At 63.9% G+C, this 57671-nt stretch carries 37 protein-coding genes (1 of these 37 running past the window's edge); 23 read left to right on the forward strand and 14 right to left on the reverse strand.

Features of this window, described 5'->3' with window-relative positions:
* The first annotated feature begins 196 nt into the window (after nucleotides 1–196).
* Together AC1RBA_RS22900 and AC1RBA_RS22905 are read left to right on the forward strand one after the other, a co-directional pair.
* Nucleotides 197–670: a MarR family winged helix-turn-helix transcriptional regulator gene (locus tag AC1RBA_RS22900; RefSeq protein WP_099411237.1), complete on the forward strand. Its 474-nt coding sequence runs from the start codon at nucleotides 197–199 to the stop codon at nucleotides 668–670.
* Nucleotides 671–692: 22 nt separating this feature from the next.
* Entirely contained in the window at nucleotides 693–1541 is an 849-nt protein-coding gene (locus AC1RBA_RS22905) for a CPBP family intramembrane glutamic endopeptidase (protein WP_492419905.1), read from the forward strand.
* Between the two features lie 13 nt (nucleotides 1542–1554).
* Here the strand turns inward: AC1RBA_RS22905 and dacB are convergent, their stop codons facing one another.
* Entirely contained in the window at nucleotides 1555–3057 is a 1503-nt protein-coding gene (gene dacB / locus AC1RBA_RS22910; protein ID WP_492419906.1) for a D-alanyl-D-alanine carboxypeptidase/D-alanyl-D-alanine endopeptidase, read from the reverse strand.
* A gap of 8 nt (nucleotides 3058–3065) precedes the next feature.
* Complete coding sequence (locus AC1RBA_RS22915; RefSeq protein ID WP_070221728.1) at nucleotides 3066–4304, reverse strand: nucleoside recognition domain-containing protein; 1239 nt, start codon at nucleotides 4302–4304, stop codon at nucleotides 3066–3068.
* A gap of 219 nt (nucleotides 4305–4523) precedes the next feature.
* Between AC1RBA_RS22915 and AC1RBA_RS22920 the strand changes: the two genes are divergently transcribed.
* The 4 genes from AC1RBA_RS22920 to AC1RBA_RS22935 all read left to right on the forward strand — a co-directional run bounded on the left by AC1RBA_RS22920 (nucleotide 4524) and on the right by AC1RBA_RS22935 (nucleotide 11443).
* Nucleotides 4524–6326, forward strand: a complete 1803-nt coding sequence (locus tag AC1RBA_RS22920; protein ID WP_492419983.1) for an ABC transporter substrate-binding protein — start codon at nucleotides 4524–4526, stop codon at nucleotides 6324–6326.
* Between the two features lie 216 nt (nucleotides 6327–6542).
* Nucleotides 6543–9296 carry a TonB-dependent receptor gene (locus AC1RBA_RS22925; RefSeq protein ID WP_492419907.1) on the forward strand — a complete coding sequence of 918 codons (2754 nt, stop codon included), beginning with the start codon at nucleotides 6543–6545 and terminating at the stop codon, nucleotides 9294–9296.
* Nucleotides 9297–9384: 88 nt separating this feature from the next.
* A complete protein-coding gene (locus AC1RBA_RS22930; RefSeq protein WP_492419908.1) occupies nucleotides 9385–10464 on the forward strand; it encodes a S66 peptidase family protein in 1080 nt (359 codons plus the stop codon).
* Between the two features lie 85 nt (nucleotides 10465–10549).
* Nucleotides 10550–11443 carry a YihY/virulence factor BrkB family protein gene (locus AC1RBA_RS22935; RefSeq protein ID WP_492419984.1) on the forward strand — a complete coding sequence of 298 codons (894 nt, stop codon included), beginning with the start codon at nucleotides 10550–10552 and terminating at the stop codon, nucleotides 11441–11443.
* Nucleotides 11444–11865: 422 nt separating this feature from the next.
* Here the strand turns inward: AC1RBA_RS22935 and AC1RBA_RS22940 are convergent, their stop codons facing one another.
* The 6 genes from AC1RBA_RS22940 to AC1RBA_RS22965 all read right to left on the reverse strand — a co-directional run bounded on the left by AC1RBA_RS22940 (nucleotide 11866) and on the right by AC1RBA_RS22965 (nucleotide 18535).
* Nucleotides 11866–12993, reverse strand: a complete 1128-nt coding sequence (locus AC1RBA_RS22940) for an acyl-CoA dehydrogenase family protein (RefSeq protein ID WP_492419909.1) — start codon at nucleotides 12991–12993, stop codon at nucleotides 11866–11868.
* Between the two features lie 38 nt (nucleotides 12994–13031).
* Nucleotides 13032–13700, reverse strand: coding sequence for an SDR family oxidoreductase (locus tag AC1RBA_RS22945; protein ID WP_070313415.1), 669 nt, complete (start codon nucleotides 13698–13700; stop codon nucleotides 13032–13034).
* Between the two features lie 73 nt (nucleotides 13701–13773).
* Nucleotides 13774–14970 (reverse strand): acetyl-CoA C-acyltransferase, encoded by a 1197-nt coding sequence (locus AC1RBA_RS22950; RefSeq protein WP_070221734.1) that lies wholly within the window; start codon nucleotides 14968–14970, stop codon nucleotides 13774–13776.
* Nucleotides 14967–16766 (reverse strand): bifunctional isocitrate dehydrogenase kinase/phosphatase, encoded by a 1800-nt coding sequence (aceK, locus tag AC1RBA_RS22955; RefSeq protein ID WP_492419910.1) that lies wholly within the window; start codon nucleotides 16764–16766, stop codon nucleotides 14967–14969. Before aceK ends, AC1RBA_RS22950 begins: the two co-directional genes overlap by 4 nt.
* A gap of 53 nt (nucleotides 16767–16819) precedes the next feature.
* Nucleotides 16820–18004: an isovaleryl-CoA dehydrogenase gene (locus tag AC1RBA_RS22960; RefSeq protein ID WP_070260712.1), complete on the reverse strand. Its 1185-nt coding sequence runs from the start codon at nucleotides 18002–18004 to the stop codon at nucleotides 16820–16822.
* Nucleotides 18005–18130: 126 nt separating this feature from the next.
* On the reverse strand, nucleotides 18131–18535 hold the full coding sequence (locus AC1RBA_RS22965; RefSeq protein WP_326459569.1) for a MerR family transcriptional regulator: 405 nt from the start codon (nucleotides 18533–18535) through the stop codon (nucleotides 18131–18133).
* Between the two features lie 713 nt (nucleotides 18536–19248).
* On the opposite strand from AC1RBA_RS22965, the gene AC1RBA_RS22970 reads away from it, so the two are divergent.
* A complete protein-coding gene (locus AC1RBA_RS22970) occupies nucleotides 19249–19656 on the forward strand; it encodes a hypothetical protein (protein WP_034753756.1) in 408 nt (135 codons plus the stop codon).
* Nucleotides 19657–19718: 62 nt separating this feature from the next.
* On the opposite strand, the gene AC1RBA_RS22975 is transcribed toward AC1RBA_RS22970, so the two are convergent.
* The 6 genes from AC1RBA_RS22975 to AC1RBA_RS23000 all read right to left on the reverse strand — a co-directional run bounded on the left by AC1RBA_RS22975 (nucleotide 19719) and on the right by AC1RBA_RS23000 (nucleotide 24539).
* Entirely contained in the window at nucleotides 19719–20054 is a 336-nt protein-coding gene (locus tag AC1RBA_RS22975) for a hypothetical protein (RefSeq protein ID WP_162995524.1), read from the reverse strand.
* 189 nt (nucleotides 20055–20243) lie between these two features.
* Nucleotides 20244–20846, reverse strand: a complete 603-nt coding sequence (locus AC1RBA_RS22980; RefSeq protein WP_492419911.1) for a UbiX family flavin prenyltransferase — start codon at nucleotides 20844–20846, stop codon at nucleotides 20244–20246.
* Nucleotides 20839–21150: a Grx4 family monothiol glutaredoxin gene (grxD, locus tag AC1RBA_RS22985; RefSeq protein ID WP_034753766.1), complete on the reverse strand. Its 312-nt coding sequence runs from the start codon at nucleotides 21148–21150 to the stop codon at nucleotides 20839–20841. The genes AC1RBA_RS22980 and grxD overlap by 8 nt, the downstream gene beginning before the upstream one ends.
* Nucleotides 21151–21255: 105 nt before the next feature.
* Nucleotides 21256–21726, reverse strand: a complete 471-nt coding sequence (locus tag AC1RBA_RS22990) for a GNAT family N-acetyltransferase (protein WP_492419912.1) — start codon at nucleotides 21724–21726, stop codon at nucleotides 21256–21258.
* Between the two features lie 4 nt (nucleotides 21727–21730).
* Entirely contained in the window at nucleotides 21731–24079 is a 2349-nt protein-coding gene (locus AC1RBA_RS22995; RefSeq protein WP_070221739.1) for a Tex family protein, read from the reverse strand.
* A gap of 94 nt (nucleotides 24080–24173) precedes the next feature.
* A complete protein-coding gene (locus AC1RBA_RS23000) occupies nucleotides 24174–24539 on the reverse strand; it encodes a hypothetical protein (RefSeq protein ID WP_409027560.1) in 366 nt (121 codons plus the stop codon).
* A 260-nt stretch (nucleotides 24540–24799) separates the two neighbouring features.
* Here AC1RBA_RS23000 and AC1RBA_RS23005 point away from each other — a divergent pair, with 260 nt between their 5' ends.
* From AC1RBA_RS23005 to AC1RBA_RS23080, 16 genes are all read left to right on the forward strand, one after another.
* Complete coding sequence (locus AC1RBA_RS23005) at nucleotides 24800–25462, forward strand: secretin and TonB N-terminal domain-containing protein (protein WP_492419913.1); 663 nt, start codon at nucleotides 24800–24802, stop codon at nucleotides 25460–25462.
* A 2-nt stretch (nucleotides 25463–25464) separates the two neighbouring features.
* Nucleotides 25465–26022: an RNA polymerase sigma factor gene (locus tag AC1RBA_RS23010; RefSeq protein WP_070221741.1), complete on the forward strand. Its 558-nt coding sequence runs from the start codon at nucleotides 25465–25467 to the stop codon at nucleotides 26020–26022.
* Nucleotides 26015–26962, forward strand: a complete 948-nt coding sequence (locus tag AC1RBA_RS23015) for a FecR family protein (RefSeq protein ID WP_492404863.1) — start codon at nucleotides 26015–26017, stop codon at nucleotides 26960–26962. The genes AC1RBA_RS23010 and AC1RBA_RS23015 overlap by 8 nt, the downstream gene beginning before the upstream one ends.
* Nucleotides 26963–27148: 186 nt before the next feature.
* Nucleotides 27149–40786, forward strand: coding sequence for a filamentous hemagglutinin family protein (locus tag AC1RBA_RS23020; protein ID WP_492419914.1), 13638 nt, complete (start codon nucleotides 27149–27151; stop codon nucleotides 40784–40786).
* Between the two features lie 141 nt (nucleotides 40787–40927).
* The gene (locus AC1RBA_RS23025; protein WP_492419915.1) at nucleotides 40928–42565 is read left to right on the forward strand and encodes a ShlB/FhaC/HecB family hemolysin secretion/activation protein; all 1638 of its coding nucleotides are present in this window, start codon (nucleotides 40928–40930) and stop codon (nucleotides 42563–42565) included.
* 56 nt (nucleotides 42566–42621) lie between these two features.
* Entirely contained in the window at nucleotides 42622–44400 is a 1779-nt protein-coding gene (locus tag AC1RBA_RS23030) for a DUF2341 domain-containing protein (protein ID WP_121670715.1), read from the forward strand.
* A 13-nt stretch (nucleotides 44401–44413) separates the two neighbouring features.
* A complete protein-coding gene (locus AC1RBA_RS23035; protein WP_034753784.1) occupies nucleotides 44414–44824 on the forward strand; it encodes an ExbD/TolR family protein in 411 nt (136 codons plus the stop codon).
* Nucleotides 44825–44834: 10 nt separating this feature from the next.
* On the forward strand, nucleotides 44835–45551 hold the full coding sequence (locus AC1RBA_RS23040; RefSeq protein ID WP_492419916.1) for an energy transducer TonB family protein: 717 nt from the start codon (nucleotides 44835–44837) through the stop codon (nucleotides 45549–45551).
* A 37-nt stretch (nucleotides 45552–45588) separates the two neighbouring features.
* On the forward strand, nucleotides 45589–47325 hold the full coding sequence (locus AC1RBA_RS23045) for a putative porin (protein ID WP_070219680.1): 1737 nt from the start codon (nucleotides 45589–45591) through the stop codon (nucleotides 47323–47325).
* 6 nt (nucleotides 47326–47331) lie between these two features.
* The gene (locus tag AC1RBA_RS23050; protein ID WP_492419917.1) at nucleotides 47332–48033 is read left to right on the forward strand and encodes a hypothetical protein; all 702 of its coding nucleotides are present in this window, start codon (nucleotides 47332–47334) and stop codon (nucleotides 48031–48033) included.
* Nucleotides 48034–48058: 25 nt separating this feature from the next.
* A complete protein-coding gene (locus AC1RBA_RS23055; RefSeq protein ID WP_230506489.1) occupies nucleotides 48059–48547 on the forward strand; it encodes a YbjN domain-containing protein in 489 nt (162 codons plus the stop codon).
* 208 nt (nucleotides 48548–48755) lie between these two features.
* Complete coding sequence (locus AC1RBA_RS23060; protein WP_070290329.1) at nucleotides 48756–51860, forward strand: DEAD/DEAH box helicase; 3105 nt, start codon at nucleotides 48756–48758, stop codon at nucleotides 51858–51860.
* Nucleotides 51861–51909: 49 nt separating this feature from the next.
* Nucleotides 51910–53040: a PAS domain-containing sensor histidine kinase gene (locus AC1RBA_RS23065; RefSeq protein ID WP_492419918.1), complete on the forward strand. Its 1131-nt coding sequence runs from the start codon at nucleotides 51910–51912 to the stop codon at nucleotides 53038–53040.
* Between the two features lie 136 nt (nucleotides 53041–53176).
* The gene (locus AC1RBA_RS23070; RefSeq protein ID WP_034753797.1) at nucleotides 53177–53857 is read left to right on the forward strand and encodes a response regulator transcription factor; all 681 of its coding nucleotides are present in this window, start codon (nucleotides 53177–53179) and stop codon (nucleotides 53855–53857) included.
* Nucleotides 53858–54155: 298 nt separating this feature from the next.
* Nucleotides 54156–54863 carry a transposase gene (locus AC1RBA_RS23075; RefSeq protein ID WP_492419919.1) on the forward strand — a complete coding sequence of 236 codons (708 nt, stop codon included), beginning with the start codon at nucleotides 54156–54158 and terminating at the stop codon, nucleotides 54861–54863.
* Between the two features lie 194 nt (nucleotides 54864–55057).
* Nucleotides 55058–57671, forward strand: partial view of a glutamate synthase-related protein gene (locus AC1RBA_RS23080; protein ID WP_492419920.1) — the 5' portion only. Its footprint extends 2087 nt past the window's final position; only the first 2614 of its 4701 coding nucleotides appear in the window; it begins with the start codon at nucleotides 55058–55060; the stop codon falls past the right edge of the window.

Genomic DNA, 57671 nt, shown 5'->3' on the forward strand with positions numbered 1-57671 from the left:
GTGTGAAAGTAGGTTATCGTCAGGCTTGTTATTCGCAGTAAGAGAAAAACCCCGCCGGATTCCGGTGGGGTTTTTTTCGTCTGACGATTCCTCGCCACTCCTCCTCTTTTCAGCTACCCCTGCTACTTTGTGCATAAAATGCAACAGCTTTCAGCATTTATATAAGTGCTTATGTAAATGCTGTTACTATCGCTACATGAAACAAGGACTCGGAACACAACTACGCCACCTGATCGAACTGCTGGACGGCGCCGTCCAGCAAGCCTACGCGGACGCGGGTCTCGATTACCGGCCGCGCTACACGCCCGTGATGCGGGTGCTGGCGCAACAGCAGAGCGCGACCATCGGCCAGTTGGCCGAGCTGGCGGGCATCACGCAGCCAGCCGTCACGCAAACGGTGGCATTGATGAAAAAGGAAGGCTTGCTGCTGGTGGCAGCCGGTGGCGAGGATGGCCGCCAGCGTGTGGTACGCCTGAGCAGCCAGGGCGAGGCCTTGCTGCCCCATTTGCAGACTTGCTGGCAGGCGACCAAGTGTGCTGCCGATAGCCTGGATGCGGAATTGGCATTTCCTTTATCCACATGCCTGGCGCAAGCCATCACGATGCTGGAACAGCGCTCATTTGGCGAGCGCATCCGCGATACAAGCAAGCAGCTAAAAACAACGCCCTGAAAACTGTCTGAGGAAAGCGACGATGGACAATACCCTGAGCATGGCAACAAAAAAATCCCCTCTGGCCCGCCTGATGGCCTATCCCCTGGTGCAGATTGTGCTGGGCATGGTCCTTACCTTTGCCGGGATACCGCTGGTAATGGGCACCGCTTCCCAACTGGTGGAAAAGCCCTACCGCATCCTGTGGCCGCAGTTGCTGGCGGCGCTGCTGGTGTGGTGCGGCTACCGTTTTTATGTGCGGTGCATTGAAAAGCGCCGGCCGGCCGAATTGGCAATGCCGGGCATGGCGCGTGAACTGGGACGCGGATTGCTGCTCGGCGCCGGACTGGTCTTTCTCACCTTTGTCGTGCTGGCAGCGCTGAGCGTATATCAGTTTAGCGGCGTCAACGCCCCGAGCTTCATGTTGCTGCTGCCGCTGGCGGAACTCGTGCTGGTCGGCATGGCCGAGGAGATGATGTTTCGTGGCATCCTGTTCGGCGTGACGGCACGTGCGCTGGGCAGCAAGGCCGCCATCGTGATTTCATCGCTGGTGTTCGCCCTGGCCCATTTGCCCAATGCCGGTTTTTCGCTGCTGGCCATCGCCGCGATTGTCGCCTATGGTGTGCTGCAGGCCGCACTGTACATGCGGACGCGCCGCCTGTGGGTGTGCATCGGCACGCATGTCGGCTGGAATTACTGTGTCAGCCAAGTGTTTTCCTCGACGGTATCGGGCCACGCGGCCACGGACGGCCTGCTGCGCGGCGAACTGGCGGGCAATGCCATGCTGACGGGCGGCGCCTTCGGTGTGGAAGCGTCGCTGGTGACGATCCTGCTAATCGGCGCTGTCGCCGCGTATGTGCTGCGCCTGGCGTTTGCCAGCGCACCACGCTAGGCCGCTACCGGCCTTATTGGCCGGCCACCACCGGCACGGCGCCGCTCCTGGCCACCCACTCGATCAGCGCATCGACGGCGGCGCGGCCATTGCCATTGCCCACCAAGTCGCTATTGATCATGGCGACCACCACGCACTGTTGATTATTCGCATCGGGCACGTAACCGGCGATGGCCACCACATTCTTTAATGTCCCCGTCTTGATGCGGGCCCGCGCGGCGGCCGGGCTGTTCAGCAGGCGCTTGCGCATGGTGCCGTCCAGCGCCACGATGGGCAGGCTGGATTGGAACTCGGGCGCCCACGGGCTTTGCTGCATCGCCTGCAGCACGCCGGCCATTTGCGCTGGCGCAATGCGTCCCGTGCGCGACAAGCCGGAACCGTTGTCGACCAGCATGCCCTGGGTATCGATATTGTGCCGCTGAAACCATTCCTGGATCACTTGCCGCGCCCGGCTGGCCGTGTCTTCCGGCGCAGCCATGGCGACGGGGCGGCTGCCTAGCCAGCCATCGCTTTGCAAGCTGCCCAAGCTGAGGAACAGGGTGCGGGCCAGGGTGTTGTCGGAGGTCTTGTTGATATCGCGCAAAACTTCCGGCAGGGCGCGCGCCACGTGGTCGGCCAGCATGCGCGTGCCGACCGGTTCGGCCGTCGGCGGCAAGCCCGTCAACGGCGCTTCGCGCACCGTGCCCGTGATCGTGCCGCCCAGGCGTTTCCAGGTGGCACGGAACAAGCGGTCCGCATAATCGTTGCGATCAAGCACATTGATGCTGGTGGCCTTGCTGCAATTTTGCGGGAAAGTACCGTGCAGTATCACTTGCAGTTTGCCGTTGGCATCGCGCCGGTATTCTGGCGGACGCCAGCCGTCTTCCCATCGCGCGCAACTGCCCTTGACCAGTTTCATGTCGCTCGTGATGCTGACGTTCTCCAGCGCCGGCTGCATCAGGATGCTCAATTGCCGGTCCGTCGAGTTCATATTGATATCGAGCAAATTGGTGTTCAATAACAAGGCATCGGGGATGACGTTGTAGCGGAACTCGGCCGACTCGTCGAACGGCGGCGCGCCGATGTCGGGCCGGGCCGGCTGGAACAGCTGGCGGTCCAGGATCAGGTCGCCCTTGATTTTCACGATGCCCTGGTTGCGCAGGGTTTGCAGCATGTGCGCCAGCACGTCCCCGTTGAAATCCGTGTCGGCGCCGCCGCGCAGGATCAGGTCGCCCTTCAGCACGCCATTGATGACGTCGGCGCTGGTGCGTAGCTCCGTGCGGCCGCGGAAGATGGGGCCTAATTGTTCCAGGCCCACGGCCGTCGTCACCAGCTTCATGGTGGACGCGGGCTGCATGCTGCGCTCGGCTCCATGCGACAGCACGGTGGTGTTGCCGCGCAAGACGATGGCGCCCATGGCGTCTTCGGGGATATTCGCGCTGCGCAACAGCAGGCTGACGGATTCGGGCAATTGCGCCTGTGCATTCGACAAGCCGATGCCAGCCAGCAAGGCGGCGATGAGGATGGGACGAAACATGGCGCTCCTTAATGGAAAAAGACATAGGCGACGAACACGGCGGTGACCACGCCGGCCAGATCGGCGATCAGGCCGGCAGTGATCGCATAGCGCGTCTTGCGGATGCCCACCGAGCCGAAGTACAGGGCCACGATATAGAAGGTGGTGTCGGCCGAGCCCTGGAAGACGCAGGCCAGGCGGCCGACGAAGGAGTCGACGCCATAGGTGTTCATGGCGTCGATCATCATGGCTTTCGAGCCGGAGCCGCTGAGCGGCTTCATCATGGCCGTCGGCAGGGCGGGCACGAAATCCGTATTGATGCCCAGGTTGGCGAAGAACCAGTTCATGCCGCTCATCAGGAAATTGAACACGCCCGCGTTGCGGATGACGCTGATGGCCACCAGCATGCCGACCAAATAGGGAATCACGGTGATCGAGGTCTGAATGCCGCCTTTCGCCCCTTCGATGAAGGCGTCATACACGTTCACCTTCTTGCGCAGGGCGCCGATGATGAAAATGGCGATGACGCTGATCAACACCAGGTTGCTGACCACTTTCGAGACCAGCTCGATTTCCTGCTTCGTCAGGTATTGCGTGAAATACCAGATCATGGCGACGATGGCGCTCGTCATGCCGCCCATCCAGCCCAGCACGACGCGGTTCAGCAAGTTGATGCGCTGCTTGATGGAGACCGTGATGATGCCGACCATGGTGGCGACATAGGTGGCGATCATGCAGGGGATAAAGATATCGGATGGATCGGCCGCGCCGAGAATCGAGCGCTGCGCCATGATGGCCAGCGGAATCAGGGTCAGGCCCGAGGTGTGCAGCACCAGAAACATGATTTGCGCATTCGTCGCCTCTTCCTTGTTCGGGTTCAAGGTTTGCAGGCTTTCCATGGCCTTCAAGCCGAACGGCGTGGCCGCATTGTCCAGGCCCAGCAGGTTGGCCGAGAAATTCATCACCATGTGGCCCGTGGCCGGATGGTCTTTCGGAATTTCCGGGAAGATGCGCGAAAAGAACGGCGCGATGACTTTTGCCAGCCAGCCGACGATGCCCGCCTTTTCACCGATGTTCATGATGCCGAGCCACAAGGTCATCACGCCCGCCAGCGGCAGGGCGATATCCATCACGCCCATGCGCGCCGTTTCGAACGTGCCGTCGATGATGCGCTTGAAGATATCGGTATCGCCGAGAAACAGCCACTGCAGCACTGCGGCCAGGAAGCCAACGAGGAAAAAGCCGGACCAGATGTAATTAAGTGCCATATGCGATCAGTTCTGTATTTCGGGGAGGTGAAAAGGTGCTGCAAGCAAAGTATAGAGGCAGCCCGATACGAGTTGATGAAAGAATGCAGCAATCGCATGCCAAAAAGTTATAAGCTGGCAGCCTGTTTTCATTGGCGCCCCGTAGCTTGCCCGCGTAGTGTGGGGGATGCCTGTTGCTTACCGCTGTTCCTTACCCTTGTCTGCACTGGATCACTGATGATGTTTTTACGCAAAACCGCCTGCGCCGCCGGCCTGGCCCTGTTGACGCTGTTTACCGCGCCCGCCGAGGCCGCCACCGATGCCCGCGCGAACAAGACCCTGCACTTGTTTTTGAGCACCAGCGAGACGGGCCTGGACCCGGCCGTGGCATCCGACCTGGCCAGCCTGAATTTGATGGAAAACATTTTTGACCCCTTGCTGCGCTACGACTACCTGGCGCGCCCGGTACAGCTGCAGGGCAATACGGCGCGCGGCTTGCCGACCGTGGAAGACGGCGGCCGCATGTATACCTTTCACTTGCAGCCGGGTATTTTCTTCACCCCCGATCCCGCTTTCAAGGGCCAGCCGCGCGAAGTGACGGCGCAGGATTATGTGTACAGCCTGACGCGGCTGTATGACCCCAGCCTGAAGTCGCCGTGGCTGTTCTTGCTGGAAGACAAGCTAGTCGGCGACGCGGCCCTGAAAGCCAAATTCAGCTACGACACGCCGATCGCCGGCTTGCAGGCGCTGGACAAATACACCTTGCGCATCCGCCTCAACGCCATCGACCCGAACTTCCTGTTTTACCTGGCCATGCCGGCGACCGCCGTGGTGGCGCGCGAAGTGGCTGAAGCGTACCCGGCGGCAGGGCAGATCGGCAACCATCCCGTGGGCACGGGACCGTTCCTGGTGAAGGAATGGAAGCGCAGCGACAAGATCGTGCTCCAAGCCAACCCGACTTTCCGCCCCACCGTGTTCCATACGGAAACCACTGCGCTGGCCGCCTTGCCGGCCGACGCGCGCGCCATCGCCACGGCGCTGGAAGGCAGGCAATTACCGCTGGTCGAACGCATCGAGGTGCGGATCGTTGAGGAATATCAATCGCGCATGCTGGGATTCCTGAAAGGCGAATTCGATTACCTGGAACAAGTGCCGGAATCGATGACGGACATGGTGCTGGAAAACGGCGCGCTGAAACCGGCGTTGGCCGCCAAGGGCTTGCAGCTGACGCGCTTTCCCGTGCTGCAGACGTATTACATGTGGATGAATATGGACGATCCCGTGCTGGGCGGCATGAGCAAGGACAAGCTGGCCCTGCGGCGCGCCATCGCCCTCAGCTACAACAGCCGCGAAGACATCGCGTTATTAAAGAAAAGCCTGGCCTTGCCGGCGCAGTCGCCGCTGCCGCCCAACGTGCTCGGTTACGACAAGGATTACCGCAGCCCCGTCGGCTACGATCCGGCGCTGGCGCGCGCCCTGCTGGAGCGCTTCGGCTACAAGGCGGGGCCCGACGGCTTTCGCACGCAGCCGGACGGCACGCCCTTGATGTTGACCATGCATACGGAGCCGAGCACGGTGGGGCGGCTGCGCGATGAATTGTGGCGGCGCAACCTGAACGCCATCGGCCTGCGCGTGGAATTTAAAAGCGACAAGAAGACGGAAATCATCAAGGCCTCGCGCCTGGGCAAGGTGCAGATGTTCGAGACCAACTGGATCGCGGACTTCCCCGATGGCGATAACTTTATGCAATTGTTGTATGGCGGCAACGTCGGCCGCGCCAACTATGCCCGCTTCAACTTGCCCGATTACAATAAACGCTATGAGGAGGCGCGCCTGCTATCCGATACGCCGCGCCGACGCAGTCTGTACTTCGACCTGTTTCAGCTGATCCACGCCTACACGCCGTGGGTGTTGCTGACGCATCCCATCTCTGCCGACCTGCAGCAACCGTGGCTAAAAAACTACGGGCGTCACCCCGTGGAATTCACGTCCTGGCGCTACCTGGACGTGGATAAAAGCAGGGCTAGCCCCGCAGGCAAGTGACCACGTCACTGAAAAGGGCATTCATTCCAAAAAGTTATGGTTAGGAAAGCATTTTTCATTGGCTGGGCCCGGATGCATCGCGCTACTCTGAAAATGAAAACAAATAAAGTAAAGCGCTGGCGTCATAAAAAAATGTACCGCGAGACAGACGCCGCGACCTTACAAAACAGCCTGACTTGAGAACTCAAGTTTCGATTGCCCAACAAGGAGAGACCAGTGAAATTGAAGAAACTAGCGCAGTTGGTGGCATTGATGGGGGTGGTGGGGCCGGTGATGGCACAGGAAGCGGCGGCGCCAGCGATGCAACGGGTCGAAGTGACGGGCAGCAGCATCAAGCGGGTGGCTAAGGAAGGCGCGCTGCCGGTGCAAGTCATCTCCTTTGACCAGATCGAAAAGCAGGGCATTACGACGACTGAGCAACTGGTGCGCACCCTGTCGGCCAACGGCACGGGCGCCGATAACATGACTTCGGGCAATAACGTGTTTGGCGCCGATGCCGACAGGGTCAGCGGCGGCGCGTCGTTCGCCTCGCTTCGCGGCCTGGGTCCATCGAGCACTCTGGTGCTCTTGAACGGCCGCCGCATCGCCACGCATGGCGCCAGCGGCAAGTCGGTCGACCTGAACTCGATACCGCTGGGCGCGATTTCTCGCGTGGAAATCCTCAAGGACGGCGCCTCGGCCATCTACGGCACGGATGCCATCGGCGGCGTGATCAATTTCATTCTGAAGACCAATTACAGCGGCGTGGAAGCCTCCGTTTCCACGAATGACACGCAGGCAGGCGGCGGCGCCACGCGCCGCGCTTCCCTGCTGGCAGGCACGGGTTCGCTGGAGTCGGACCGCTACAACATCATGGCCAGCCTGACCGTTGATAAAGCGCAACAGCTCAATGGCCGTGACCGCTCCTTCGTCAACGGCTACCAGCCGGAACGCGGCCTGTCGCCCGATACCACGGGCACGCCGTTCGCCAACCAGATGGCGGGGACCGGCACGGCACTTGGCACGTCGTTCCAGCTGCCGGGCGATGCGAATAAATACCTGCAAGCCAATCCGCTGAGCTTCCAGGGCAAGTGCGACACGATTCCCGGCATGTCGCAATACCAGACGGAACTGTGGAAAGACGTGACCTCGCCGCTGCGCACCAGGTATTCGTGCGCCTACGACTATGGCGCCGACTATGTGCTGCAATTCCCTGTTGAACGGGCCAATCTGCTGTCGCGCGGCACCTTCCAGCTGGCGCCCGACCACCGCATGTTTGTCGAAGTGCTCGGTTCGCGCACCAAGGCCACGGCCATCCTGACGCCGATGCAGGTGCAGGCGACCGTCGCCAACAAGAATCTGTATCCGGTCGGCGGTGCTTACTACCAGGATCTGTCGGCCTACATCCCCACGTTCGACAAGAGCAAGCCGATTTCCTACAAATGGCGCGCCAATGACGTAGGCAACCGCACGCAGGAAAACACCACCGACAATGCCCGCGTGCTGGTGGGCTTTGAAGGCAACTTCGGCAAGTGGGATTACAAGGCCGGCATTTCGCGCGCCGAAAGCAGCACCAAGACCAAGCTGACGGATGGCTATTCCTACACTGACAAGCTGTACGCAGCCCTAGCGACGGGCATCATCAATCCGTGGGTAGGCGCCGGTCAGAGCCAGACGGAAGCGGCCAGGCAATTGATCGAATCGACCAAGTTCCGTGGCGACTTCCAGCACGGCAAGACGACCCTGACGCAGATCGACGGTTCCGTTTCGGGCGAGCTGTTCCAGCTGCCGGCCGGTGCGCTGGCCATGGCGGCCGGCTTCGACTTGCGCCGCGAAGGTTACAGTTTCGCGCAAGACGTCGATGCCACGCAGATTTTGCTGTCGCCAGGCAATGCCGCACTCAAAGATGCCAGCCGTACCGTCAAGGCCGTGTATGCGGAGCTGCTGGTGCCGGTCATGAAAGACCTGGAAATGCAGCTCGCCATCCGCCGCGACGATTACAGCTTGGTGGGCGCGACGACGAATCCGAAAGTGGCTTTCCGCTACCAGCCGGCGGATTTCCTGCTGTTCCGCGGTTCGGCCAGCAAGGGTTTCCTCGCACCGAGCTTCCAGCAGCTGTATTCCGGTTCGCTGAGCCAGGAATTGCCGAACGGCGTGGTCGACCAGGAAGGCTGCGCCAAGCATCCGGGCGTGCCCGAGTACTGCGCCATCGACCGCCTCGACTACAAGACGGGCGGCAACACGAATTTGAAGCCGGAAACGTCGAAGCAGGGCAGCGTCGGTTTTGTCATCGAGCCATTCAAGGGATATTCGGCCTCGTTCGACTACTGGGCCATCAATACCAAGGACCGCATCCTGAACCGCACGCCGCAAATCGTGCTGGCCAACTACCAGGCGCTGAACCAGTACATCCACCGCAATCCGGACGGCACCATCGAATACGTGCAGGCGGGCTGGATCAATGCGGCAGGCAGCCGCGTGCGCGGCCTGGACGTGGGCTTGCGCGGCGAAGGCAAGATCCGGGACGCGAAATGGACGGCGACCCTGGACGGCACGTATATGGACAGCTTCAAGTTTGCGGAATATCAAGGCCAGGAATACCAGGAGCTGGTCGGCAAGTTCTATACGCGCGATCTGTACTTGCGCTGGAAACATAACGCCAGCTTTGGCGTGTCGCGCGGCGACTGGAGCGGCTTGCTGGTGCAGAGTTTTTCGTCGGGCTACAAGGACCAGCTGCCGAATGGCGGCAAGGGGTCGCCGCCGCCGGGCTTCAAGCCGGACGTCTCCAGCTACACCACGTATAACCTGTCGGGCACGTACACGGGCTTCAAAAATACCACCATCACCGTGGGCATCCAGAACTTGTTCGACCGCGATCCCCCATTCACCGCGCACAACGTGGATGAAGTGGTGGGCGCCGGCTGGGACCCGCGCGTGGCCGACCCGCGCGGCCGCTCGCTGTCGTTCCAGCTGAAGTACAAGTTCATGTAAGGCGGTCATGCCGGCGGCGATCCCGTCGGCATGCTAACCTCGTGCGGCGGCGCCTGGCGTCGCCGTTTTTATTTCAGGAAAGGGTCGCATGTCCAGTCAGACCAATCTCAGCCGGCGCCGCTTCGGCGGCTTGCTGGCCGCCACCGTCGGGGCGGCAGGCACAACGACATGGGCGGCGGCCGCGCAAGGGAAGGGCAAACGCATGCAACAGCCACACGCATTGATCAAACCGGCGCGCCTGCGCGACGGCGACCTGGTGGCCATCATCGCACCGGGCGGTTTTACGGATGAGGAATCCATCGCCAAGGCCCAGCGCAACATCGAATCGCTGGGACTGCGCGCCAGTCTGGGCGCCAACATCCGCGCCGTGCACGGCAACTACGCGGGCACGGTGCAGCAGCGCCTCGACGATTTGCACGCGGCGTTCCGCGACCCGGAAGTCAAGGCGGTGTGGGCCATCCGTGGCGGCTCCGGCTGCATTTCGCTGCTGGCGCTGCTCGACTACGCCTTGCTCCGCCGTAACCCGAAAGTGCTGATCGGCTACTCCGACATCACGGCCCTGCATCTGGCCATCGCCAGCCAGACGGGGCTGGTGACTTTCCATGGCCCCGTGGCCTCGTCCACGTTTTCCGACTACACGGTGACGCAGCTGCGCAATGTGCTGATGACGCCGCAAGACAGCTATACGATCCCGATGGCGCTGGACAACCACCGCCGCGCGCAGACGCAGCCGAACTTCGCCATCCGCACCGTGCACGGCGGCCAAGCGACGGGGCGCTTGACGGGCGGCAATCTGTGCATGGTCAGCGCGCTGGCCGGCACGCCGTATGCGGCTGATTTCCGCGAGCATATTTTGTTCCTTGAAGAAATCAATGAAGTGCCGTACCGCATCGACCGCATGCTATGCCAGCTCGACCTGTCCGTCGGTTTCAAGCACGCGGCGGCCTTGATGCTGGGCATTTTCGAACATTGTGAGGCGGCCGAGGGCGATACGGCGCTGACCCTCGATGCCACCCTGGACCAGCATTTGCTGCCCTTGCGCGTGCCGGCAGTCAGCGGCTACTCGTTTGGCCACATCCGCCACCAGTTCACGCTACCGATGGGCATATTGGCCACCCTGGATGCGGACCGGCAAACCTTGACCCTGCTGGAGCCGGCCGTCTGCTAGCGTACGGTGCAGCGGGGCGATTGTCAGTATGCTAGTGTGATAAGGCGTGGCACGAGGCCGCGCCGCCTTCTACACCGTTTCCGCCATGATCAACCGCCACGCCAGTACCTACATCCTCAGCCACCCGCTGGCCTTCGCGCTGCAGGTGCTCAAGGGTTTCCGCGCCAACCAGGGCTTGCTGCTGGCGGGCGCCGTCGCGTATTACTCGCTGCTGTCCATCGTGCCCTTGCTGATGCTGGTGGTGGTGGCACTGTCGCACGTGATCGCGCAGGATGAATTGCTGCAAACAATCGGCCATTACCTGGAATGGCTGGTGCCGGGGCAATCGAAGGCCATCGTGGGCGAGATCGCGCATTTCCTCAATAACCGGGGCGTGATCGGCTGGCTGCTGCTGCTGACCATGCTCTTTTTCAGCTCGCTGGCGTTTACCGTGCTGGAAAACGCCATGAGCGTGATTTTTGTTCACCGCGTCGCCATCCGCCGCCGCCATTTTCTTATTTCCGCCGTGCTGCCGTACTGCTACATCCTGTGCCTGGGCGTGGGGATCTTGCTCATCACGCTGGTGGCGGGCAGCCTGCAGGTGATGGGCGAGGAAAGCGTGCGCTTTTTGCGCCACGACTGGGGCCTGGAAGGGGTGTCCGGCGTGCTGCTGTATCTGCTGGGGCTGGGCGGCGAAATCCTCGTGCTCAGCTCGATCTACCTGGTCATGCCGGTGGGAAGATTGTCGATCACGCATGCGCTGATCGGCGGCGTGACGGCGGCCCTGCTGTGGGAAATTGCCCGCCACGTGCTGGTCTGGTATTTTTCCACCTTGTCGCAGGTCAATGTCGTGTACGGCTCGATGACGACGGCCATCGTCGTCATGTTCAGCCTGGAAATCGGCGCCACCCTGCTGCTGCTGGGCGCGCAAGTGATTTCCGAGTACGAAAGAGTGGCCCGTGGCGGCGAAGAAGACAAGCCGCTGGCGCTAAGGACTTGATTTAACGTATGGCTTCAATTCATTGTTGCATTGCACAAAAAGCTGTGCTATACTCCGTTCAGTGATTGAGATTTGGCAGCAAATTATCTCACCATCCAGTTTCAGCGCGGCGACCGACAGGTGTAATGTCGATGGCGTGACAGTGCGAAGAAATGGATTTTGTAATTCCGGATACGATGGTCGATTTTACACTTGGAGTCACCATGCAGATAGCATGGGAGTCCGAAAATCAGGAGGCACTTTGCAGATAGCACTGGCGTCCATGACACGATTAAAGCATTGGTAATACATTGGAACAAGCCCGCGTTTTAGCGGGCTTTTTTTCGTCCATCGTTGGCGTATGGGGTCAGACCCACAACAACGCTAACGCAAAGCTCCGCGCCAACGCATATGGGGGTCTGACCCCAGCTTTTGCCTGGGGTTTACAACGCCCGCGCAATCAAAATCTTCTGAATATCGCTCGTGCCCTCGTAAATCTGGCATACGCGTACGTCGCGGTAGATGCGCTCGACGGGGAAATCGGACACATAACCGTAGCCGCCGTGCACCTGGATGGCGTCCGAGCACACTTTTTCCGCCATTTCCGACGCGAACAGCTTGGCCATCGCCGCTTCCTTCAGGCAGGGCAAGCCCGCATCCTTCATGGCCGCCGCGTGGCGGATCAGCTGGCGTGCCGCCTCGATCTGCGTGGCCATGTCGGCCAGGCGGAATTGCACGGCCTGGTGTTCATAGATGGGTTTGCCGAAGCTTTCCCGCTCGCGTGCGTACTGCAGGGCCGCTTCATACGCGGCGCGCGCCATGCCCACGGCTTGCGAAGCGATGCCGATGCGTCCGCCTTCCAAGCCGGACAGGGCGATCTTGTAGCCTTGGCCCTCTTCGCCTATTAAATTTTCCGCGGGGATGCGGCAGTTCTCGAACAGGATTTGCGCCGTGTCCGACGAATGCTGGCCCATCTTCTGTTCCAGTCCCGCCACGATGTAGCCGGGCGTGTTCGTCGGCACCCAGAAGGCGCTGATGCCGCGCTTGCCGGCCGCCTTGTCGGTGACGGCCATGACGATGGCCACGTCCGCATACTTGCCGCTGGTAATGAACTGTTTCGTGCCGTTGATGACGTATGCATTGCCATCGCGGGTGGCCGTGGTGCGCAGGGCGGAGGCGTCGCTGCCCGTATGCGGTTCCGTCAGGCAAAATGCACCGAGCATCGTGCCTTGCGCCAGCGGACGCAACCACTGTTCCTTTTGCGCATCATTGGCATACATCATGGCGATGCTGCACACGGGGCAATTATTCACGGAAATGATGGTCGACGTGCCGCCATCGCCGGCGGCGATTTCTTCCAGCACCAGGGCCAGCGACACATAGTCGAGGCCGGCGCCACCGAGCGCTTCCGGCACGGCCACGCCAAAGGCGCCCAGCGCGGCCAGTTCCTGCAATTCTTCTTTCGGGAAATGATGTTCCTTGTCCCAGCGGGCCGCATTGGGCGCCAGGCGCTCGCGCGCGAAACTGCGCAGCGCTTCCTGGATCATGGTCTGTTCTTCATTGAGTATCATGGGACGTCGTCTCGTTTGTTTTTATGGTGTGTGGGGAATTACCAGCCGATGGGCTTGCCGTCGTAGTTGCGGAATACGGCCTTGTCCGTGGCCGGCAGGCTGGCCAGGGTGGCGCGGATGCCCGCAGCACTTTCTTCCGGTGAAATATCGGCGCCGGCGCCGCCCATGTCCGTGCGTACCCAGCCCGGGTGGAAAGCGACGCAGCTGACGCCTTGCGGGCCATGCACGAGGGACGTGTCGATCAGCACGGAATTCAAGGCGGCCTTGCTGGCGCGGTACAGCGAACCGCTGGGGTTGCCCCGCTCGCTCAGGGAGCCCATGTGCGAGGACAGCACGGCCAGCTTGCCCTTGGCGTTAGCCACCAGCGGCGCCAATATCGGCAGCAGCCGCATGGCCGCCAGCACGTTGGTGTGCATGACGAGGTCAAAATCGGCTTGCGCAGGAAACCCGTCGTGGCGGGGGCCGTACACGCCCGCGTTGAGGATGGCCACGTCGAGCTTTTCATCGTCGAGCTTCCAGCCCAGGCCGGCACAGCCTTCCACATCCGTCACGTCGAGCTGGTGCGCTTCCGCACCCAGTTGCTTGAGGGCCTCGCAAGCGTCCGGCGTGCGCGCCGTGGCGATCACACGCCAGCCATCGTGGCGGTATTGACGGACGATTTCGTGGCCGATGCCGCGCGAGGCGCCGATGATCAATGCGGTTGGCATATGTTTTCTCCCTGAAAATAAAATGAAAGGCGTGCACCGTGAACCGCGGTGCGCGCCCGTGCTCAGGAACAGCTTATACCAGTTCGATCGCCATTGCCGTCGCTTCGCCGCCGCCGATGCACAGGGCCGCCACGCCGCGCTTGCCGCCGGTTTTTTTCAGGGCGCCCAGCAGGGTGACGATGATGCGCGCGCCCGAGGCGCCGATCGGGTGGCCCAGCGCGCAGGCGCCGCCGTGGATGTTGATCTTGCTGTGTGGAATGTCGAGGTCGTGCATGGCGGCCATGGGCACGGCGGCGAACGCTTCATTGATCTCGAACAAGTCCACATTGCTGCTGCTCCAGCCCGTCTTGGCGTAGAGTTTCTTGACGGCGCCGATGGGGGCCGTGGTGAACTCGTTCGGCGCCTGCGCATGCGTGGCGTGGCCGTGGATTTTCGCGATGACGGTGCAGCCCAGTTTTTTCGCCGTCGATTCGCGCATCAGCACCAGGGCTGCCGCGCCATCGTTGATCGACGACGACGAGGCGGCCGTGATGGTGCCATCCTTCTTGAACGCCGCCTTCAAGGTCGGGATTTTTTCCAGGCGGGCTTTTTGCGGGCCTTCATCGATGCTGACGACGGTGTCGCCGCCGCGGCCGGAAACGGTGACTGGCACGATTTCCCATTCGAAACTGCCATCTTTGGTAGCGGCCTGCGCGCGTTTCACGGATTCGATGGCAAACGCGTCCTGCGCTTCGCGCGTGAACTGGTACTGGCTGGCGCACTCTTCGGCAAACGTGCCCATCGAGCGGGCATTGCCCTTTTCATCGCGGCTGTAGGCGTCTTCCAGGCCATCCATCATCATGTGGTCATAGATCATGCCGTGGCCGATGCGGTAGCCGCCGCGCGCCTTCGGCACCAGGTAGGGGGCGTTGGTCATCGATTCCATGCCGCCCGCCACCACCACGTCGGCGCTGCCGGCGAGCAAGGTGTCGTGCGCGAACATGGTCGTCTGCATGGCCGAGCCGCACATCTTCGACAGGGTCACGGCGCCCGTGGAATCGGGCAAGCCTGCCTTGCGCAAGGCCTGGCGCGCGGGCGCCTGGCCCTGGCCAGCCATCAGGCAATTGCCGAAAAACACGTGCTCGACGGCATCCGGCGCCACGCCGGCCCGTTCGACGGCGGCGCGGATGGCCACGGCGCCCAGGTCGCTGGCGGTGACGTTGGCAAAGTCGCCCTGGAAGGCGCCCATGGGGGTGCGCGCGGCACCGACGATTACGACTGGATCATTCATGTTGGATCTCCGGTTGATGGGTGGGAAGGTGACTGCATACAAAAACGCAGGTGCTGCGGATATGGGAAGACGTCCTCGATATGGCCGTCTTCGATGCGCTGCTTGCGCGCCTGCCAGTAGGCGGCCGTCAGCAGGTCGGCATGGTGCTGCATGAAATATTTACGGATGCGTGGATTGCCCAGCAGGAAGGTGCCGAATTGTTCGGGAAACACATCGTGCTTGCCGATGGGATACCACGGTTCGGCCGACATTTCTTCCTCCTCCGTGCGGGCTTGCGGGATGACGCGGAACTGGCAATCGGTGATGTACTCGATTTCATCGTAATCGTAAAAAACGACACGCTGATGACGGGTCACGCCAAAGTTTTTATACAGCATGTCGCCAGGAAAAATATTTGCCGCCACCAGTTCCTTGATGGCGTTGCCATACTCGACGATGGCGTGTTCCACCAGGTCATCGCGGCCTTCCTTCTCGGCATTGCTCAGCCACATGTTCAGCGGCACCATGCGCCGTTCGATGTACAGGTGGCGGATGATGATCTGCCCGTGCTCTTCTTCGATCAGCGAGGGGGCGAACTGCTTCAGCTCGGCCAGCAGTTCCGCGGCAAAGCGGGCGCGGGGAAAAGCCACGCTGGAATACTCGAGCGTGTCGGCCATGCGGCCCACGCGGTCGTGGTGTTTCACCAGCAAATACTTTTGCTGGACTTGCGCGCGCGTGGTTTCCTTGGGAGGAGGAAAGAAATCCTTGATCACCTTGAAGACATACGGAAACGACGGCAGGGCAAATACCAGCATCACCAGGCCGCGAATGCCGGGGGCGCTCTCGAAGTGGTCCGACGAGTGTTTTAAATGCTGCAGGTAGTCGCGGTAAAACAAGGTCTTGCCCTGCTTTTGCAAGCCCAGTATCGTATAAATCTCACTGCGAGGCTTGCGCGGGAGCAAACTTCGGAGAAATTGTACGTAGGCGGACGGTACTTCCATATCCACCAGGAAATACGCGCGCGTAAACGAAAACAGCACGGCGATCTGCTGCTGCTCGAACAGCACCGTATCGAGCACCAGCTTGCCGTGGCGGTTGTGCAGGATGGGCACGACGAACGGGTATTCGCGGTTGCCGTTGATGGCCTTGCCGACCAGGTAGGCGCCCTTGTTGCGGTAGAACAAACTGGTCAGGACCTGGAGCTGGTGGTTCGGCTCCAGCCGGTCGCTGCCGAACAGCTGCTGCAGGCGCGCTTCAACCTGGGCCACGTCGCGCTCCAGGTTGGCAAATGCGCAGTCCAGCTGGAAGTTGTTCACCATGCGCGTCAGGGTATCGCGCAAGCCGTCCTGGCCCGGGTAATACACGCGGTAGGTGGGTGCGGGGTCTTGCGTTTCGATGTATTCCGTGGAAACGACGGGGCGCACGAAAATATAGTCGTTATTGAAATACGTGCGGTGCAGGATGTTGCAGCAGACGGAATTGAAGAAGGTTTCCGCCAGTTCCGGCTGCTTGTGTTCCGTCAGCATGCCGATGTAGTGCAGCTTGAGTTCTCGCCACACTTCGTCGCTCAACTCCGACTCTTCGTACTCATCTTCAAGCATCTGCACGCATTCCTGCACGCGCTTGTCATAAAAGTCGATGCGTTCGCGGGCCGCCGTCTGTGCCGCGCTCCAGGCGCCTTGCTCGAAATACCGCTTGGCTTGCTGGCTCGTTGCGCGGAACAGGCGGTAATGCTTGTCAAAGCCGTCGCGGATGGTGCGCGCGATATCGAATGCAATCTGGGAAGAGAGCAATTTGGGGAAGGCAATGTGCGTCATAGCTGTGCTCGCATGAATGGCTCCTCACCCAGTCGATCGCCGCGCGCCCGTGCTTACTTGGTTTCCGCAAACAGTTCGCGGCCTATCAGCATGCGGCGGATTTCGCTGGTCCCGGCGCCGATTTCGTACAGCTTGGCATCGCGCCACAGGCGGCCGGCCGGATACTCGTTGATGTAGCCGTTGCCGCCCAGTGCCTGGATCGCTTCGCCCGCCATCCAGGTCGCCTTTTCCGCACTATACAGAATGGCGCCGGCCGCATCCTTGCGCAACTGGCGCACGGCTTCCGGCGTGGTGGCGCGGTCGCAAGCCTGGCCCACGGCGTAGACATAGGCCTTGCACGCCATCATGGTCGAATACATATCGGCCAGCTTACCTTGCATCAACTGGAATTCGCCGATGGGCTGGCCGAATTGCTTGCGGTCATGCACGTAGGGCACGACCAGGTCCATGCAGGCCTGCATGATGCCCAGCGGGCCGCCGGACAGCACGGTGCGCTCGAAATCGAGGCCCGACATCAGCACGTTGACGCCCTTGCCCAAGCCGCCGAGCACGTTTTCGGCCGGTACTTCGCAATCCTGGAATACCAGTTCGCCCGTGTGCGAGCCGCGCATGCCCAGCTTGTCGAGCTTTTGCGCGATGGAAAAGCCCTTGAAATTCTTTTCGATCAGGAAGGCCGTCATGCCGCGCGGACCCGCTTCCAGGTCGTTTTTCGCGTACACCACCAGCACGTCCGCGTCGGGGCCGTTGGTGATCCACATCTTGGTGCCGTTCAAGACCCAGCGGTCGCCCTTGAAGTCGGCGCGCAGCTTCATGCTGACGACGTCCGAGCCCGCGTTCGGTTCCGACATGGCCAGGGCGCCGATGTGTTCGCCCGTGATCAGTTTCGGCAGGTACTTCGCTTTTTGCTCGGCCGTGCCGTTGCGCTTGATCTGGTTCACGCACAGGTTCGAGTGGGCGCCGTAGGACAGGCCGACGGAAGCCGAGGCGCGCGAGATTTCTTCCATGGCGATGATGTGCGCCAGGTAACCCATGCCGGCGCCGCCGTATTCTTCGCTGACGGTGATGCCGAGCAAGCCCATGTCGCCCATCTTGCGCCACAGGTCCATGGGGAACTGGTCGGTGCGGTCGATCTCGGCCGCGCGCGGCGCGATTTCGGCGGCGGCAAATTGTTGGATCGCTTCGCGCAGGGAGGCGATGTCGTCGCCGTGGTCAAAGGTCAAGCCTGGGAGATGGAGCATGTCGTCCTCGTCGTCGTTATAAGTGTGGCGGTCATGGGTGCCGGGTCAGTGAAGCTATGATACTCAGTTGTGACGTTTACGTAAACGTAAAGTGGCGCGCGCGGCAGGTGTGCGCCGCTTGCCTTGCTAGCTTGTTTGCGCCTTATCAATATTCAAGTCCGCCAGCATGCGCGCGCACGCGTCTTCATGCGCGCTGATTTCCGCCAGCGCCATTTCGATATCGATGCGCTGCTGCTCCAGGGTTTGCCGGTGCTGCGCCAGCACGCCCAGGAAGCGGTCCATCTGCGCGCGCGTGTCCTTCGGCGACTCGTACATGTCGACCAGGCTCTTGATCTCCGACAAGGCCAGGCCCAGGCGCTTGCCGCGCAGGGTCAGCTTCAGGCGGGTGCGGTCGCGCGGCGTGTAGACGCGGCTGCGGCCGCCGGCGCCTTCGCGTTTCGGGCTGAGCAAGCCCTGGTCTTCATAGAAACGGATGGCGCGCGCCGTGATGTCGAATTCCCGCGCCAGTTCGGTAATGGTATAGGTCGTCATGGGTGCGGGCGGTGTCGGTTGCATGGGTGGTCGGTCGTCAGATGGGATGCGGCGAGACAGGTGGTGGCAAAGTGCCGTTTACGTCAACGTCAATACTATTGTAGCGTGCCCTGCCCGTGCTGCAACAAAGAAAAAAGAAGGCGTAAAGGGAGAATTTGGCGAATCAGACAACAATTACTGAAAATAAATTGATTCTTCTTGCACAAACGCGCTTAAGATCGAGAGTTGGTGGCCAAGATGACACCAAAAAGAGCTTTCCTGGCATAACGGCGACATTCTTTTCGCTGCGATGGCAGTAAAATTTTTTAGGTGCAGATTCTTTCCAGTAGGCACGATCAAAAAACAACGTTTCACTATGAACACGTCGTTCATGTCGTTTCCATATTGGAAACAAAATGGCCCTTCTGAAAACTTTGTCTACAAGAAATTGTATGACATGGGCATTGCATGTATCGGCAGAGGAGGGCATTATCCGATACCGTACGTTGTAATGCCAAACCGAGGCTTTGAATCGTGCTGCAGTGCGAAAATCAAGGCTAGCCGCGAATTTGACCCGAAGCCACGCAGAATCGCAAGAGAAAATTCGGCCCACTTTTTGACCTGAAAAGCCCGGCCGGAGTGTTAATTGTTAATTGATACTCTTTTCAAATGTAACAATCTGTATGGTCATTCAAGAAACTGACTTTCATGTTACAACATGAAATAGTACACCTATGAATTCTTCTAACGAACGCGAAAGCTTCAGCCAGCGACTTCAGTTGGCTCTCAAAAACGCCCATTACTCTCCAGACAGCCCGACCAGACTGGCCCGGGAATTCAACATCCGTTTCGATGGACGCCCGATTACTGTGCATGCAGCTAGGAAATGGTTAGTAGGTGAAGCAATTCCCACGCAAGAAAAATTGCGCATGATTGCCCAATGGTTGGGCGTTCCCGCGGAATGGTTGCGTTTTGGCGGTCCGGAAAGCGCCACGCCGAATGGTGAAGCGGGCAGCGCTTTATCGCGCTTTGAGTCCGCCGATGTGAAATTAATTGCCGATTTGCAAAGATTAGATGAACATCATCGTCAAATCGCGCGAGAATTTATTCGCATGCTGGTGAGAGTCAACTACCAAAAGTAAGCATTCAGGCCCTCCCCGGCCGGCGCCGTCCGCCTTACGCTGGCGGCGCTCCCCCTGTCCTTTTATTTGCGCAAGGTCATACTGGAGACATGATTTTGCCGCACAATAAGACCTCGCATGTTGCGCTGCAGCGGAATTATTTGACAATAATCCCGTACGCAGCGGCGCAGCGGCCAATACCAGCGCATAATCACATCAGAAGCAGCCAGTTCATCCACTACGGAGCCGAGCATTTGAGCCGTCTTATGAAAAGTAACTACAGCAATACCGCGCAGCTGAAGGACTTGATGACCGTGCCCCCCATGACTGCCGCGCAACATGCGGAAGTGATGCGCAAACGGATCGCCCACCGCAGGATGGTTGAAGAAGCCAGGGATTTGAAGCAGGCCAGTGCTCATCAGTTCGACAAGAGGTGAGGGATGCCTGACCAAAGCTACTGCGCGTCGCGCTTTGCGGCCGGCGATGCTCACCGTGCTAGAGCACGGTTGCGCTTCTCGGCCACAAATCACTGCCGCTCGCTACGCTTTTGTCAGGCATCGTGACTTGGCAGGGGTTTCCCCGCCTATAAGTTGATTGCGTTGGTGATGTCAGGTTTCTGACGCTTTAAGGCCATTCCACCGCGGTGCCAGGTCGTGCTCGATGCCGAGCAGGTCGATGACCCTCGCGACCGTATGGTCGACCATCTCCGCAATGCTCTGCGGGTGGTGATAAAAGCTCGGTAAGGGCGGGAAGATGATGCCGCCCATTTCGGTCACGGCCGTCATATTGCGCAGGTGCGCCAGGTTGAACGGCGTTTCGCGCACCATCAGGATCAGGCGCCGGCGCTCCTTGAGCACCACATCGGCGGCCCGCGTGATCAGATTATCCGACAAGCCGTGCGCCACGGCCGCCAGGGTCTTCATCGAGCACGGCGCGACGACCATGCCATCCGATTGAAACGAGCCGCTGGCGATCGACGCGCCGATGTCGCGCAGCTTGTGCACGACGTGCGCCTGCGCTTCGACGTCCTTGCGCCCCACGCCCGTTTCCTGGTGCAGGGTCAAAACAGCGGCATCGGACAGGACCAGATGCGTCTCGACGCCGGGGATGGCGCCGAGCAATTGCAGCAGCCGCAAGCCATACACGGCGCCCGTGGCGCCCGTGATGGCCACGACGACACGGCGCGGCCGCTGCGTTTGGCTATCAGGCATCCAGCAGGGACTTCAGTTCGCCCGATTCAAACATTTCATTCATGATATCGGAACCACCGATGAACTCGCCTTTGACATACAGCTGCGGAATGGTCGGCCAGTTCGAGTAATCCTTGATGCCCTGGCGAACTTCCGGGTCGTCCAGCACGTTGACGGTGGCAATGTTTTCCACGCCGCACGCTTTCAGGATCTGGATGGCGCGGCCGGAAAAGCCGCACTGCGGGAACTGGGCCGTGCCCTTCATGAACAGCACGACTGGCGTGTTCGTCACGGTTTCTTTGATCCAGGTTTGTACGTCGCTCATAGCTGCCTCTGATGGGTAAATAAATAGATGCCGTCATTTTATAAGAAAACGACGGCACGGGTATGCGCTCAAGTCATAAATCGGGCAAGTCAGCCACGTTGACGCTTATATGGTCTTGCCCAGACAGGTCGATTGTGCCGCGCCCACGTATTTGCCCCAGGCAACGACCGGCACATAGCCGTGTTTGGCATAAAACGCCACCGCGCGGCCATTCGCCACGCGGGTGGACAGGTGCAGGGCCTGGTAGCCATGCCGGCGCGCCTGCGCCTCCACGTGGGCCAGCAGGGCCGCGCCCACGCCCGTGCTGTCGGGGCGCGCATACATGCGCTTGAGTTCGCCTATGGAACTGTCCGGCCCGCCCAGCGGGCGCAGGGCGGCGCAGCCGAGCAGAGCGCCGCTGGCATCGCGGGCCAGGTAAAAGCCGCCGCGCGGCGTTGCCGCTTCGACATCGAAGGAGGAACGGCCGCTGTCGCCGTTGATGCGCAGCAGCGCGTCCGACAATGCGTCGAGCAGCAGCTGGGCATCCGGGCTGGCGGCGTCCACCGCCAGGATGACGAGGTCATGCCTGGCGGCCATGGGCTTAGCCGCGCAGCTTGGCGAAGGCGGCGGCCATGCTGCCGGCCGGCTCGGGCGCGTTGCGCGACTGCGACTGGTGCTGCGCCATGCTGCGGCGGTCGTTGCGGTCGCCACGCTGCTCGGGTTTGCTGCCCGCTTGCGGCGCGCTGTCCGTCAGGCGCATGGTCAGCGCGATGCGCTTGCGCTTCTCGTCGACTTCCAGCACTTTCACGCGCACGACCTGGCCTGCTTTCACCACCGTGTGCGGGTCCTTGACGAAGGTGTTCGACAGGGCCGAGATGTGCACGAGGCCATCCTGGTGCACGCCGATATCGACGAAGGCGCCAAAGGCGGCCACGTTGGTGACCACGCCTTCGAGAATCATGTCCGGGCGCAAGTCGCGGATTTCTTCCACGCCTTCCTTGAAGGTGGCGGTGGTAAATTCTGGACGCGGGTCGCGGCCCGGCTTTTCCAGTTCCTTCAAAATATCGCTAATGGTCGGCACGCCGAAGGTTTCATCCGCATATTTTGCCGGGCTGAGGGTTTTCAGCAGCGCCGTTTCGCCGATGACGGCCTTGATGTCCTTCTTGATGTCCGCCAAAATCTTTTCCACCAGCGGGTACGATTCCGGGTGGACGGCCGAGGCGTCCAGCGGGTTCTCTCCGCCCATCACGCGCAGGAAGCCCGCCGCCTGCTCGTAGGTCTTGTCGCCCAGGCGCGGCACGGCCTTCAAGGCTGCGCGCGAGGTGAACGCGCCCTTCATGTCGCGGTAGGTGACGATGCTTTGCGCCACGCTGGCCGACAGGCCGGACACACGCGCCAGCAGCGGCGCCGATGCCGTGTTGACGTCCACGCCCACGGCATTCACGCAATCTTCCACCACGGCATCGAGCGAGCGTGCCAGCTGGCTTTGACTGACGTCATGCTGGTACTGGCCCACGCCGATCGATTTCGGGTCAATCTTGACCAGCTCGGCCAGCGGGTCTTGCAGGCGGCGCGCGATCGAGACGGCGCCGCGCAGCGACACATCCATGTCCGGCAATTCCTTCGAGGCGAATTCGGACGCCGAATACACCGACGCGCCCGCTTCCGAGACGACGATCTTCGTCATCTTCGCTTCCGGATGCTGCTTGATCAAATCCTGCGCCAACTTGTCCGTTTCGCGCGAGGCGGTGCCGTTGCCAATCGAAATCAAGGACACATTGTGCTTGGCGGCAAGACGACCCAGCGTGTGCAAGGAGCCATCCCAGTCGTTCTTCGGCTGGTGCGGGTAGATCACGGCCGTGTCGACCACTTTACCGGTGGCATCGACCACGGCGACCTTGACGCCCGTGCGCAAGCCGGGATCGAGGCCCATGGTGGCGCGCTGGCCGGCCGGCGCGGCCAGCAGCAGCGCTTTCAGATTGGTGGCGAAGACGTTGATCGCGTCAAGTTCCGAGCGTTCGCGCAGCGCGCCCATCAGTTCAGTTTCCAGGTGCATGAAGCTTTTCACGCGCCAGGTCCAGCGCGCCGTGTCCGCCAGCCACTTGTCGGCCGGACGGCCTTGCTGCTTGATGCCGAAGCGGGCGGCGATGCGGCCTTCGCACGGATTGTGCGGCGCATCCCATTTCGGTTTTTCCGCTTCCGTGTCCAGGCGCAGGGTGACGTCGAGGATGCCTTCGCGGCGGCCGCGCAGCAGGGCCAGCGCGCGGTGCGAAGGTACAGTGGAAATGGTTTCCGAGTAATCAAAATAATCGGCGAATTTTTCGCCTTCGTCCTGCTTGCCTTCCACCACTTTCGATTCGACGATGCCGTGTTCCTGCACGTATTCGCGCAAGGTTTGCAGCAGGGTCGCGTCTTCGGCGAAGCGCTCCATCAGAATTTGGCGCGCGCCGTCGAGGGCCGCCTTGGTGTCGGCCACGCCCGGGTTGTTGCCGTCGGCACTAGTAAACGCGTCGCGCAGGAACTTGCCCGCTTCCATTTCCGGCGTCAGTTCCGGGTTCTCCAGCAAGCCGTCGGCCAGCGGCATCAGGCCCGCTTCGATGGCGATCTGCGCCTTCGTGCGGCGCTTCTGCTTGTATGGCAAATACAGGTCTTCCAGGCGCGTCTTGTCTTCCGCGTGCATGACGGCGTCGAGCAGCTCGGGCGTCATCTTGTTCTGTTCCGTGATCGACGCCACGATGGCGGCGCGCCGCTCTTCCAGCTCGCGCAGGTAGCGCAAGCGCTCTTCGAGCAGGCGCAGCTGGATATCGTCGAGGCCGCCGGTCGCTTCCTTGCGGTAACGGGCGATGAAGGGCACGGTGGCGCCTTCGTCGAGCAGTTCGATGGCGGCGGCAACCTGCACCGGTTTGGCGGCAAGTTCAAGGGCAAGGCGTTGTTCGATAGTGGGCAGCATGGTTGTTTCCAGAGCGATCAAGCCTGGAATGATACGCAATCGGCGCGATTGCGCAATCTTGACAGCGCAAATGGACTGTGCGTTGACAAGCGCTTCAACGGGGCGGCAGCAGCGGGCTGGCGGGCGCGGGAGCCGGCGGCCTCTGCGGCGTGACGGACTTGCCAAAGGCATTGCCCATGCGGTGTTCGAGGGCGGCGCGGTTGTACAGCCCCAGCTGGTTCGATGGCCGCTGCATGATCGCTTCGGCGCCGGACAGGGCGGGCGGCGGCCGGTTCATGGTGTTGCTATTCGGCAATAATTTTTCATTCAGGCAAGACATCGATGGCGCGCGCTGGCCGTTCGCTTCCACTTCCACGCAGCCCTTTGGCGGCGCGGCGGCCTTCACGACGACGGTGTGCTCGTCCGCCTGCGCGGGCAGGGCGGCGCAGGCCAACAGCAACAGTGATAACAGGCGTGCCATGGCGGCTCCCGGAGTGGTGGATCAGGCGTTCAGCATAGCAAGATCATATGTCGCGGCGATGACACAGGCCGGCATGCGGGCCGACGCCATGTCATGCAGTTGTCATTTTATGAAGCTACCATCTTGCCATTCTGCAGACAACATTGCAGTCAAGACACTTCATGAGCAGGATTTTTCGTTGCGTCCCCAGGAAAATGACACTAAGCCACCGCCGCGCCGCAAGGGGCAATGCCCTGTCTGCCTGCTTGCTGATGACATTGATGACATTGATGACATTCGTGCGGCCGGCTGCGGGTGCGGACGGTGCTGACGCCAGCGCGCACTCTACCCTGCGCTTCGACTTGCCCGCCCAGCCGCTCGACGCGGCCCTGGTGGCGTTTGGCGAAGTGACCGGGTATTCCGTGCTCGTCAGCAGCCAGCTGGCGGCCGGCAGAGTGGCAGCGCCCGTGCGCGGCGACTACACGCCGGCTGAAGCGCTGCAGCGCTTGCTGGCCGGCACGCAACTGGGCGCGCGCTTTAGCGGCAGCAATGCGTTTACCTTGCTGGCGCTGGCCGACGCCCCGGCAGCGCCGGCGCCCTTGCCGGCCCAGGCCGCTCCTGCCGCGCCACCGCTGCAAGGCTATGCGGTCATCCTGCAGCGTTCGCTCACGCGCGCCCTGTGCCGCTTGCATCCGGACGCTTTCGGCCGCTACCGCCTGGCCTTCCAGTTGTGGCTCGACGAGCGGGGCAAGGTGCGCGCCGTCCACGTGCTGGAAGCGAGCGGTGTGGAACAGCGCGACAACGCCGTAGTGCAGCGTCTGCGCAGCCTGCTGATGGACGGCGCGCCACCGGCGGGCTTGCCGCAGCCGCTGACGATCCTGCTGACGCCGCGGCCCGACCCAGGGGCCGATTGCGCGCCCTACCTGCCGGCCGGAGCGACTTGACGATGTCGGACTTGCTGAAAGCCACCTTGCGCAAGCTGTTCCTGGAACGCTATGGACAGTTTCGCCGCCACCTGCAGCGCCGCCTGGGCTCGGAAGACCTGGCCAACGACGCGCTGCATGAGACATATTTAAGAGTGGAAAAGATGACCGCGCCCGAAGCGATCAGCTATCCGTCCGCGTATCTGATGCGCATCGCCATCAACATTGCGGAAGATCAACGCCGCGACAATGCGCGCCTGCTCAGCCTTCCCGATATCGACGACTTGTACGAGATGGCCGACGAGCTGGCCGACCCGGCCCGCACCTTCAGCGCGCGCGCCGAACTGGAAGAACTGGAGCGGGCCTTGCAGGAGTTGCCGAAACGCCGGCGCGCCATCGTCATCGCCGCCCGCGTCGATCAGTTGCCGCACCGCGACATCGCCGAGCGCTTCGGCATTTCCGCCCGCACGGTGGAGAAGGAATTGCGCGCCGGCCTCGAACATTGCTGCGAGCGCATGGGACGCGATTTCATCCAGCGCTTCGGTCCCGGCGCGGGAAAAACGTCTAAACATCATGATTGAACAAGCGGAAGACGACATGAGTGTCATCCAGAAGGAAGCGCAGGCATGGGTCGTGCGCCTGGCCTCGGGCCAGGTCAGCGAACGCGATGCGCAAGTGTTTCGCCACTGGTGCGCGCGCAGCCGCAGGCATGCGACGGCGTTTGCCGAGGCGCGCGCCGTGTGGGGCGCCATGGCGCCGGCCGCGCGCGCCGTCAAGCGGGCACAGGCGCCAGTGAATACGGCGCGGCGCGCCTGGCTGGGCGCCGGCGTGGCCGCCTCGCTGGGCTTGCTGGTGTTGCGCCCGCCGACGGACCTGTGGCCGGCCGTGGCGGGCCTGGCCGCCGACTACGCGACGGGCACGGGCGAGCAGCGCGAAGTGGCGCTCGATGGCGGTGTGCTGGTGCAGATGAATACGCAGACGCGCCTCGATGCGGCGCCCGTGCAGGACGGCGCCGCATCGCTGGTGCTGCTGGCGGGCGAGGCGGAATTCCAGGCCGGCCTGCGCGGTGCGGCGCGGGTGCGCGTGCAGGCGGGCGACGGCAGCGTGTCGGCCGGCAGCGCGCGCTTCAATATCCGCCTGTTCGGCCAGGAAGTGTGCGTGACGTGCCTGGCGGGCCGCTTGCGCGTGGCGCAGGCCGGCCACGATGCGGAACTGGCGGCGGGCCAGCAGCTGCGCTACCGGCCCGAGCATTTCGGCATTGCCCGCGCGGTGGCAAAAAGCGACGTCAGCGCGTGGCGCCACCGGCTGCTGGTTTTTAAACAAAGCACCCTGGCCGAGGTGGTGGACGAGGTGAACCGCTACCGTCCCGGCAAGCTGATCCTCAATGGTGACGCCTTGAAACAGACGCGCGTGCAAGCGAGCTTTTCGCTCGACCGCCTCGACGACGTGATCGCCCTGATCCAGGATGCGTATGGCGCGCGCGTGACGCGGCTGCCGGGCGGCATCGTGCTGTTCGGCTGAACCCCGCCTTGGCGCGCCAAGGCGGAGCGCCAATTATGACATTTTGATGACCTTTTGCAGTCCCGGACCTTGTTCCCTGTCAATGCTGCTGGAAGCCGCGAATCAGTGCCTGCCGCCCGCCCCGTGCGTGGTGCGCGCCGCCTCGCGATATCGGTCAGCAACGGAACATGAAAAGGGAATGTCGCCATGCAGCGAAGCAAGTCGGTCACGAAACACGCATCCTCCTCCGCCATGGCGGGCAACCGGACCGGTCTCCCGGTGCGTCTGAAACCGCTGGCGTTGGCCATCGCCATGCTGCTGCAGGCGGGCGGCGCGCAGGCGCAGCAGCCGTTCAGCGGCGCCTGGTTCGCGGGCAAGGGTGCGCAGCAGGGCACGGCCGCCACCACGGGGCGCCTGCCGAATGGCCAGCCGGCTACCTCGCTGAACAATCCCCTGCTGCAGCAGCAAAAGGCCGAAGGCAAGCTGCAGCAATCGCTGAATAACCTGTTGCTGGCCGCGCGCGGCATCGCCGCCGAGCAGGCGGTGCAGGCGGCCGCGCGCCAGGCGGCGCTGGCGGCGGGCGGCGCGCCCGATGGCCTGGTCAAGGGCGGCTTGCAGGTCGACACGAACAGCCTGACGGCCGGCTGGCTCAATGCTCAGGGCCCTGTGCAGACCCAGGCCGACGGGAAGACCGTCGTGAAGGTCGTGCAGACGGACGACAAGGCGATACTGAACTGGGAAAGTTTTAACGTCGGCAAGAACACCAGCTTGCAATTCGACCAGAAATCGAACTGGTCCGTATTGAACCGGGTCAATGATCCGCTGGCGCGCCCCAGCCAGATCCAGGGCCAGATCAAGGCCGACGGCACGGTGATGATCGTCAACCGCAACGGCATCGTGTTTACGGGCAGCAGCCAGGTCGATACGCGCAACCTGGCGGCGGCCGCCATGGGCATGAGCGACAGCCAGTTCAAGAGCGGCCTGTACGGCAAGGCGCAGGGCACGGGCGCCGTACCGACCTTCGCGAATGACTTGCTGCTGGGCCAGAATACCTCAACGCATGGCAAGGCCGAGGCGGACGTCGTCGTCGCCGCCGGCGCGCGCATCGACACGCGCAAGCCGCAGACGGTGACGGAAGGCGGCGGCTACGTGCTGCTGGCCGGCCGCAGCGTCGACAACGCGGGTGCCATCACCACGCCGAATGGCCAGACCACCCTGGCCGCCGGCGACGCCATCATCGTGCGCCCGGGCCAGGGCACGGACAAGAACCAGTACTCGAGCACGCGCGGCAATGAAGTCGAGATGCTGCGCGTGGCGGACAGCAAGGCGGGCAGCGTCGTCAACAATGGGCTGATCCAGGCGGCCGGCGGCGACATCACGCTGAGCGGCAACACGCTGCGCCAGGATGGCGTGCTGCTGTCGAGCACCAGCGTCAACGGACGCGGCAGCATCCACCTGGCGGCGGCGGGCGAGAATGCCGGCGTCACCCTGGCGCGCGGCAGCGTCAGCGCCATTGTCATCGACGACAACGGCGCCACGGCGCTCGACGTGCAGCGTGATACCTTGCTGAAGGACACGGGCAAGGGCACGGACACGCCGCAGGACCGGCGCGACCAGTCGCTGGTGCGCATCGTTTCGGCCGGCAACGTGGAGTTCGAAGGCGATTCGCTGACCCTGGCCACGGGCGGCCAGGTGCTGGTCGACGCGGCCCGCCGCAGCCACGTGGCGCGCGACGCCGCCATCGACGTCTCGGGCGCCGTCGGCGTGAAGGTCGACATGAGCAGCAACAATGTGCTGATCAACGTGCAAGGCAACGAACAGCGTGACGCACCGGGCAGCCGCGACGCGAAATACCTGAACAACAGCGACGTGTGGGTTGACCGCCGCGACCTGGTGCTGGTGCCGGCCGGCACGAATGGCTACGCCACGGACCGCTGGTACACGGCCGGCGGCTTGCTGGAAGTGAGCGGCTACCTGAACACCAGCGGCCACGGCATCGGCGAATGGGCGGCCCAGGGCGGCACCGTCGGCTTTGGCGGCGGCGAAGTGGTGACGCAGGCCGGTTCGCGCATCAACATCGCCGGCGGTTCGCTGGACGTGCAGACGGGCATGGTCAAGCAGACGTGGCTGAAGGGCGCCGATGGCGCGATGTACAAGCTGAGCACGGCGCCCGGCGACAATTTGTACACGGGCCTGTACCGCGGCTATGAAAGCACGCATGCGCGCTGGGGCGCGAACACGACGGAAACGTACGCGAATGCCCTGATCGGCCCGCGCGAACGCCTGGAAAACGGCTATACGGTGGGCCGCGACGCGGGCCGCCTGATCGTGTCCACGGGCGCCGCCGTGCTCGAAGGCGATATCGACACCTCCGTCTTCCAGGGCGAGCGCCAGCAGCGCAAGCGCGATGACGGCATGGACAGCTACAAGCAGGCGCAGACGGCGGCGGCGCGTGCCGGTCAATTGATCGTCGGCAAAATGACGCCCGTCTTCGATCCGAAGGCGGGCCAGCTGCGCGACAGCCCGCAAGCCGTGCTGGAAAAGGTGCAAATCGGCAAGGTGGCGGGCATCGCCGATGGCCAGCTGCTGGGCGAAGCCTTGCCGGCCGCGCGCAGCAAGACCTTGCAGCTCGATGCCGACTGGCTCAACGGGCTGGAGCTGGGTGCCCTGAATATCTACGCCTACGACAAGCTCGACGTCAATGCCGACGTGCGCGTGGCCGATGGCGGCGACATCGCCCTGCACGCCACCGACGTGGCCATCAAGGCGAATGTCAGCGCGCGCGGCGGCAGCATCGCCGCCGGCGACATCGTCTCGCGCTACCTGGCGGGGGCGGGCGACGTATGGGCTGAAGGCAAGCTGGTGCCGGACAACCGTCCCACGGGAACGGCCGGCGTGCGCGTGGCGCCCGGCGTGCGCCTCGATGCGCGCGGCCTGTGGAGCAACCTGGAACTCGACCCGGGCGCGGTCGCCGGTTTGCCGTATGTGAATGGCGGCAAGGTTACCCTGAAGAGCTCCGGCGGCATCGACCTGACGGGCGGCAGCGTCATCGACGTCTCGTCCGGCGCCGCCCTGATGGGCAATGGCAGCCTGCAGGGCGGGCGGGGCGGCGACATCACCCTGGCCGTCGACCTGCCGACGGAGAAAGCGCCGACGGGCGCCATGCTCAAGCTCGACGGCGAATTGCGCGGCCATGGCGTGAAGGGCGGCGGACGCCTGGTGATCGACAGCGGCGCGGCCGTCAGCATCGGCGGCAAGCTGCAGGGCGGCGACGTGCTGGCGGCGGGGACCGGCGCTGCGCCAGGCCTGCGCCTGGCCGATGAATTCCTGATCGCCCAGGGCGAGAAGATCCCCTTCGATCTTGCGCTCAGCACCAGCCTGATCAAGCCGGGCCAGGTTTTGAGCAAATCCGTGACGGCGGACGTGTCGGTGCAGAAACCGCTGGTGCTGGGAGCCGACCTGCTGGTGCCGTCAGGCGCCTATGTCGTCATCGCCGGCGGCACGTCTGTCTACCAGGGTTCCATCGTTCGCGCCGGCAGCGTGCTGACAGCCGTCAACAACCTGCCGGTCGGTTTCATGGTCTCGGCGGCGGTCTTTCCGAACGGCTTGCCGATCCCGCCGGTGACGACGCAGTATGCGGCCGGCAGCATCGCCACCGACGACCTGCGCGCGCCGCGCGGCATGCTGCTGCCGGCCGGCACGGTGCTGGGGCGCGACGTGACCGTCAAGCCGCTGCTGGCGCTGGACGCCAGCCTGTTCCAGAGCGGCTTTGCCGACTATGCCGTCACGGGCCGCGATGGCGTGGTGGTGGTCAAGGACGCGCACATCGACGTCACCATGCCCGTGCTGCGCTTTAATCCCGCCACCGGCCACACGGTGGCAGGCGGCACCGACCCGGGCGCCGCGCTGGAAGTGTGGACGCCGCCGCTGTACCAGGAGGATGCGCGCAAGGCCCGCTTGACGCAGCGTACCGGCGCCGACCTGTCGCTGACGGCCGGCAGCTCCTACGTGAAGGGCGCCCTGGCGGTGCAGGAAGGCGCCGCCATCAAGGTCGATCCGGGCCGCCAGATCAGCCTGACGGGCAATGATCAGATCACCATCGACGGCCGCCTCGACGCCTGGGGCGGCAAGATCGCCGTCCTGCCGGGCACGTTTGGCACGGGCAATGAGGTGGATGTGCCGAACGGCAAGGGACAAGCCACCTCGATCTGGATCGGTGACAAGGCCGTGCTCGACGTGGCCGGCCGCGCCACGGTCGCCACCGACATGCGCGGCGGGCGCTATGGCCGTGCCGACCAGGGCGGCAGCATCGAAATCGGCGCCCGCTACAAGGCCGATGCGGCCAGCGTCGACGCGGCCGATGCCTTTGTCGTCGTGCGTCCGGGCGCGCTGCTCGACGCCAGCGGCGCGCACGCCACGCTGGACTTGCCGCAGCAGGGCACCGTCAACGTGGCCGGCAACGGCGGTTTGATCTCGCTCAGTTCGTATAACGGCATCTTCGCCGACGGCACCCTGCGCGCGGCGGCCGGCGGCGCCGGGGCGGCCGGCGGCACCCTGGCGCTGGCGCTGGACACGCCCAATTATGGCAAGGTCAACCGCTACACCTTGCAAGGCGACAACGTGGACAACGCGGTGCGCGTGCCGCGCGAAATGCAGCTGGCGCAGGTGCAGGGCGAGAGCGCCTTGCCCGACGACTTGCGCGCCGGCCAGCAGGATGCGGCGCTGCGCTACGGCAGCGCGCGCCTGGGCGCCGACCGCGTGCAGGCCGGCGGCTTCGACAACCTGGCCCTGCACGTGAACGGCATGCTCAGCTTTGACGGCGACATCAATCTGTCGCTGGGCCAGAGCCTGCGCCTGAGCGCCTCCTCGCTGGGGCTGGCGCAGCAGCCTGTGCCCGATGGCGAGGACAAGGCGGGCAGCCTCGCCAGCCAGGTGCGCCTGGCGGCGCCGTATGTGCGCCTGGGGACGGCCGCGCGTGCGCAGAAGGATGACTACATCGTGCCCAATGCCGTGAAAGGCTCGAAGAACCTGGGCAAGGGACGCGGCATGCTGGGCGTGCCGCTGGTGGCCGAGGATTCCTTGCTGCAGATCGATGCGGGCATGCTCGACATCGCGGGCGAGGTCAACATGGGCACGCGCGGCACCATCGCGCAGAGCAGCGGCGCCGACCTGGTGGTCGAACGCGACGCCTTCGAGCAGCTGACCCTGAGCAGCCGCGGCGACATGCGCCTGTCGAACAGCGCCGCCCTGTACCAGCCCGGCAATGCCACCCTGGTCGCCGCGCAGATCTACCCGGCCACGGGCGACAGCGGCATGGTCACGGTGGGCCAGAAGAGCGGCATCGACGAGTATGGCAATATCCGCGTCACGCTCGATCCCCTGCGCACGCTCAATATCGGGCGCAGCGGCGACGGCGCCACGCCGAACCAGCCGTTCTCCGTGTTCGGCACCCTGAGCCTGGTTGCGCCCACCATCAACCAGCATGGCGTGCTGCGCGCGCCGCTGGGCCAGATCAACCTGGGCGCCGAAGGCTTTGAAGCCAATACGGGCCGCGTCAATCTGTTGCCTGGCAGCCTGACCTCGGTCAGCGCGAAAGGCTTGACGATGCCCTACGGCGGCACGCTCGATGGCTTGAGCTACCTGTATGACGGCAACGATGTCGTCTTCAAGGGCGTGGGCAACGGCCCCGAGATCGCCTTGACGGGCGCCGCCATCGACGTGCAACAAGGCGCCGTGCTCGACCTGTCGGGCGGCGGCACCTTGACGGGCGCGGCCTTCCTGGCCGGACGCGGCGGTTCCACCGATGCGCGCCTCAATCCGCTGGTGCAGATGAAGCCGAACGGCGGTTTCACCTTGCCCGGCCTGAACACCAACCCCGTGTACGCCATCCTTCCCGGCGTGCAGCCGGACGTGGCACCCTTGACGGCCGAGCAAGGCGCGGGCAAGCCCGCCGTGGGACGTCAGATCACTATCGGCGCGGGCGTGCCCGGCCTGGCGGCCGGCACCTACACCCTGCTGCCGTCGAATTTCGCCCTGCTGCCTGGTGCGTTCCGCGTGGAATTGAATGGCCTGGCCGGCGCCGTCGAGGCGGGCGGCACGGTGGCCATGCGCAATGGCTCGTATGCGACGGCGGCGCAGACGGGCGTTGCCGGCACGGCGATCCGCGACGTGGTGGCGCGCCAGGCCATCCTCACGCCGGCCGACGTGCTGCGCACCTATTCCCAATACAACGAGACGGGCTATGCCGCCTTCGCCGTGGCGCAGGCTACGCGCGACGGCGTGCCGCGCGCCGCGCTGGAGCGCGATGCCAAGGGCGTGCGCGTGCAGCTGATCGCCCCGTCCGTGCACAGCGTCAAGGACAACCATACGCCGTTGATGATGGATGGCAGCGCCCTGTATGCGCCAGCCGAGGGCGGCTTCGGCGGCTCCCTGCTGCTGGGCACGGGCAACCATGCGTCGACGCGCTACGAGGTGCTGGCCGACGGCACGGCGCCGCTGGCCGATTTCAATGGCGTCTCCGTGCATGCCTCGCAGATCAATGCCTTCGGCGCCCAGCGCGTGGGCATCGGCGGCTTGCCGCGCGTGACCTACAGCGACTTTGGCACGGGCAGCAACCAGCGCGCCAATATCGCCGCCATCAAGGAATCGGCGGGCGGCATCGTGCTGCGCGACGGCGCCGTGCTGAAGGCGGCCGAAGTGTTTCTGGTGACGGCGAGAAAAGACGACGGCATCGTCCTGGAGCAGGGTTCCGGCATCAATACGCTGGGCCGCGGCAAGGCCGCCTGGGATTCACGCGACGGCTATGTGTACGAGCCCATGGGCAGCGTGCTGGCCGTTTCGAACGGCTGGCTGGACATGCTGCCGGCCGCGCCGCCGTCGTCCGAATCATATGGCCCCGGCATCATCGATATCGGCGCGTGTGCGAAGGCGGGCGGCGCCTGCAGCGGCAGCACCTCGCTGTATTCCGAGGGCACCATCGCCGCCGTGACGGAGCGCGCGTTTACCCTGCGCGACAACGTGCGCTACGGCACGCGCAACCTGGTGCTGGCGATGGGGTCGATCAATGTCGGCAGCGAGGCGTCGCTGGCCGACGCCAGCGCCCGAGGCGCCCTGCCGGACGGCCTGGCGCTGAACCAGGGCGTGCTCGACCGCCTGCTGCGCGGCGACACCAGCACGGGCGCACCGGCGCTGGAAAACCTGGGTTTGACGGCGCGCAATTCCTTCAATTTCTATGATTCGTCGCAGCTGTCGACCATCGATGCGGCCACGGGCAAGTCGTCGCTGTCGCGCCTGGTGCTCAACACGCCTGCCATCTACGGCTATGGCGGCACGGACGCGCTGGCGCGCATCCACACGGACACCCTCGTGTGGCAGGGCGCGACGAATGCGCCCGGCGCCGTCGTCGCCAATGGCCCCGGCACGGGCAGCGGCCGCCTGCAGGTCGACGCCAGGCGCATCGAATTCGGCTTCACGCCGGACAGCCGTCCCGACACCATCCACAAGCTGGACCGTCTGGTGCTGGGCTTCGGCCAGGTGGCACTCAATGCCAGCGAACAGCTGACGGCCAACAACAAGGGCAGCCTGTCCGTCTACCAGTCGCAAAGCGCGTGGGATACGGCCACCAATGGCTACCGCTACAGCGGCGGCGATTTGCTGATCAACACGCCGCTGTTGACGGGCGCGGCCGGCTCCGTCAACCGCCTCACGGCGGGCGGCGCCGTCAAGGTGAGCGCACCGGCCGGTGCCGCCGCCGCCACGCCGACGAATGCGGCGCTGGCCGGTGCCCTGGGCGCCGAAGTGGCCCTCAGCGGTAACAGCGTCAGCGTGGATACGGCGGTGATCTTGCCGAGCGGAAAATTGACCCTGTCGGCCGAGCGCGATGTATTGCTGGGTGACAAGGCCAAGCTGGACCTGGCGGGCCGCAAGATCGATTTCTACGACACCAGCAAGTACAGCTGGGGCGGCGACGTGATCCTCGACAGCCGCGAGGGCGACGTGCGTCAGGCGGCCGCTTCCGTGATCGACGTGTCGGCCGTGAACAACCGCGCCGGCAAGCTCAGCGTAATCGCCACGGGCGAGGCGGCCGGCACGGCCGACTTGCGCGGCAGCCTGCTGGGCGGCGCCAGCGGCAGCTATGACGCGGGCGGCACTCAGGTAGCCTACGCGGCGGGCGGCCTGGAGCTGCGCGCCCAGCATGTCGGCGATTTCGCCGGCTTGAACCAGCGCCTGAACACGGGCAAGGTATTCGGCAGCCGCGGCTTCCAGCTCAAACAGGGCAATCTGGCCATCGGCGACGAGCTCAAGGCGCGCGAAGTGAGCGTCTCCGTCGATGGCGGCAGCCTGACGGTGAACGGCCGCATCGACGCCAGCGGCGAACAGGTGGGCAGCATCCGCCTGGCCGGCCGCGACGGCGTCACCATCCAATCCGGCGCCGTGCTCGATGCGCACGGCACGGTGCTGCGCACGGACAGCTATGGCCAGGTGATCGAGGCGCCGAACCGCGCCGTGATCGAACTGGCCGCGCCTGGCGGCCGCCTGACCCTGGAAAACGGCGCGCGTTTCGACCTGCGCAGCGGTGACAAGGGCGGCAACTACGGCAGCATCGACCTGAACGCGCGCCGCCTGGGCGGCGCCACGGGCGACGACATCGACATCGACGCGGCTGGTGCGCTGAACATCGCCGGCGCGCGCACGATCAACGTCAATGCCTTCTGGCAATACAAGGATGCGCCAGCGGGCACGGGCAAGGATGCGGACGGCCGCAGCTACCAGGGCATCAACCAGGCTTACCTGAACGAGAAACACGGGGACAGCCAGGTCTTCATGGCCAATGCGCTGGCGAACGGCAACTTGATGAACAACAAGCTGCGCGGCTTGCGCGGCGACGCCAATGCTTTCCATTTGCGCCCTGGCGTCGAGATCGTCAGCGCCACGCCGGGCGGCGACCTGCATATCGATGGCGACATCGACCTGTCCGGCCACCGCTATGACGGCGTCAATCCGCTGGCGCGCCTGAGCGGCGTGTACGGCTCGGGCGAAGCCGGTGCGCTGGTGCTGCGCGCCGGCGGCAAGCTCAGCGTCTTTGGCAGCATCACCGATGGTTTCGATACCAGCGTCCTGCCCGTCACGATCGATGACAAGGGCTGGCAGCTGGTGAAAGGCCGGTTGCCGTGGGGCGGCGAGGTCGTCGTGCCACAAGCGGGCCTGGTGACCCTGGCCGAAAACACCTATTTCAAATCGGGCACGAGCGTCAATTTCGCCGTGCCGATGAAAGCCATGGAGTTGCGCAGCGGTACCTTGCTGGCGGCGCGCGCCACCTTGACGGCGGAGCTGAACTTGCCTGCAGGCAGCGTGCTGGGCGGCGCCGTGCGCAATGCCGACGGCAGCGTGCTGTACGCGGCCGGCACCGTCTTGCCGAAGGCGCTGACTTTATCGAGCGGGATGCAGCTCGATGCCGGCCTGCGCCTGCCTGGCGCGGCCCAGGTGGCGGCCATGGTGTGGCCGGCGAACGTGGCCCTGCCTTTCCCGGAAGGCCGGCCGTGGGACGTGGCCGATGGCACGAATGCCGTCAATGGCGTGGTGCTGGCCTCGGCGCTGGCGCTGGACAAGGGCAGCGTGCTGCCCGCCGGCACCGTGGTCAGGCTGCCGGGCGACGTCACCATGGTGTCGCTGCGCAGCGCGGATGGCAGCGGAAGCCAGGGCCGCAACCTGGCGCTGGCGCCCATGCTGGCCCAGGGTTCGCAAGCGTGGTCGCTGCGCCTGGTGGGCGGCGCCGATACGGCGGCGGCCGACACGCGCGCGTTGAAACCGCATGCGAAGGACGCCCATCTGATGCTGGCCGATACGCATTACGGCCTGGACGCGGTGACTTCCATCGTGCCGGGCACGGGTTCGCCGGCCAAATATATCTTCAGCGAAGCGGCTCTCCTCGAAGGATATCCCGAAGGCGAGGTTGACATCAGCTGGTTTGGCGACGAGGCAAACATGCTGGAAAACTATGGCTATCTGGTGGTCAAGGTGGCCGACGGCACGCCGCCTGAGAAGGTGACCAGCGTGGAGCCGGCGCGCCAGCCCCTGTTCAGCGTGCTGCGCACGGGCACGGGCGACCTCGATTTGCTCGCCGCGGGCGACTTCGACATGCGTTCGCTGTATGGCGTCTACACGGCGGGCACGCAGTCGGCCTCGCCGCTGGTCGGCGGCAAGGATCTGTTCAACCTGCCGCGCGGCCTGAACGCCAAGGGCCAGCTGCTCGGTGCGCTGGGCACGGACTTTACGCCGTTTGTCGATGGCGGCAGCCAGAGCCTGTACCGCGCCTGGTATCCCGAGCATGGCGGCAATCTGCTGCTGCGCGCCCAGGGCGACGTCAAGGGCGATACGCTGGGCAGCTCCACCCAGCGCCGCGAGGATGCCATCGGCTGGCTGCGCGCGCAACAGGACACCAGCGACATCGGCACCTGGCTGTGGCGCCAGGGCAGCGGCAGCACGGGAGGCGGCGTGCCGACGGCATGGTGGATCAATTTCGGCACCTATGTCGCGCGTCCCGAAGGCGTCGACCTGTTCTCGGGCTTGCCGGGGCTGTCGGGCTTCACGGGCATCGGCACCCTGGGCGGCGGCAATCTGCTGCTGCAGGCGGGCGGCGACGCCGGCATGCTGGCCTCGCGCGCCGATCCGGGCGGCGAGTTCGCGCCGCGCAGCCAGGGCCTGAACGTGGCCGTGGGCAGCACGGGCAGGGTGACGCCGGACGGCAAGCTGCTGCTGACGGGCGGCGGCGACCTCGATATCCGCATCGGCGGCGGGCTGAACCCCGTGGCCGAGGTGCGCAGCTTCGACAGCAATAGCGACCGTCCTAACCCGAATACGCGTTTCGAACGCCAGATCCCTGGCCTGAACAGCACGCTCACCAACCTGCGCGGCGCGCTGCGCCTGGAGGCGGGCGCCGTGGGCGGCATCGAATTGCGCTTCGACCGCGCCGATCCGACGGAATCGCGGCCGTATGAAACCTACACGGCGGGCACGGCGATCGCCAGCGGCGGGCCGATCCTGGTGCCGGGCGACAGCGGCGTGCGCATCGATGCGCGCGGCGACGTGGTGCTGGGCGGCGTGGCCGATGCGGGCCGCGTGAAGCAACTGGGCTATGGTTCGCCGTTCAGCTACCAAGGCGTGGAGCGCACCGGCGAAGGCTGGAGCTGGTTCTCGCTGTGGACGCCGGCCACGGCCATCGACCTGTTCAGCGCGGGCGGCAACCTGACGCCCACCTCGTCCTGGATCAATGCGATGGCCGGCGACAACCACGCGCCGACGGACGGGCGCTTCGTCATGCCATCCGTGCTGCGCGCCGTGGCCGCCAGCGGCAGCTTGTACTACGGCAATGCCAGCCTGGGCAGGCTGGGTGATGGCGGCAAGGTGGACATGCCGCAAAACGGCGTGATCCTGGCGCCGTCGCCAGTGGCGCCGCAATTTGTCAGGACGGGCACGGGGCAGCTGGAAATGCTGGCCGCCGACTCCATCCATGCGGCCGGTTATCCGATCACGCCATCGGGCGCCGACCCGCGCCTGCTGCCGAATCCGTTCAATCCGGGCTTCGTCGGCGCACTGGACAAGGTCTGGTTTGGCCTGCTGCCGCTGCATAACGTCAGCGCCGATGCGCTGGCGCCGGGGCCATTGAAATGGTTTGGTACGACGTCGAATGGCGCCAGCGATGCCAATCAGCAAGTGTATCCGCTGTTCAGCATGACCCCGCCGACGGTCTCCGACTATGTGCCGGCAGGCCAGTTGCCCGCGCACTTCTATGCCAACAGCGGCGACATCGTCGGCCTGCGCACGGGCGGCATCGTGTACCGGGCGAAGCTGAAGGGCGAAACGGGCCCGCTGGGCCTGTGGTACGAGGGCGGCGGCGCCGTGGCCGTGCGTGCCGGACGCGACATCGTCAACTCCGGCACGCCGCTGGGAACGGTCGAGAGCGTGCCGGACGGCGCGGCGGGATGGACCGGCCAGCCCTTTGCCAACAGTCCCGAGCTGCCGGAAAAGCCGGTCGTCTTCGGCAGCTCGTCGGCGCGCGGCAATCTGTTCGTGCACCGCCATGCCGATGACGTTTCCGTCGTCAGCGCCGGGCGCGATATCCGCTACAGCACCTTCTATGTGGCGGGGCCGGGCCAGCTCAATGTGAGCGCCGGGCGCGACCTGTACATGGCCGACAAGGCGGAATTGCGCAGCCTCGGCTCCATCGTCAATGTCGGCCAGGACAAGCGCGGCGATGGCGCCGGCATCAGCGTGGCCGCCGGCGTGGGCCGCAACGGTCCCGACTATGCGGCCTTCGCGGCGCGCTACCTGGACCCGGCCAAGCTGGCCGATCCAAGCAAGCCGCTGGCCGACCAGGCCGGCAGCGCCGTGTATGTCTACGGCGGCAAGCTGACCCTGGCCGACTGGCTGCGCGGCCAGTTTGCCTACAGCGGCGACGAGGCGGGCGCTGCCGCCTTCCTCGGCACGAAGCAGGCCGAGCTGGAGAAAGCCGGCCAGCAGACGGGCGGCGTGCGGCGCGACCTGGCGCGCGAATACGCGCAGGTCAGCCAGCTGCACCTGGTGAACTGGCTGACGACGCGCTTTGGCGGCGACAGCGGCCTGGGCATCCGCTACGACCCGGCCACCGATGCGCGCAGCTTCTTTGCCGCCTTGCCGAAGGAACAGCAGCAGGTGTACCTGAGCAATGTCTACTTTGCCGAGCTGAAGGCGGCCGGACGCGAGTACAACGATGCGGACGGCGCGCGCCGCGGCAGCTATCTGCGCGGCCGCGAAGCCATCGCCACCCTCTTCCCGGCGCAGGACAAGGCGGGCAAGAAGATCGAGTACCAGGGCGATCTGACGATGTTCAGCAGCGCGCTGTACACCGTCAGCGGATATGGCGGCGTGTTCACCAAGCGTCCCGTCGCGGGCGTGCGCTACCTGAGCCCGCAGGAATGGGCCGAGGCGGGCCGTCCCGACTACAACGTGCCTTACGTGACCGTCAATGATGCCGGCATCCACACGGATTTCGGCGGCGACATCGGCATCACGGTGCCGGGCGGCCGCGCGCTGATCGGCGTCGACGGCGGCTATGCGCCGGGCGAAGGCTCGGGCGTGCTGACGCAGGGAAAGGGCGACATCCAGATGTATGCGAAAGACAGCATCCTGCTGGGCCAGAGCCGCATCTTTACTACCTTCGGCGGCAACATCCTGGCCTGGTCGGCCACGGGCGACATCAACGCGGGCCGCGGCACCAAGTCCACCGTCGTCTACACGCCGCAGCGCCGCGCGTACGACAGCATCGGCCTCGTCAGCCTGTCGCCGAGCACGCCGACGACGGGCGCCGGCATCGCCACGCTGAATCCGATCCCGGAGGTGCCGCCCGGCGACATCGACCTGATCGCCCCGCTGGGCAGCATCGACGCGGGCGAGGCGGGCATCCGCGTTTCGGGCAACGTCAATCTGGCCGCCCTGCAGGTGGTGAATGCGGAAAACATCCAGGTGCAGGGCAAGTCCACGGGCGTGCCAACCGTCGCCTCGGTGAACGTGGGAGCACTGAGCAATGCCAGCGCGGCCGCGACGCAGGCCGTGACGGCGGCGCAGGACGTGCTGCAGCGCGAACGGGCCGCCACGCGCCAGGCGCAGCCGTCGTTGTTCACCGTGAAAGTGTTGGGTTTTGGCAACGAGCAGGCGGATGAGGGCGGCACCGGCAAGCAGCAGGGCGGCGAGCCGCACGCGTCCAGCTACCAGCCGGCCGGCGTGGTGCAGGTGCTGGGCGCGGGACCGTTGACGGCGCCGCAGCTGCAGGCGCTCACGCCGAACGAGCGGCGCGGACTGCAACCGTGAGTTTTATGAACATTTGATGACATTCGGCAGTCGTCGCGCGCGGCTGCTGTCTAGGCATCAGTAGATGAACATCAGCAACAAAAAAACGCCGGCCCAGCGCCGCAATACAGGGCAACCGTTTGATTTTAAGGTGAATGGAAGATGCGTGAAATGACAACCAAGGGCAGGGGCGTGCCGCCAGCGGCGCCTGCAACCGCCTTGACGATGCTGTGCCTGGCCATGCTGGCGCTGCCCGGCATGGCGCGCGCGCAGGATGCGGTGCCGGCGGCGGCCCCCGTGGCTGCGCCCGAACGGCAAGTGACGATCGAGGAATACCTGGTGCGAGGCAATACCGTGCTCGACGCCCGCGCCATCGAAGAGGCGGTCACGCCCTTCCTGGGGCCGGGCCGCACTTTGAAGGACGTGGAAGGGGCGCGCGACGCCCTCGTTGCTGCATATCAATCCCGGGGCTACCAGTCCGTCTACGTGGACTTGCCGGAGCAGCAGGTGGAGCAGGGCGTGGTGGTGCTGCAGGTGAGCGAAACGAAGGTGGGGCGCTTGCGCGTGGTCGGCGCGCAATACAACTCGCCGCTCGACGTGCGCCAGCAAGTGCCGGCCCTGACGGAAGGCACGGTGCCCGACTTTACGCAGGCGCAAGTGGAACTGACGGCCCTGAACCGCGGTCCCAAGCGCCAGGTGATGCCGCTGGTCAAGCAGGGCAGCCTGCCCGGCACCATGGACGTGGACCTGAAAGTGGACGACAGCAGCCCGTGGCGCGCCAGCGTGGGCTTGAACAACGATTACAGCGCCGATACGAAGAAATTGCGTACCAGCATGTCGGTCGGCCACGACAATCTGTGGCAGCTCGGGCATAGCGCCACCATCAGCTTTTTCGGCACGCCGGGCGACCTGAACCAGACCAAGGTGTGGTCCGCCTCGTACGTGGCGCCGATCGGCACGCAGGGCTGGAGCGTGGAAGCGACCGGCTACCAGTCGAACAGCAATGTGGCCAGCACGGGCGGCACCAGCGTGCTGGGCAAGGGCCATGCGCTGGGCATGAAAGTTAACTACACGGTGCCCAACAGCGGCATCTGGTGGCACAGTTTTTCTGCCGGCATCGATTTCAAGGATAACCAGGAAGCGCTCAAGCTCAATGGCACGGGCAGCAATATTCCGCTCAAGTACGTGCCCCTGAGCGTGTCGTATAACGGCTTTGCGCAGACGGAGGCGGCGACGTATGGCCTCGGCCTGTCGCTGGTGGCCGGCACGCGCGCTTCGTTCGGCTACGGCAGCGACAGCGCTACCTACGACAACAAGCGCTACAAGGCCTCGCCCAGCTTCCTCGTCCTGAAGGGCGACGCCAACGCCACCACTACCCTGGGCAGCGGCGCGCAGCTGTACGGCAAGCTGGCGGGCCAGCTGGCCGATGCGGCGCTCGTGTCGGGCGAGCAGATGGCCGCCGGCGGCGCCAATTCCGTGCGCGGCTACCTGTCGGCCGAAGCGACGGGCGACTACGGCGTGTCCGGCACGGTCGAATGGCGTACGCCTCAGCTGACGTATTTCAGCCGCCTGGAAAACTGGCGCCTGTTCGCTTTTGCCGATGGCGCGCGCCTGCGCCTGCGCGATCCGATGATCGAGCAGAAAGACCTGTTCGGCCTGGCCTCCGTGGGCGTGGGCAGCAGCTTCCAGTTCCTGCGCTACCTGAATGGCCGCATCGATTTTTCGTATCCGCTGCGCGATGGCCCGCGCACGCACAAACACGTGCGCCGCATCAATTTCAACCTGTCGGCCAGCTACTGACGGGCCAGCTCAACAGCACTGCACTTTTTTAGACTTTTCTTCGGAGAATCACTGTCATGCAACGTTTTCTTTTTCTGCTCACGATCCTGGGCACGCTCGTTCCCGGCCTGGCGCATGCCTGGTGGCAGCCCGACTGGGCTTACCGCAAACCCGTCACCGTCGACGCCGGCCCGAAGGCGGGCGCGGTGGGCGGCGATCCCGGCCGCATCCCCGTGCTGCTGCGCTTGCATTCGGGTAACTTCAACTTCGAAGGCGTCAGCGACAACGGCGCCGACCTGCGCTTCGTGGCGGGCGACGATAAAACCGTGCTGAACCACCAGATCGAGCAATTCAATCCGCTCTTGGGCATCGCCCTGATCTGGGTCGACGTGCCGGCCCTGACGGCCGGTACGCCGCAGCAGCTGTGGATGTACTACGGCAATCCGAAGGCGCCCGCCTCCGGCAACGGCCAGCGTACGTTTGACCCCGACTACAGCCTCGTATATCACTTCAGCGAACCGGGCGTGCCCTCGCGCGACAGCACCGCCTACGGCAACCATGCCCAGACGGCCGTGCCGGCGCTCGACGGTTCCGTCATCGGCGCCGGCGCCCGCCTGGGCACCACGCCATTGATGCTGCCCGCCTCGCCATCGCTGGCGCTGGCCGCCGGCGCGCCGTTCACCTTTTCCGCCTGGGTGCGTCCGGACAGCCTGGGCGCCCAGCAAGTGCTGTATGCGCGCCGCGACGGCGCCAATGAATTGCTGATCGGCGTGGACCAGGGCGTGCCCTTCGTGCAGGTCAATGGCCAGCGCAGCAAGCCGGGCCAGCCTATCCAGGCCGCGCAATGGTCGCACCTGGCCGTCAAGGCCGACAAGAACAATGTGGCCCTGTACGTGGGCGGCCGTCCGGCCGTCTCGCTGGCCACCGCCCTGCCGGCATTCAGCACGGCCGCCTCGGTGGGTACCGACGCGCCGCCGGTCGCCGGTGGCGCCGCACTGGCCAACTTCACGGGCGCCATTGACGAGCTGCGCCTGTCGCGCACGGCCCGTCCCGACGCCCTGCTGCTGGCCGACGCCGTCTCGCAAGGCTCCGAATCGCGCCTGGCCGTGTTTGGCGCCGATGAACAGCAGGCCGGCAAAAGCCATTTCGGCTTCATCATCGCCGCCATGCCGCTCGACGCGTGGATCGTCGTCGGCGTGCTGGGCCTGATGATGGTCTTGTCGTGGATCATCATGATCGGCAAGGGCCGCAGCTATGGCGCCATCTCGCGCGCCAATGCCCAGTTCATGCAGTCGTTCCACGAAGCGGCCGGCGCGCCGCTCGATCACCTGGCGCGCAACGGCAAGCTGAGCGCTTCCGTGAAAACGGATTCCTCGCTGTGGCGTCTGTATGACGTGGCCATCGACGAGATGCGCCGCCGCCACGACCGCGGCTACGACTTGAACGCCGTCTCGAACGCGACCATCGGCGCCATCCGCGCCGCCATGGATGGCGTGATGGTGCGCGAAAGCGAGCGCATGTCCAAGCGCATGATCTGGCTCTCGACCACCATCGAAGGCGCGCCGTATGTCGGCCTGTTCGGCACCGTGATCGGCATCATGCTGGTGTTCGTCGTGGCGGCCATGGCGGGCGCCGTGGACATCAACTCGGTGGCGCCAGGCATGGCGGCAGCGCTGCTGTGTACGGCTGCCGGCCTGGGCGTGGCGATTCCCGCCCTGTTCGGCTACAACTGGCTGTCCTCGCGTTCGGACGCCATCGTTGCCGACATGGCCGTCTTCGTCGATGAATTCGCCACGCGTCTGGCGGAAGAGCAGGGCGACGGACGCCAGATGCGTCCCGCGCTGCATCAGGCGTGAGGGGCGCATAACCATGGCCACCTCCGCCAAGTTTACCCCCCGCAAGCGTAGCGGCGGCATCAACATCACGCCCTTCGTCGACGTGCTGCTGGTGGTGCTGGTGATCTTCATTTTGACCAGCAACGCCAGCATCCCCGGCATCAAGGTCGACCTGCCCAAGGCCAGTTCGGCCATGGCGCTGGAAAAACCGAAGACCAAGGCCATCACCATCGACAACGCGGGCCAGGTCTTCCTCGACGCCTATCCCGTCACCCTGCCCGAGCTGGAAGAGCGCTTGCGCACGGAAAAGGCGCTGACGCCCGACTTCCCCGTGATCGTGCGCGGCGACGCCGCCGTGCAATACGCGAAGGTGGTCGAAGTGCTGGACCTGCTGCGCCGCATCGACCTGAACCAGGTGGGCCTGGTGACCGGCAAGCCGGCATGAGGAGCGCAAGGTGAAGCGTGACGACATGATGAAGATGGCCGGCTCGGAATCGTCGGGCGCGGCGCAGTGGTGGCGCCGCTGGGGCGGCGTGGCCGGCGGCGCGCTGCTGGCCGCTGCGCTGGCCGCGCTGGTCTGGTATTTGCTGTCCGATACGGCGGCCACCAAGCGCGAAGTGGCGGCGCCGCCGATGCTGATGCTGCCACCGCCGCCACCGCCGCCGCCGGAACCGGAAAAATTGCCGGAACCGACACCGGACAAGGTGGTGCCGGAAGTGTCCGAGCCGGAACCGACGCCTGCCGACAAGCCCATGGATGACGCGCCGGAAAGCCCGTCGCCGGATAAGGGCGACCCCGTCACCATCGACGGCGCGGCGCAGGCCGGCAGCGACGCGTTCGGCATCCAGGCCGGGCGCGGCGGCGGCATGAGCGGTAGCGGCGGTGGCGGCGGACTCGGCGCGGGATCGTATGGCCGCTACGTCGCCAACGCGCTGCAGCTGGCGTTCGCCCGCGACCCGCGCACGCGCCAGCTGGCGTTCAGCGATATCCGCGTCGACCTGTGGCTCGATACGGAAGGCAGGACGACGAAAGTGCAGCTGGTGCAAGGCACGGGCAATGCGCAGACGGATGAGCAGGTGCTGGCCATGGTGCGCGACTTCCGCGCCGATGAGCGGCCGCCGGCATCCCTGCGTTTCCCGGCCCGCGTATCCATTAAAGGCCGCAGGCCATAGCGTCCTTAATTCATATTAATTTTTACCGAAAGAAGCGATGAACCTCATATTTTCTTCCCCACAGCGTGCGCGCCGCCTTCCGCTGGCGCTGGCCGCTTTCGCCCTGAGCGTGGCGGCAGGCGCGGTACAGGCGCAGGCCGTCCCGGCCGACAGCACCATGGTCAAGCTGATCCGCGGCCTGATCCAGAGCGGCGCCCTGAACAAGGATGCCGGCGAAGCCTTGCTGGCGCAGGCGCAGAGCGAAGCGCTGGCCGCGGCGCAAGCCCGTCCGGCCGCCGCACCGGCCGCCCTGGCGCAGGTGCAGCCTGGCGACGTGCGCGTGCCGTATATTTCGCAAACCGTGCGCGAGCAGATCCGCGACGAGATCAAGGGCCAGGTCATGGCTGAAGCAAAAGCGGGCGGCTGGGCGGCGCCGAATGAAACGCCGGCCTGGACCAAGCGCATCCGCCTGGAAGGCGACGTGCGCGCGCGCTACGAATCGCGCTACTACGACATGGCCAACAGCAATATCGAGATCGACTGGCGCTCGCTCAACAGCGGCAGCGGCTACGACGTCAATTCGAACACCAACCTGGCCCTGCCGGCGTTGCTCAACACGCGCGAAGACCGCAAGCACTTGCTGCGCGCCCGTGCCCGCCTCGGTATCCTGGCCGACATTTCCGACACCACGCAAGCGGGCATCCGCCTGGCCAGCGGCAATGACGACAGCCCGGTATCGACCACGCAAACTCTCGGTGGCGGCCTGGGCAAGAAGAACATCTGGCTGGACCAGGCCTGGCTGTCCTACCAGCCTGCTTCGTGGCTGAAACTGACGGCGGGCCGCTTCGACAATCCATTCGTGTCCGGCGACGAACTGTTTTCCAGCGAACTCAATTTCGACGGCATCGCCGCCAAGGTGCAGCAGCCGGTCGGTGAGAGCAAGGACGTCACCGTGTTCGGCACCCTGGGCCTGATTCCGCTCGAGTATTCGTCCGACAATGCGCCTAGCCGCAGCCAGGCAAAAATGTCGAGCGAAAACAAATGGCTGCTCGGTGCGCAAGTGGGCGCGTCGTGGAAGATCAATAGCGACCATCAATTGCGTGGCGCCTTGGCCTATTACAACTTCCGCAACATCAGCGGCGAGTATTCGCAGCCGTGCGCCTTGTACGCAGGCGCCGATGGCTGCAGCACGGACTGGTCGCGTCCATCGAGCATGCAAAAGGGCAATAGCTTGATGTTGCTGCGCAATATCGCCCTGAATCCGCTCGATCCGGCCAACACGCCGCAGCCGCAATTCGTGGGCCTGGCGTCGAAATTCCGCCTGGCCAACCTGAATGCGCGCTGGGATAGCAAGGTCGCGGGCGGCACGGACTTGCGCATCGAAGGCGACTATGTGCGCAACATGGCCTACGACAAGAATGAAATGTGGGCGCGCGCCAAGGGCGGCATCATGAATAACTTCGGCGGCACGGGCGGCGTCTCGCAAGCCGATTTCAAGAGCGGCGGCAATGCCTACATGCTGCAGGCGACCCTGGGCAAGGCCAGCCCGGCGGCGCGCGGCGACTGGAACGTGCTGCTCGGTTACAAGCGCATCGAACCGGACGCCTTGCCTGACGCCTACAACGATTCCACCTTCCATCTGGGCGGCACGAATGCGCGCGGCTACTACCTCGGTGGCGCGTATGCGCTCGACAAGAATACCTGGCTGAACGGCCGCTGGACGTCGAGCCGCGAAGTGTTCGGTTCGGCACTGTCGATCGACACCCTGCAAATCGAATTGAACGCGCGTTTTTAAGGAGCCATGATGTTGATATCCAACAAAATGCGCCTGCCTTTATTGCTGTTGAGCTTGCTGGCCGCCGGCACCGCCCAGGCGCAGGGACAGAAGGGGCAAAGCATGGAAGAGCGTTTGCGCGCCGAGTTGCGCAATGTCACGGCGCAGCTGCAGCAGACGCGCGGCGAACTGGAAGCGCTGAAAGCCAAGGGCGTGCCGGCCGCCAAGGCGGCGCCCGCCGCCGCGGCGCCTGCCAGCGATGGCGTGAAAAAGGAGCTGGCGCGCAGCCAGTCGCAGCTGGCGCAGGAACGCGCGCAGCGGGAAAAACTGGCCGCCGAGCAGCAGCGCAGCGCCGCCGCCGCACAGGAGGCAACCGCGAATTTGGCGCAGTACCGCCAGGCCGGCGAACGGCTGGCCGCCACGGGCAAGCAGATCGAAGCGGAGCGGGCGCGCCTGGACGGCGAAGTGACGGCCCAGCGCAGTGCCCTGGCGCGCTGCGAAAGCAAGAATGCCCAGCTGTATGCGGCCGGGAAAGAGATCCTGCAGGCGTATGAAAGCCTGGACGTGCTGGACGTCATGAAAGCGCGCCAGCCGTTCGCCGCGCAAAGCCGGGTGAAACTCGAGCAAATCGCGCAGCAGTACGGCGACCAGCTGTACCAGGGCCGCTTTGATGCGCGTCAAACCGAAGCGGCAGCAACGCCGGCCGCGCCCGCGCCGGCCCCCCAATAATCTTTTTGAAATGAATGGAATGACGATGGAAAACACGAATAGCTTGCTGACCACCCTGAACGCTGAACAAACGGCCGAGGCCATCAAGGCGGCCGGCTGCGCCGTCACCAGCATCGAACATGACGGCGTCGTGCGCCTGCACAGTGCCAGCCATGGCATCGGTTTCCAGGTGCTGTGGGGTAACGAAGCCGCGCCTGGCCAGTACGCGGACCTGACCCTGAGCTGCCCGCTGCGCGTGCAGGGCGGCGACTTGCCGGCCGGCTTGCTGGCCGAATGGCACCGCAGCAAGCGTTTCGCCCGCGTGGCCCAGCATGGCGATTTCGTCGTGCTGGAGATGGATGTGCTGGTCGCCGGCGGTGTCAGCAAGGAGTACCTGAATATCAATCTGCAACTGTGGACGCAGATGATGGGCCAGTTCTTCTTGTTTTTGCGCAACTTTACGCCGGCCGATACGAGCACGGCACCGGTAGTCGAGGCCGCCAGCGTGGCCGAAGAAGAAACTGTGCCGGCCTGATAAGCCCTCCACGGGCGGCGAAAAAGGCCCATGACGGGCCTTTTTTGCCGTCAGCGGACCCCAAGTGTCGTATTAAATACTTATTTTTTAGGCATCGCGCATTAAAACTGCTCAAAGAGCGTGTGTGAATCAAGCCAGCAACGCCTGTATGGCGGATAATATTGCCTGTTGCCGATTTGGATACGACCTTTACACAAAAATGCGCCCCATGGATTTTACCCGCGACGAAACCAGTGAAACCCCAGTTGCCCCGGCCAGCGCGCCGGGAGCGCCTTTGCCGTATGCCGTCGCCACCTGGCTGCAGCGGGTGGAGGCTGCCGCCCATCCGAAGGCCGTGCTGACGATTGCCGAGCCCGATCCCAAACTCAACCAGCACCGCCTGATCTACGTGCTGGCGCCCACCAGCGGCGGCCGCCACGTGGCCCTGTGCCTGTACAAGGCGCGGCTGCGGCCGAACGGCGATGTGGCGGCGGCGTCCCCCATCAGCGAAATCTTTTCCCTGCTGTCGGCGCCGCCCACGTTTTTGACGCCGGCCGACGAAGACCTCGTGCGTTTCTTCGTGGCCATGCGCAGCGGTCAGAATTCGCAGACGGGCAGCGCCACGGAGCCGAAGGGCAAGGTGGGCGCAGCCCTGCTGAAAATGCTGGCAGAGCAGGATAAATTGTTGTGGGCCAATTCCTGGGCCGACGTGGGCAATGGTCTCGTGTATCCGTTGAAGGAAGGTCCCGTGCGTCCCGCCCGCCTGTTCTGGCGCGACGAAGGCAAGACCATGCGCCTGGGCTGGCAAGTGGACCCGCCGGAAGGCGCGAAGCACCATGGCGCCGACCAGATCGACTACATGCTGCCCACCGATCCGCCGTGGTACATCGACAATCTGTCGTGCGGCGTGCTGGAACTGAACCAGGGCGGCTCCGACATTTCCCTGGCCGACCTGCAGGCGCTGGTGGCGCAGGCGCCGCCCCTGAATGCGAACGACAAGGTGCGCGTGTCGCAGTTGCTGCTGGCGCAAGGCTTGCAGCATCTGATGCCGCTGCCGCAACCGTTGCCGCAGCGCTTGCGCAAGGACGTGCCGGCGCAACCGGTGTTGCTGCTGGACAGCGCCATGCTGGCCGATGGCAGCCTGCAGCGCTGGAGCGACTTCGCCGTGCTGTCCTACGACTACGATGGCGAAAGAGTCTCGTTCGACCCGTCGCAGCGCGTGGTGCGGCAAGTGGGCGAGGTGACGGAAATTATCCAGAGAAATACGGTCGATGAAGCGCGCGCGCTGGCTACCCTGGCCGAGCTGCAATTCAAGAAGCCGGGCTCGGCTCCCTTGAGCGGCTTGAAGGGCGCCTTGCTGCTGCCTTCCCAGGCGGAATGGCTGCGTTTTGCCGAGTCCGGCATCGACGCCTTGCTGGCGCAGGGCTGGATCGTGGAAAAGACGGCCAAGTACCGCTACGACGTGAGCGACGTGGGCGACTGGTACGCGGAAATCGATGACCAGGATCCGGACAGCGGCAACGCCTGGTTCGAGCTGGAACTGGGCATCGTCGTCAACCACGAGCGCGTGCCGCTGCTGCCCGTGCTGGTGCAGCTGATCCGCAACGCGCCCAACGATTTCAATCCGAAAGTCATCGAAGCACATGCGGACGATGACCAGATGCTGGCAACCTTGCCGGACGGCACGCGCGTGGCCCTGCCGTGGGGCCGCGTGCGTCCGATTTTGAACACGCTGGGCGAACTGTATTTCAGCGACAAGATCAAGCGTGCCGTGCGCATGTCGACGCTCGATGCGGCGCGCCTGGAAGAGCTGGCGCGGGGCCTGGACATGCAGTGGACGGGCGGCGAACAGCTGCGCGCCATGGGCCGCAAGCTGAGCCAGTTCGGTTCCGTGCAAAAAGTGGCGGCGCCCGCCGGCCTGCAGGCAACCTTGCGCGATTACCAGGCCGACGGCCTGGCGTGGATGCAATTCCTGCGCGACCACGACCTGGCGGGCATCCTCGCCGATGACATGGGCTTAGGTAAAACGGTGCAAACGCTGGCGCATATCCTGGTGGAAAAGGAAGCGGGCCGCCTTACGCATCCGGCCCTGGTGATTGCACCGACGAGTCTGATGGGCAACTGGCAGGACGAGGCGGCCAAGTTCGCGCCCAGCCTGAAGGTGTTGCTGCTGCAAGGCAAGGACCGCGCCCAGCAATTCGACCAGATCGACCAGTGCGACCTGGTGCTGACCACGTACGCGCTGTTGCCGCGCGACGAGGAAACCTTGCGCGAGCACGATTTCCACCTGGTCATTCTCGACGAATCGCATTACATCAAGAATACGCGCAGCAAGGCGGCGCAAAGCGCGGGCCTGCTGCGCGCGCGCCACCGCCTGTGCTTGTCCGGCACGCCGCTGGAAAATCATTTGGGCGAACTGTGGTCGCAATTCCACTTCCTGCTGCCGGGCTTGCTGGGCGACGAGAAGACGTTCAACACCCAGTTCCGCCACCCGATCGAGCGCCAGGACGATCCGCTGCGCCGCATGCTGCTGAACCGCCGCATCAAACCGTTCCTGCTGCGCCGCACGAAGGACAATGTGGCCAAGGAATTGCCGCCGAAAACGGAAATGGTGCGCAAGGTGGAATTGACGGGGCCGCAGCGCGACCTGTATGAAACCGTGCGTCTTGCGATGGATCAAAAGGTCCGTGAAGAAATCGACAAGAAGGGCGTGGCGCGCAGCCAGATCGTCATCCTCGAAGCGCTGCTGAAACTGCGCCAGGTCTGCTGCGACCCGCGTCTGGTGAAATCCTTGCCGGCGAAGAAGCAGTCGGCCGGTTCGGCCAAGTTGCTCGACCTGATGCAGATGGTGGAAGACTTGCTCGACGAAGGGCGCAAGATCCTCGTCTTCTCGCAATTTACCAGCATGCTGGAATTGATCGAGGAAGAGCTGGAATCGCGCGACATCCCCTACGCGCTGCTGACGGGCGAAACGAAGGACCGGGGCGCGCAGGTGGCGGCCTTCCAGCAGGGCGCCGTGCCGATCTTCCTGATCAGCCTGAAGGCGGGCGGCGTGGGCCTGAACCTGACGGCCGCCGACACGGTCATCCACTACGATCCGTGGTGGAATCCGGCGGCGGAAAACCAGGCCACGGACCGCGCCTGGCGCATCGGCCAGGATAAGCCCGTGTTCGTCTACAAATTGATTGCGAAGGGCACCCTGGAAGAAAAAATCCAGCTGCTGCAGCAAAAGAAATCGGAGCTGGCGCAATCGATCCTGGCCGAAGGCGAATCGCAGAAGATGGCCCTCACGCAGGAAGACTTGCAGCAGATTTTCGCCCCGCTGGAAGATTAAGGGCAGCGCACGCTTATACTTGGCAATTCTTTCTTGCCAGGTATAACGCATGCTGCCTATTTTCCTCCTGCTGCTTGCCGGCGCCGTCCTCATGGCGCTGCGCTTCGTCCAGTTGCGCCGCGCCCTGCTGCGCGCGCGCGCCGGCGAAGCGACGTTCCGCCTGCTGGCCGAACATGGGCGCGACGCGGCCTTCCTGCTCGACGCCACCACCCTCGAATTACGCTACATCAGCCCCGCGGCGCAACGCCTGACCGGTTACGACCAGGCAGCCTTGCGTGAACACGCGGCACGCCTGGCGGCGGACGTGCCGGCCCGGCTGCAGCGCTGGCGCGATGGCGACACCAGCCGTTTGACCCTGCTGCGCGAAGTGGAATTGCCGCACGCCGACGGCCGCCTGCTGGCGCTGGAAATCAGCTCGACCATCGTGCCCGCGTCGGCGAGGGAACGGGGCATCACCATCGTCGGCACGGTGCGCGACGTCAGCGTCGCCCACGCGCAGGAAGCCGAGCGGGAAAAGGAGCAGAAGCGTTTCGCCTCGATGCTGTCGCATGAATTCCGCACGCCGCTGGCCACCATCGACGGCGCCATCCAGCGCCTCGTCTCGACGTCGAACGAGGCTGACGAAGCCACGCGCAAGCGCTACGTGAAAATCCAGACGGCTGTCGACCGTTTGTTGGCCATGATCGACGACTATTTGTCGCCCGAACGCATGGCGGCCATCGGCCGCGAGCGGGCGGCCGACGGCATCGCGCCGCTGGCCTTGTTGCAGCAGGCGGCCGCCACCGTGCCGGCCAGTCACCGCGTACAGCTGGAACTCGATGAAGACTTGCCGGCCCGGCTGCGCTGCGACGTGCCCGGTATGGCCCTGTGCCTGAAAATCCTGCTCGACAACGCGGTCAAGTTCAGCCCGCCGGGCAGCAGCATCACCGTGTCGGGCAAGCTGGTGCCCGAAGGCGGCGTGGCGCTGTGTGTGCGCGATGCGGGACCTGGCTTGCGGGAAGAAGAAATGGTGCAATTGTTTGAAAAAGGTTTCCGTGGAACCGATGCGACGCATGCCGGTGCGGGCCTGGGCCTGTACATGGCGCGCGCCGTGGTGGACGTGCATGGCGGGAGTTTGCAGGGGCATAATCTGCCCGAAGGTGGGGCTATTTTCCGCATTTGGCTGCCGCTTCCTGGCTAGACTAGAAAAAAGTTGCTTCCGCTGAAGGCAACCGTGATAATTCCTTGACGTAAACCTATTGTGCCGTCCATCATGGTGCAGAAGTGAATGGCATGGTTTGCCCACGGTAGCTCACTAATGGAAGAATGGCGTTGCAATGACGAAAATACTGATCGTCGAAGACAATCTGGACTACGCCGAAGACATGGCGGAGTTTCTCGTTGAGCTCGAACACGAAGTGCATATCACCAGCTCCGCTGGCGGGATGTGGACGGCGTTGAGCCATGGCAATGTCGGGGTGGTCGTGCTGGACCTGGGCTTGCCCGATGAGGATGGCTTCAACGTCATCCCCCGCATGCGCCAGCTGTATCCGCAGATCGGCGTGCTGGTGCTGACGGGGCGTGTCGCCTTCGACAGCCGCATCCTCGGCTTGCGCCTCGGTGCCGACCACTATCTGACCAAGCCGATCAAATTCCCGGAACTGGCTGCCCACATCGAGGCGCTCGACCGCCGCGTTGGCCCGCAAGATCCCGTGCCCGAGCCGGGCAAGTGGACCTTGAAAGTAAGCGCTCGCCAACTTGAATTGATGGGCGCCGTCATCGCCCTGACGGAAAAGGAATTCAACTTCCTGCATCTGCTGACCATCAATACCCGCCCCGTGCCGCGCGACGTCATCGTGGCCGGCATGGGCGGCGAAGATCCCGATGCGGGCCGCCGGGTCGACATGCTCGTGTACCGCCTGCGCAAGAAAGCCAAGACCGGCCTGGGCCAGGACTTGCCGCTGCGCAGCGCGTATGGCGAGGGCTACAGCCTGTCGGCCAGTTTTAACCTGTCCTGACTGCCAGAGGCGGCCAGCATGAAACGGCGATTCCTATCTGGCCTGTTGTTGATCGTTGCACTGGCCAGTGCCGCTCTCTGGCTGCGCAAGGAGTGGAAAATTGATAGTTGCCTCGATCATGGTGGTCGTTGGGACTACCAACTTGCCGCCTGCGAAGGTGCATAGTCTCCTGCAGGACAATTCAGGGACAGAGTCAATCGCTTTTTTCAAGATTTCAAATAAAACAGGGTCAGAGTCGCGTCCTGCGCTCGCAAGTGTGTAAAATCAAGGCCTTCGCCTTCATTTTACGACTTTCCCCATGGCCCGTTTGCCCCGCCTCATCATTCCCGCACTGCCCCATTACGTGATCCAGCGCGGCAGCAACCGCCAGAGCGTGTTCCAGGACGCGGCCGACTACACGCAATTTCTGTCCTGGCTGAAAACGGGCGCGAAAATGTTCAAGGTGGCCATCCATGCCTACGTTTTATTGCCAGATCAGCTACATTTATTGGCGACGCCAGCCGATGCGACGGGACTGGGACAGCTGATGCAGTGGCTGGGGCGCTATTACGTGCCGTATTTCAACCAGAAATACGGCCGTGAAGGGGCGCTGTGGCAGGGACGCTACAAAACTTCCGTCATCGATCCCGACAATTTCTTCCTTACTTGCTGCCGTTACCTGGAATGCGTGCCCGTGCAAACGGGGTTGGCGGGCCAGGCGCTCGATTACAGCTGGTCCAGCTATGCCCACCACGCCGGTGTGCGGCCCGATCCCGTCATCACCGACCATGCGCTGTACTGGGCGCTGGGCAACACGCCGTTCGACCGCGAGGCGGCGTATCTGCGCCTGTTCGAGCAGGGACTGGGCAGCAGCGAGGTGAAAACCGTGGAACAGGCTGTTTTGAAGGGCTGGCCGCTTGGTTCCGACGCTTTCAAGCAGGCGCTGGAGCAGAAAATGCAGCGGCAAGTGCTGCCGGCCAAGCGGGGCCGTCCCCGCAAAGTCGCGGCCGCAACGGACGCCAATTGAAAAGCATTCGCATTTAAAACAAAAAATGGTTGCTTTCTGACGTTTTATTGAAATGGCTTCGACTATGTCCCTATTAAATTTTTAGAGCGACGGAATCGAATTTAATTCGACTCCGACCCTAATTGTTCTGGTTGAGTTTTTTGTTGCGTTGCACTACTCTAGTTTTTCGATAGTCATATGCAGCGGAGAAGCCCATGAAAGCGCAAGGCCTGTACGACCCAGCCAATGAACACGATGCCTGCGGCGTCGGTTTCGTCGCCCATATCAAGGGCAACAAGACCCATTCGATCGTCGAACAGGGTTTGCTGATTCTGAAAAACCTCGATCACCGGGGCGCCGTGGGCGCCGATGCGCTGATGGGCGATGGCGCCGGCATCCTGATCCAGATTCCCGACCAGTACTACCGCGAAGAAATGGCCAAGCAGGGCGTGGAATTGCCGCCGCCTGGCGAATACGGCGTGGGCATGGTCTTCCTGCCGAAGGAACACGCGTCGCGCATCGCCTGCGAACAGGAAATCGAACGCGCCGTGCGCATCGAGGGCCAGGTCGTGCTGGGCTGGCGCAACGTGCCCATCGATACGGACATGCCGATGTCGCCCACCGTGCGCGCCAAGGAACCGGTCATCCGCCAGATCTTCATCGGCCGCGGCCCGGACATCATGGTCACCGACGCGCTCGAGCGCAAACTGTATGTGATCCGCAAATCGTCGGGCCACGCCATCCAGGCCTTGAAACTGCTGCACGGCAAGGAATTCTTCGTGCCGTCGATGTCGGCCCGTACCATCGTCTACAAAGGCTTGCTGCTGGCCGACCAGGTGGGCGTGTACTACAAGGACTTGCAGGACGCGCGCTGCATCTCGGCCCTGGCCCTGGTGCACCAGCGTTTCTCGACGAATACCTTCCCGGAATGGCCGCTGGCCCACCCGTACCGCCTGATCGCCCATAACGGCGAGATCAACACGGTGAAAGGCAACTTCAACTGGATGCGCGCGCGCGAAGGCGTGATGAAGTCGGCCGTGCTGGGCGACGACCTGCAGAAACTGTTCCCGCTGATCTATGAAGGCCAGTCCGACACGGCCTGCTTCGACAATGCGCTGGAACTGCTGCTGATGGCCGGCTACCCGATCGCCCAGGCGATGATGATGATGATTCCGGAAGCGTGGGAAAACCACACGACGATGGACGACAACCGCCGCGCTTTCTATGAATACCACGCGGCCATGATGGAACCGTGGGACGGCCCCGCCGCCATGGCGTTTACGGACGGCCGCCACATCGGCGGTACCCTGGACCGCAACGGCTTGCGTCCGGCGCGCTACATCGTCACGGACGACGACCTGGTGGTGATGGCGTCGGAATCGGGCGTGCTGCCGATCCCGGAATCGAAAATCATCCAGAAATGGCGCTTGCAGCCCGGTAAAATGTTCCTGATCGACCTGGAAGCGGGCCGCATCATCGACGACCAGGAACTGAAAAACACTTACGCCAACGCCAAGCCGTACAAGGCGTGGATCAACTCGGTGCGCATCAAGCTCGACGAGATCAAGCTGGCCGAAGGACAAGCCAAGCAAGACCGCGCCCAGGGCGAAAAAGCCCAGCCGTCGCTGCTCGACCGCCAGCAGGCGTTCGGCTACACGCAGGAAGACTTGAAATTCCTCATGGCGCCGATGGCACTGGCCGGCGAAGAGGCGACGGGCTCGATGGGCAATGACTCGCCGCTGGCCGTCATGTCGAACAAATTGAAGCCTTTGTATAACTACTTCAAGCAATTGTTCGCGCAAGTGACGAATCCGCCGATCGACCCGATCCGCGAAGCGATGGTGATGTCGCTGGTGTCCTTCATCGGCCCGAAACCGAATTTGCTCGACACCAACAACGTCAACCCGCCGATGCGCCTGGAAGTGGCGCAGCCCGTGCTGGGCTTTGACGACATGGCGCGTCTGCGCAACATCAGCGCCCACACGGGCGGCAAGTTCAAGTCGTACGAGCTGGACATCTGCTACCCGCTGGCCTGGGGCAAGGAAGGCGTGGAAGCGTGCCTGGCCTCGCTGTGCGCGGAAGCCGTCGACGCCGTGAAATCCGGCCACAACATCCTGATCGTCTCGGACCGCGCCATCTGCGCCGACCAGGTGGCGATCCCCGCGCTGCTGGCCACGTCCACCGTACACCAGCACCTGGTGAGCAAGGGTTTACGGGCGTCCACCGGTCTCGTCGTGGAAACGGGCTCGGCCCGCGAAACGCACCACTTCGCCTTGCTGGCCGGCTATGGCGCGGAAGCCGTCCACCCGTACCTGGCCATGGAAACCCTGGCCGAGATGGCGCACGGCTTGCCCGGCGACCTGTCGGGCGACAAAGCCATCTATAACTACACCAAGGCGGTCGGCAAAGGCTTGATGAAGGTCATGTCGAAGATGGGCATTTCGACCTACATGTCGTACTGCGGCGCGCAAATCTTCGAAGCCATCGGCCTGAACAAGTCGCTGGTGGACAAATACTTCAAGGGCACGGCCTCGAACGTGGAAGGCATCGGCGTGTTTGAAGTGGCGGAAGAGGCGCTGCGCCTGCACGCGCTGGCCTTCGGCAACGATCCCGTGCTGGTCGATAAGCTCGACGCGGGCGGCGAGTATGCGTTCCGCGTGCGCGGCGAAGACCACATGTGGACGCCGGACGCGATTGCGAAATTGCAGCACTCCACGCGCAGCAACAATTTCTCCAGCTATAAGGAGTATGCGCAAATCATTAACGACCAGAGCCGTCGCCACCTGACCCTGCGCGGCCTGTTCGAATTCAAGCTCGACCCGACCAAGG

The sequence above is a fragment of the Janthinobacterium sp. GW823-FHT03B06 genome (genome assembly GCF_058796955.1).

Coding starts and splice junctions, on each gene's coding strand:
- AC1RBA_RS23050 (WP_492419917.1), top strand. CDS start 47,332: ATGATGTTGATATCCAACAAAATGCGCCTGCCTTTATTGCTGTTGAGC.
- AC1RBA_RS23000 (WP_409027560.1), bottom strand. CDS start 24,539: ATGGCACGCCTGTTATCACTGTTGCTGTTGGCCTGCGCCGCCCTGCCC.
- AC1RBA_RS23015 (WP_492404863.1), top strand. CDS start 26,015: ATGATTGAACAAGCGGAAGACGACATGAGTGTCATCCAGAAGGAAGCG.
- AC1RBA_RS23025 (WP_492419915.1), top strand. CDS start 40,928: ATGCGTGAAATGACAACCAAGGGCAGGGGCGTGCCGCCAGCGGCGCCT.
- AC1RBA_RS22900 (WP_099411237.1), top strand. CDS start 197: ATGAAACAAGGACTCGGAACACAACTACGCCACCTGATCGAACTGCTG.
- AC1RBA_RS23070 (WP_034753797.1), top strand. CDS start 53,177: ATGACGAAAATACTGATCGTCGAAGACAATCTGGACTACGCCGAAGAC.
- AC1RBA_RS22995 (WP_070221739.1), bottom strand. CDS start 24,079: ATGCTGCCCACTATCGAACAACGCCTTGCCCTTGAACTTGCCGCCAAA.
- AC1RBA_RS23005 (WP_492419913.1), top strand. CDS start 24,800: ATGACATTGATGACATTCGTGCGGCCGGCTGCGGGTGCGGACGGTGCT.
- grxD (WP_034753766.1), bottom strand. CDS start 21,150: ATGAGCGACGTACAAACCTGGATCAAAGAAACCGTGACGAACACGCCA.
- dacB (WP_492419906.1), bottom strand. CDS start 3,057: ATGTTTCGTCCCATCCTCATCGCCGCCTTGCTGGCTGGCATCGGCTTG.
- AC1RBA_RS23060 (WP_070290329.1), top strand. CDS start 48,756: ATGGATTTTACCCGCGACGAAACCAGTGAAACCCCAGTTGCCCCGGCC.
- AC1RBA_RS23020 (WP_492419914.1), top strand. CDS start 27,149: ATGCAGCGAAGCAAGTCGGTCACGAAACACGCATCCTCCTCCGCCATG.
- AC1RBA_RS22980 (WP_492419911.1), bottom strand. CDS start 20,846: ATGCCTGATAGCCAAACGCAGCGGCCGCGCCGTGTCGTCGTGGCCATC.
- AC1RBA_RS23075 (WP_492419919.1), top strand. CDS start 54,156: ATGGCCCGTTTGCCCCGCCTCATCATTCCCGCACTGCCCCATTACGTG.
- AC1RBA_RS23035 (WP_034753784.1), top strand. CDS start 44,414: ATGGCCACCTCCGCCAAGTTTACCCCCCGCAAGCGTAGCGGCGGCATC.
- AC1RBA_RS22945 (WP_070313415.1), bottom strand. CDS start 13,700: ATGCCAACCGCATTGATCATCGGCGCCTCGCGCGGCATCGGCCACGAA.
- AC1RBA_RS22930 (WP_492419908.1), top strand. CDS start 9,385: ATGTCCAGTCAGACCAATCTCAGCCGGCGCCGCTTCGGCGGCTTGCTG.
- aceK (WP_492419910.1), bottom strand. CDS start 16,766: ATGACGCACATTGCCTTCCCCAAATTGCTCTCTTCCCAGATTGCATTC.
- AC1RBA_RS22915 (WP_070221728.1), bottom strand. CDS start 4,304: ATGGCACTTAATTACATCTGGTCCGGCTTTTTCCTCGTTGGCTTCCTG.
- AC1RBA_RS23030 (WP_121670715.1), top strand. CDS start 42,622: ATGCAACGTTTTCTTTTTCTGCTCACGATCCTGGGCACGCTCGTTCCC.
- AC1RBA_RS23010 (WP_070221741.1), top strand. CDS start 25,465: ATGTCGGACTTGCTGAAAGCCACCTTGCGCAAGCTGTTCCTGGAACGC.
- AC1RBA_RS23045 (WP_070219680.1), top strand. CDS start 45,589: ATGAACCTCATATTTTCTTCCCCACAGCGTGCGCGCCGCCTTCCGCTG.
- AC1RBA_RS22935 (WP_492419984.1), top strand. CDS start 10,550: ATGATCAACCGCCACGCCAGTACCTACATCCTCAGCCACCCGCTGGCC.
- AC1RBA_RS22990 (WP_492419912.1), bottom strand. CDS start 21,726: ATGGCCGCCAGGCATGACCTCGTCATCCTGGCGGTGGACGCCGCCAGC.
- AC1RBA_RS23065 (WP_492419918.1), top strand. CDS start 51,910: ATGCTGCCTATTTTCCTCCTGCTGCTTGCCGGCGCCGTCCTCATGGCG.
- AC1RBA_RS23055 (WP_230506489.1), top strand. CDS start 48,059: ATGGAAAACACGAATAGCTTGCTGACCACCCTGAACGCTGAACAAACG.
- AC1RBA_RS22905 (WP_492419905.1), top strand. CDS start 693: ATGGACAATACCCTGAGCATGGCAACAAAAAAATCCCCTCTGGCCCGC.
- AC1RBA_RS22960 (WP_070260712.1), bottom strand. CDS start 18,004: ATGCTCCATCTCCCAGGCTTGACCTTTGACCACGGCGACGACATCGCC.
- AC1RBA_RS22975 (WP_162995524.1), bottom strand. CDS start 20,054: ATGAGCACTGGCCTGCTTCAAATCCCTGGCTTCTTCAACCATCCTGCG.
- AC1RBA_RS22920 (WP_492419983.1), top strand. CDS start 4,524: ATGTTTTTACGCAAAACCGCCTGCGCCGCCGGCCTGGCCCTGTTGACG.
- AC1RBA_RS22965 (WP_326459569.1), bottom strand. CDS start 18,535: ATGACGACCTATACCATTACCGAACTGGCGCGGGAATTCGACATCACG.
- AC1RBA_RS22940 (WP_492419909.1), bottom strand. CDS start 12,993: ATGATACTCAATGAAGAACAGACCATGATCCAGGAAGCGCTGCGCAGT.
- AC1RBA_RS22950 (WP_070221734.1), bottom strand. CDS start 14,970: ATGAATGATCCAGTCGTAATCGTCGGTGCCGCGCGCACCCCCATGGGC.
- AC1RBA_RS22970 (WP_034753756.1), top strand. CDS start 19,249: ATGAATTCTTCTAACGAACGCGAAAGCTTCAGCCAGCGACTTCAGTTG.